Origin of the sequence: Collinsella sp. CLA-ER-H7, from assembly GCF_040092345.1 — a bacterium.
Lineage (GTDB): Bacteria > Actinomycetota > Coriobacteriia > Coriobacteriales > Coriobacteriaceae > Collinsella.
In genome coordinates this window covers 1-57,671 of sequence record NZ_JBBNLT010000013.1, presented here as the reverse complement: position 1 = coordinate 57,671, position 57,671 = coordinate 1, and the positions used below count along the sequence as shown (strand labels likewise).

45 protein-coding genes, 2 tRNA genes and 1 pseudogene are annotated in these 57,671 nt (G+C 61.0%); 45 read left to right on the top strand and 3 right to left on the bottom strand.

Features of this window, described 5'->3' with window-relative positions; all coding sequences use genetic code 11:
- The first annotated feature begins 96 nt into the window (after positions 1-96).
- The 12 genes from AAAX75_RS08430 to AAAX75_RS08375 all read left to right on the top strand — a co-directional run bounded on the left by AAAX75_RS08430 (position 97) and on the right by AAAX75_RS08375 (position 16,731).
- On the top strand, positions 97-2,235 hold the full coding sequence (locus AAAX75_RS08430; protein ID WP_349091863.1) for a DUF4118 domain-containing protein: 2,139 nt from the start codon (positions 97-99) through the stop codon (positions 2,233-2,235).
- Positions 2,232-3,137, top strand: coding sequence for a hypothetical protein (locus AAAX75_RS08425; RefSeq protein ID WP_349091862.1), 906 nt, complete (start codon positions 2,232-2,234; stop codon positions 3,135-3,137). Before AAAX75_RS08430 ends, AAAX75_RS08425 begins: the two co-directional genes overlap by 4 nt.
- Positions 3,134-5,014: a DUF2194 domain-containing protein gene (locus AAAX75_RS08420; protein ID WP_349091861.1), complete on the top strand. Its 1,881-nt coding sequence runs from the start codon at positions 3,134-3,136 to the stop codon at positions 5,012-5,014. Before AAAX75_RS08425 ends, AAAX75_RS08420 begins: the two co-directional genes overlap by 4 nt.
- The gene (gene pelF, locus AAAX75_RS08415; protein WP_349091860.1) at positions 5,011-6,438 is read left to right on the top strand and encodes a GT4 family glycosyltransferase PelF; all 1,428 of its coding nucleotides are present in this window, start codon (positions 5,011-5,013) and stop codon (positions 6,436-6,438) included. The genes AAAX75_RS08420 and pelF overlap by 4 nt, the downstream gene beginning before the upstream one ends.
- A gap of 3 nt (positions 6,439-6,441) precedes the next feature.
- Positions 6,442-7,986, top strand: a complete 1,545-nt coding sequence (pelG, locus tag AAAX75_RS08410; RefSeq protein ID WP_349091859.1) for an exopolysaccharide Pel transporter PelG — start codon at positions 6,442-6,444, stop codon at positions 7,984-7,986.
- The gene (locus AAAX75_RS08405) at positions 7,976-9,745 is read left to right on the top strand and encodes a CotH kinase family protein (protein ID WP_349091858.1); all 1,770 of its coding nucleotides are present in this window, start codon (positions 7,976-7,978) and stop codon (positions 9,743-9,745) included. The genes pelG and AAAX75_RS08405 overlap by 11 nt, the downstream gene beginning before the upstream one ends.
- Positions 9,732-10,523, top strand: coding sequence for a polyphosphate polymerase domain-containing protein (locus AAAX75_RS08400; protein WP_349091857.1), 792 nt, complete (start codon positions 9,732-9,734; stop codon positions 10,521-10,523). The genes AAAX75_RS08405 and AAAX75_RS08400 overlap by 14 nt, the downstream gene beginning before the upstream one ends.
- A gap of 3 nt (positions 10,524-10,526) precedes the next feature.
- Positions 10,527-11,192, top strand: coding sequence for a DUF4956 domain-containing protein (locus AAAX75_RS08395; protein WP_349091856.1), 666 nt, complete (start codon positions 10,527-10,529; stop codon positions 11,190-11,192).
- 247 nt (positions 11,193-11,439) lie between these two features.
- Entirely contained in the window at positions 11,440-12,411 is a 972-nt protein-coding gene (locus AAAX75_RS08390) for a LacI family DNA-binding transcriptional regulator (protein ID WP_349091873.1), read from the top strand.
- 183 nt (positions 12,412-12,594) lie between these two features.
- Positions 12,595-13,995 (top strand): PTS transporter subunit EIIC, encoded by a 1,401-nt coding sequence (locus AAAX75_RS08385; RefSeq protein WP_040358191.1) that lies wholly within the window; start codon positions 12,595-12,597, stop codon positions 13,993-13,995.
- Between the two features lie 106 nt (positions 13,996-14,101).
- On the top strand, positions 14,102-15,643 hold the full coding sequence (locus AAAX75_RS08380; protein ID WP_349091855.1) for a glycoside hydrolase family 32 protein: 1,542 nt from the start codon (positions 14,102-14,104) through the stop codon (positions 15,641-15,643).
- A gap of 95 nt (positions 15,644-15,738) precedes the next feature.
- A complete protein-coding gene (locus AAAX75_RS08375) occupies positions 15,739-16,731 on the top strand; it encodes a PLP-dependent transferase (RefSeq protein WP_349091854.1) in 993 nt (330 codons plus the stop codon).
- Between the two features lie 101 nt (positions 16,732-16,832).
- Here AAAX75_RS08375 and AAAX75_RS08370 read toward each other — a convergent pair whose 3' ends face one another.
- Positions 16,833-17,177: a LysR family transcriptional regulator gene (locus AAAX75_RS08370; protein WP_349091852.1), complete on the bottom strand. Its 345-nt coding sequence runs from the start codon at positions 17,175-17,177 to the stop codon at positions 16,833-16,835.
- Positions 17,178-17,370: 193 nt separating this feature from the next.
- Between AAAX75_RS08370 and AAAX75_RS08365 the strand changes: the two genes are divergently transcribed.
- From AAAX75_RS08365 to ffh, 27 genes are all read left to right on the top strand, one after another.
- Positions 17,371-18,882 carry an IMP dehydrogenase gene (locus AAAX75_RS08365; protein WP_349091850.1) on the top strand — a complete coding sequence of 504 codons (1,512 nt, stop codon included), beginning with the start codon at positions 17,371-17,373 and terminating at the stop codon, positions 18,880-18,882.
- 258 nt (positions 18,883-19,140) lie between these two features.
- Positions 19,141-21,717: a leucine--tRNA ligase gene (leuS, locus tag AAAX75_RS08360; protein ID WP_349091849.1), complete on the top strand. Its 2,577-nt coding sequence runs from the start codon at positions 19,141-19,143 to the stop codon at positions 21,715-21,717.
- Positions 21,718-21,975: 258 nt separating this feature from the next.
- Positions 21,976-22,470, top strand: a complete 495-nt coding sequence (gene rimP / locus AAAX75_RS08355; protein WP_349091848.1) for a ribosome maturation factor RimP — start codon at positions 21,976-21,978, stop codon at positions 22,468-22,470.
- A 1-nt stretch (position 22,471) separates the two neighbouring features.
- Positions 22,472-23,719 (top strand): transcription termination factor NusA, encoded by a 1,248-nt coding sequence (gene nusA / locus AAAX75_RS08350; RefSeq protein ID WP_195503196.1) that lies wholly within the window; start codon positions 22,472-22,474, stop codon positions 23,717-23,719.
- A gap of 91 nt (positions 23,720-23,810) precedes the next feature.
- On the top strand, positions 23,811-26,525 hold the full coding sequence (infB, locus tag AAAX75_RS08345; protein WP_349091846.1) for a translation initiation factor IF-2: 2,715 nt from the start codon (positions 23,811-23,813) through the stop codon (positions 26,523-26,525).
- An 11-nt stretch (positions 26,526-26,536) separates the two neighbouring features.
- Entirely contained in the window at positions 26,537-26,947 is a 411-nt protein-coding gene (gene rbfA, locus AAAX75_RS08340; protein ID WP_006234038.1) for a 30S ribosome-binding factor RbfA, read from the top strand.
- A complete protein-coding gene (locus AAAX75_RS08335) occupies positions 26,940-27,983 on the top strand; it encodes a DHH family phosphoesterase (protein WP_349091845.1) in 1,044 nt (347 codons plus the stop codon). The genes rbfA and AAAX75_RS08335 overlap by 8 nt, the downstream gene beginning before the upstream one ends.
- A gap of 15 nt (positions 27,984-27,998) precedes the next feature.
- Positions 27,999-28,931, top strand: coding sequence for a tRNA pseudouridine(55) synthase TruB (gene truB / locus AAAX75_RS08330; RefSeq protein WP_349091844.1), 933 nt, complete (start codon positions 27,999-28,001; stop codon positions 28,929-28,931).
- Positions 28,928-29,935, top strand: a complete 1,008-nt coding sequence (gene ribF / locus AAAX75_RS08325; RefSeq protein ID WP_349091843.1) for a riboflavin biosynthesis protein RibF — start codon at positions 28,928-28,930, stop codon at positions 29,933-29,935. The genes truB and ribF overlap by 4 nt, the downstream gene beginning before the upstream one ends.
- A complete protein-coding gene (gene dnaG / locus AAAX75_RS08320; RefSeq protein WP_349091841.1) occupies positions 29,928-32,036 on the top strand; it encodes a DNA primase in 2,109 nt (702 codons plus the stop codon). Before ribF ends, dnaG begins: the two co-directional genes overlap by 8 nt.
- Before the next feature lie 110 nt (positions 32,037-32,146).
- Complete coding sequence (gene rpoD / locus AAAX75_RS08315; protein WP_055286388.1) at positions 32,147-33,496, top strand: RNA polymerase sigma factor RpoD; 1,350 nt, start codon at positions 32,147-32,149, stop codon at positions 33,494-33,496.
- A gap of 192 nt (positions 33,497-33,688) precedes the next feature.
- Positions 33,689-33,763 (top strand) — tRNA-Asn (locus AAAX75_RS08310).
- 33 nt (positions 33,764-33,796) lie between these two features.
- A tRNA-Asn gene (locus tag AAAX75_RS08305) sits at positions 33,797-33,871 on the top strand.
- A gap of 195 nt (positions 33,872-34,066) precedes the next feature.
- Positions 34,067-34,423, top strand: coding sequence for an Asp23/Gls24 family envelope stress response protein (locus tag AAAX75_RS08300; protein WP_022093773.1), 357 nt, complete (start codon positions 34,067-34,069; stop codon positions 34,421-34,423).
- Between the two features lie 27 nt (positions 34,424-34,450).
- Positions 34,451-36,112, top strand: coding sequence for a DAK2 domain-containing protein (locus AAAX75_RS08295; protein WP_349091840.1), 1,662 nt, complete (start codon positions 34,451-34,453; stop codon positions 36,110-36,112).
- A gap of 10 nt (positions 36,113-36,122) precedes the next feature.
- Positions 36,123-38,300: an ATP-dependent DNA helicase RecG gene (recG, locus tag AAAX75_RS08290; protein ID WP_349091839.1), complete on the top strand. Its 2,178-nt coding sequence runs from the start codon at positions 36,123-36,125 to the stop codon at positions 38,298-38,300.
- Positions 38,297-38,953: a 16S rRNA (guanine(966)-N(2))-methyltransferase RsmD gene (gene rsmD / locus AAAX75_RS08285; RefSeq protein WP_349091838.1), complete on the top strand. Its 657-nt coding sequence runs from the start codon at positions 38,297-38,299 to the stop codon at positions 38,951-38,953. The genes recG and rsmD overlap by 4 nt, the downstream gene beginning before the upstream one ends.
- Positions 38,946-39,443 (top strand): pantetheine-phosphate adenylyltransferase, encoded by a 498-nt coding sequence (gene coaD / locus AAAX75_RS08280; protein ID WP_152068081.1) that lies wholly within the window; start codon positions 38,946-38,948, stop codon positions 39,441-39,443. Before rsmD ends, coaD begins: the two co-directional genes overlap by 8 nt.
- 68 nt (positions 39,444-39,511) lie before the next feature.
- The gene (locus AAAX75_RS08275; protein WP_040358176.1) at positions 39,512-40,009 is read left to right on the top strand and encodes an ATPase; all 498 of its coding nucleotides are present in this window, start codon (positions 39,512-39,514) and stop codon (positions 40,007-40,009) included.
- A complete protein-coding gene (locus AAAX75_RS08270; protein ID WP_055309521.1) occupies positions 40,009-40,563 on the top strand; it encodes a DUF177 domain-containing protein in 555 nt (184 codons plus the stop codon). The genes AAAX75_RS08275 and AAAX75_RS08270 overlap by 1 nt, the downstream gene beginning before the upstream one ends.
- A gap of 64 nt (positions 40,564-40,627) precedes the next feature.
- Positions 40,628-40,807, top strand: a complete 180-nt coding sequence (rpmF, locus tag AAAX75_RS08265; RefSeq protein ID WP_022094017.1) for a 50S ribosomal protein L32 — start codon at positions 40,628-40,630, stop codon at positions 40,805-40,807.
- Between the two features lie 87 nt (positions 40,808-40,894).
- On the top strand, positions 40,895-41,914 hold the full coding sequence (plsX, locus tag AAAX75_RS08260) for a phosphate acyltransferase PlsX (protein ID WP_152068080.1): 1,020 nt from the start codon (positions 40,895-40,897) through the stop codon (positions 41,912-41,914).
- A 124-nt stretch (positions 41,915-42,038) separates the two neighbouring features.
- On the top strand, positions 42,039-42,281 hold the full coding sequence (locus tag AAAX75_RS08255) for an acyl carrier protein (RefSeq protein WP_117847660.1): 243 nt from the start codon (positions 42,039-42,041) through the stop codon (positions 42,279-42,281).
- 3 nt (positions 42,282-42,284) lie between these two features.
- On the top strand, positions 42,285-43,010 hold the full coding sequence (gene rnc, locus AAAX75_RS08250) for a ribonuclease III (RefSeq protein ID WP_349091837.1): 726 nt from the start codon (positions 42,285-42,287) through the stop codon (positions 43,008-43,010).
- 10 nt (positions 43,011-43,020) lie between these two features.
- Positions 43,021-46,557 (top strand): chromosome segregation protein SMC, encoded by a 3,537-nt coding sequence (smc, locus tag AAAX75_RS08245; RefSeq protein ID WP_349091836.1) that lies wholly within the window; start codon positions 43,021-43,023, stop codon positions 46,555-46,557.
- On the top strand, positions 46,557-47,474 hold the full coding sequence (gene ftsY / locus AAAX75_RS08240; protein ID WP_195544374.1) for a signal recognition particle-docking protein FtsY: 918 nt from the start codon (positions 46,557-46,559) through the stop codon (positions 47,472-47,474). Before smc ends, ftsY begins: the two co-directional genes overlap by 1 nt.
- Positions 47,475-47,484: 10 nt before the next feature.
- Entirely contained in the window at positions 47,485-48,960 is a 1,476-nt protein-coding gene (ffh, locus tag AAAX75_RS08235) for a signal recognition particle protein (protein ID WP_349091835.1), read from the top strand.
- A 237-nt stretch (positions 48,961-49,197) separates the two neighbouring features.
- Here the strand turns inward: ffh and AAAX75_RS08230 are convergent, their stop codons facing one another.
- A complete protein-coding gene (locus AAAX75_RS08230; RefSeq protein ID WP_349091834.1) occupies positions 49,198-49,962 on the bottom strand; it encodes a DUF134 domain-containing protein in 765 nt (254 codons plus the stop codon).
- A 217-nt stretch (positions 49,963-50,179) separates the two neighbouring features.
- Between AAAX75_RS08230 and thyA the strand changes: the two genes are divergently transcribed.
- The 4 genes from thyA to AAAX75_RS08210 all read left to right on the top strand — a co-directional run bounded on the left by thyA (position 50,180) and on the right by AAAX75_RS08210 (position 54,055).
- Positions 50,180-51,028 carry a thymidylate synthase gene (thyA, locus tag AAAX75_RS08225; protein ID WP_138112393.1) on the top strand — a complete coding sequence of 283 codons (849 nt, stop codon included), beginning with the start codon at positions 50,180-50,182 and terminating at the stop codon, positions 51,026-51,028.
- A gap of 9 nt (positions 51,029-51,037) precedes the next feature.
- On the top strand, positions 51,038-51,556 hold the full coding sequence (locus AAAX75_RS08220) for a dihydrofolate reductase (protein ID WP_349091833.1): 519 nt from the start codon (positions 51,038-51,040) through the stop codon (positions 51,554-51,556).
- Positions 51,557-51,665: 109 nt separating this feature from the next.
- Entirely contained in the window at positions 51,666-52,580 is a 915-nt protein-coding gene (locus tag AAAX75_RS08215) for an RNA methyltransferase (protein ID WP_271757842.1), read from the top strand.
- A gap of 125 nt (positions 52,581-52,705) precedes the next feature.
- Positions 52,706-54,055, top strand: coding sequence for an MATE family efflux transporter (locus AAAX75_RS08210; RefSeq protein ID WP_349091832.1), 1,350 nt, complete (start codon positions 52,706-52,708; stop codon positions 54,053-54,055).
- 22 nt (positions 54,056-54,077) lie between these two features.
- Here AAAX75_RS08210 and AAAX75_RS08205 read toward each other — a convergent pair.
- Positions 54,078-54,563: pseudogene (locus tag AAAX75_RS08205) on the bottom strand (cob(I)yrinic acid a,c-diamide adenosyltransferase).
- A gap of 92 nt (positions 54,564-54,655) precedes the next feature.
- Between AAAX75_RS08205 and ftsH the strand changes: the two are divergent.
- Together ftsH and AAAX75_RS08195 are read left to right on the top strand one after the other, a co-directional pair.
- Entirely contained in the window at positions 54,656-56,548 is a 1,893-nt protein-coding gene (gene ftsH, locus AAAX75_RS08200) for an ATP-dependent zinc metalloprotease FtsH (RefSeq protein ID WP_349091830.1), read from the top strand.
- A gap of 81 nt (positions 56,549-56,629) precedes the next feature.
- Complete coding sequence (locus AAAX75_RS08195; RefSeq protein ID WP_349091829.1) at positions 56,630-57,121, top strand: DUF523 domain-containing protein; 492 nt, start codon at positions 56,630-56,632, stop codon at positions 57,119-57,121.
- Positions 57,122-57,671: the final 550 nt, after the last annotated feature.

Here is a 57,671-nt window from a genome sequence, read left to right as displayed (position 1 = left end):
CTTAAAACAGCCTTAAAGGCGTTCCAGCTCGCGTTGACAGCGTAAAATACGCATGTTTGACTATGACTAAAGTGGATTTTAGGGGAGGGGTGCGCCATGGAGGTGCTGGTTGTTGGCAACACCGCATATGTTGACGATGACTTTTGTGCCAAGGCGTTCCCCCGGGACCATGTCCAGGTCGTCGCTGCCGCGGAAGCGCGCCGCGACGAGTCATCGCCCCATGCCTCGTGGAAAGAGCTTCTGCAACACCTGGATCAGGCCTACGAGTTCGACCGCGTGGTCTACCTATCCAATTACCTTACCCCGCATACCGATACCGTGGGCGATATCGAGACGCTGCGCTCGGTCTTTCGTGCGTGCGCGGGTCGCCGGGTCCAACTGCTGTATGTAGCGGGGCCCGCGGGTGCCGAGGGTGCCGCCGATGCCGCGGGGCGAACGGGCAAGGGCATTATCGCGCACGCAGCCAACGACCTGTGCCGCTACTACGCTGCTCGCGAGGGCGTTCAGACCAAGATCCTGCGCGTGCCGTTCCTGTATACCGCGTCTGCCGCGCTGGAGGACCCGTTTTTGGTGCCGCTGTTCGACGCGTGCTCAACCGGATCGGTTGCTCTGCAGGGCGCGCAGGATGCGGCGTTTCCCCTGCTGTGTGCCGAGGAGCTTGCGGTGCTGGTACGCCGTATCTTCGATAGCTGGGATGGTAACTTTGAGACGCTCGATATTGCCGATACCTTCCATCACACGGCGGGTGAGGTGGGCGAGGCTCTCAAGGCGCTGTTCCTAGGGCTCTCGGTTGCCTATGGCGATTCTGCCGGCTACGCCATGCCCGTCAGCGACATCGTTCGCGTTCGTTATGGTTGGTTTCAGCGCTACGACCTGATGCGCGATCTTTCGACCATTCAGGCGCGTTGGGATGCCGGTCGCGCGAAGAAGGTCAACCCCTTGCGTGCCGCCATCGACCGCATCCAGATGCGCTCGCTGCCCATCAAATGCCTGGAGACGGGCGTTGCTTGGGTTCTGTTCGAGGTGCTGGAGCATCTGTTCTCACAATCGGCCCAGCTCAACGTGCTCGATTATCGCCTGCTCTACGTGGTGTTGATCGGCACGCTGTATGGCTTGGATTTTGGCCTGGTTGCGGCGCTGCTGGCGTCGGTGGGTTTGGCCGCGAGCTACTTTACTCAGTACGGCTATACCTTCCAGGGCCTGTTCTACGAGCCGTCCAACTGGCTGCCGTTTATTGCGTACTTTGTTGTGGGTGCCGTGTGCGGCTATGTGCAGCTGCGCAACAGCGAAGCCATTAGGGCGGAGCGTGATCAAAACGAGCTCGTGCGCAACCGCAATACGTTTCTTACGCAGCTCTATCACGACGCGATCGATGATAAGCGCGCGTACAGGCGCCAGATCGTGGGTCGCCACGACAGCTTTGGCAAGATCTTTGCCGTGACGCAGGAGCTCGACGTGCTCAACCCGCGCGATATCTATCGCAAGTGCTGCGAGCTTCTGGGCGAGATCCTCGAGAACGATTCGGTGGCGATCTACCATGTTTCGGGCGGGGCATTTGCACGCCTGGTGGCAGCAAGTCCCGCGATTGCCGAAGATGCCGCACGCTCGCTCACGCTTGAGCAGCTTGCACCTCTTTTGGGCGACGGGGGTCGTTCGAACCTGTGGGTGAACCGCGAGCTGACGCCGGGGCTTCCCATGTTTGGATACACGATCGAGCGCGACGGGGCACCCGCCGTGTTGATCTTTGTGCGTAGTGCGGCCGAAAACCAAATGACCCTCTATTATCAAAACCTGTTCCGCATCTTGTGCGGGCTGGTCGAAAGCGCGCTGGGCCGTGCCTTTGACTATGAGGCGGTGGCGCAGGATAAACGCTGCGTTGACGGCACTTGCGTGCTCAAGCAGGCGGCCTTTGGCCAAGAGCTCGCGGCGGAGCAGGCGCTGGCAGATAGCAAGATGGGGAGTTTTTTGCTCCTGCGCGTGGTACCGGGCATGGAGCCTGTCGGCGAGCTGGTGGGCGCAATTGGGTCGGCAATCCGCGAGAGCGACGCGGCGGGCTTGGTCGACGGCGACGTGCTCTACCTGCTTATGCGTCAGGCAAAGGCGTGCGATCTGCCCATTATCCGCGAGCGCCTGAGCGCAAAGCATATTGCGGTGGAGCCCGTCGACGGCGAGGATATCGTGGCGCTGCTGCAGCACATCTCTTACACCGGTGACGGTGAGGGGGGTGCCGCTTGATCTCGCTTGTCGTTGCTGCCGTCTTGCTGCTGATTCATGCGCTGGTTTGCCTGATGCTGTGGACGCTCATGAAGCTGGGCCTGCTGCCGGTGCGCGGGCACATGTTGGCTGTGATAGTGCTGGTGCCGCTGTGGGGCCCGTTGCTGGTGGTTCTGCTATCGGCCCGCAGCGCGGTGTTTGGCGAGGGGCTGAAAGAGTCTGCGCTGGAGTCGCTGCGCTTCAACGACGTCCTGCATCGCAGCATCCTGGTGCACGACCGTGACGCCGATGCAGGCGTAGTGCCGCTCGAGGAGGCGCTCATCGTCAACGATCCGGCATGCCGGCGCCGCCTAATGCTCTCCATGCTCACCGAGGAGCCCGACGCGTACCTGGCGCAGCTGCAGGCGGCTAAGCTTAACGACGACGTTGAGGTGGCGCACTATGCCGCGACGGCGGTGGCGCAGATCTCCAAGGAGTCCGACCTTAAGCTTCAGCAGCTGGAGCGTGCCTTTAAGACGGACCCGAATGCGCAAAACCTCAACGAATACTGCGATTTTCTTGGTGAATATTTGGGCTCGGGTTTGGCTGAGGGACGCGTGGCTCAGATTCAGCGCCAACAGTACGCGCGCCTGCTTGCGCGTCGCTGCGAGCGCGAAGACACTTTTGAGCTGCGCATTCGATACGCGACGGCGCTGGCCGATGTCGGACAGATCGACGAGGCGCAGGCCGTGACCGACCAGCTGGTGCTCGACGTGCCCGAGGAGCAGGAGGTTTGGATGCTTTGCCTGCGGCTGGCCGTGATGCGCCACAACGGTGTCGAGGTTCACCGTGTGATCGATGCGATTGACAAGCAACATGTATATTTGAGCGCCGACAACCGCGAAAAGTTGGCGTTTTGGCGCGACGGGGAGGAGGCCAGATGAGTGTGGCGCAACATATCCGCGACCGTGCAGGCCGCTTTCGTTGGATGGGACTCCTCGTGGTGTGGGCGGTCTTTATTGCCATGGCCGCCGTGCTGCTGGTGGAGCGTGCCGGCGTGCAGTACAGTGCGGGCCAGCATAAGCTGGGGATGCTTGCCGCCAACGATGCGGTGCCTGCCTCCTCGGCAATCTTTGGCCAAAAGCCCACGTGCCTGGTCATTACCGACTCGGACCAAGATAGCGTCGACGACGTTAAAGACCAGTTCGACCAGATTTTGCTGGACATGAAGATCGCCCATCGCGATGTTGATATTGCCATCGACGGTGCGGACGCGATCCCATCGCTCACGTCGTTTGATCGCGTGATTGTGCTTATGCCCTCGCTTGACGGACTGGGTGCGCATCTGACCGATCTGATGAGTTGGGTGAGTGCGGGCGGCTCACTCATGCTGGGCATGACGCCAGATAGCTCGAACTGCCTGCAGGCTATTGCTTCCAAGCTTGGGATCGAATCGGCCGGATATGACTATGCGACAGCCGAAAGTATCGTTCCGAGCGAGGACTTTATGTTGGGCGGAGGAGAGCGCTACGAGTTCTCGGACCCCTTCGATTCTTCGCTTTCGGTTTCATTGCGCGAAACGGCGCACGTCTGGGCAAGGACCGGTGACGCGGGCACGCCGCTCATGTGGTCTAACGATTGCGGAAGTGGTCACACCGTGGTGTGCAACATTGGCATTTACGACAAGGTCATGCGTGGGTTCTATGCTTCGGCCATAAGCTTGCTGGGTGGTGCCACGGCCTATCCGGTCATCAACAGCGCCGTGTTCTATTTGGACGACTTTCCTAGCCCCGTGCCCTCGGGCGATGGTACTTATATCAAGCGTGACTACGACCTTTCCATTGCCGATTTTTACACCAAGGTCTGGTGGCCCGATCTGCAAAAGCTCGCGCAAAAATACGGCATTCGCTATACCGGCGTGATGATCGAAAACTACGAGGACGCGGTCAACCAGACCGAGCCCGCGCGCCAACCCGATACCACGCAGTTCCGCTATTTTGGCGGCATGCTGCTGCAGATGGGCGGAGAGCTGGGCTTTCACGGCTACAACCATCAGCCTCTGGCGCTCTGGGATACCGACTATGGCACGCTGTACGTCTACAAGACCTGGAAGAACAAAGAGACGCTCGTCGCTTCGCTTAACGAACTTATCGCGTTTCAAGACGAGGTCCTGCCCAACGCTCATGGCTCGGTCTACGTGCCACCGTCGAATATCCTTTCGGCCCGCGCGCGCCAACTTATCGGCACCGACGTTCCGCGCATTAAGACTATTGCTAGTACGTACTTTGAGGACGGTACCGACCTGCCGTACGTGCAGGAGTTTGGCGTGGCGAGCGATGGTATTGTGGAGCAGCCGCGTATTGTCTCGGGCGGCATGGTCGACGATTCCTATATGCGCCTGGCTGCCGTGTCCGAGCTCAACATGCACTACGTGAGTACGCACTTTATGCACCCGGACGACCTGCTCGATCCCGATCGCGGCGCCAAGGAGGGCTGGGAAGTCTACAAGGGCGGCCTGACCGACTACCTGGACTGGCTTACCAAGTCTGCGCCCGACCTGCGCCGCCAGACCGGCTCGGAATGCTCGGGCGCCATTCAGCGCTTTTCGTCGGTTACGGTGAGCGTGGATACCAGTGCGGATGCCTGGACGCTCAGCCTGGGCAATTTCCACGACGAGGCGTGGCTCATGTTCCGCGCCAATAATGGCGAGCCGGGTGCGGTGACGGGTGGCGAACTGACGCACCTTACGGGCAATCTGTATCTGCTCAAGGCAAATGATAATACCCTGACGATCGAGCGCAAGGAGGGTGGCGACAGATGAGAATCTGCTTGGTACTCGAGGGTTGCTACCCCTATGTGCACGGCGGCGTATCTACCTGGATGCATGGCTATATCCAGGCCATGCCCGAGCATGAGTTTGTGCTATGGGTGATCGGCGCACATGCTGCCGACCGCGGCAAATTTGTCTACGAGCTGCCCAGCAACGTGGTCGAGGTGCACGAGGTGTTCCTGGACGATGCCCTGCGGCTTTCGGGCGAGCAGCACGAAGCCAGTTTTAACGACCGCGAGCGCGAGGCGTTGCGCCGCCTGGTATCGCTCTCCAATCCGGACTGGGACGTGCTGTTCGATATTTTCCAGCGCCGTCGCGTGCATCCGCTCTCGTTTTTGCAGAGCCGCACGTTTATGGATATCTTCCGCGACGTGTGCCTGGCAGAGTACCCCTACACGCCCTTTGCCGATGCATTCCACACCATGCGCTCCATGATGCTGCCCGTGCTCTACCTTCTGGGCAGCGAGGTGCCGGTGGCCGATGTGTACCACGCCATCTCGACTGGTTACGGCGGCCTGCTCGCCTGCCTGGGCTCAAGCGTTCACCATGCGCCGGTGCTGCTCACCGAGCACGGCATCTATACCCGCGAACGCGAGGAAGAGATCATTCGCGCCGACTGGGTGGTGCCGTCATTTAAGGACCGCTGGATTCGCTTTTTCTACCTGCTTTCGGAGGAGATCTACCGCCGCGCCTTCCGCGTGACCAGTTTGTTCCATAACGCTCGCAAGACGCAGATCGATATGGGTTGCGATGCAGACAAATGTCTGGTCATCCCCAACGGTATCCAGTTCGACCGCTTTAAGGACATTCCCATAAAGCCCGATGACGGTTGGGTGGACATTGGCGCGGTGGTGCGCCTGGCTCCCATCAAGGACGTCAAGACTATGATCTATGCCTTCTTTGAACTGCACGAGCGCCTGCCTAAGGTGCGTCTGCACATCATGGGCGGCGTGGACGACGAGGAGTATAGCGCCGAGTGCCACGCGCTGGTCGAAACCCTGGGCGTGCACGACCTGATCTTTACCGGTCGCGTCAACGTGGTCGAGTACATGGAAAAGCTCGACTTTACCATTTTGACGAGCATCTCTGAGGGCCAGCCGCTCAGCGTGCTGGAGTCGCTTGCAGCGCGCCGTCCCTGCGTGACGACCGAGGTGGGCTGCTGCCGCGAGCTGCTGGAGGGCGCACCGGGCGATGACTTTGGCGTGGCGGGATTTGTGACGCCGCCCATGTATCGCAAGGGTTTGGCCGATGCCATGGAGCGCATGTGCGTGAGCCGCTCCCGTCGCATTGAGATGGGGGAGCGCGGGCAGCGTCGCGTTGCCACGTACTTTTTGCACGAGCAGATGCTCGCCAACTATCGCGCGCTGTACGACGAGACGGCGCAAGCGTTTGACCTGCCCAGAGAGGGGGAGTAGCCGGTGGCCGGAATTGGTTTTGAGCTCAAGCGCCTGTTTAGGCGCAAGGGCCTGTTTGCCACGATGCGCGCTTACGGCTACGCCGGCATTGTGTGCACGGGCCCCATGCTGCTGGGTGTGCTGCTCCAGGTGGGTATCTTGGTGCTGTGCGGTCTGTGGGGCGTGGGGCGCGCCAACCAGGACTTGCTGGTGTGCATGGTGACCTATACGCTGCTGGCGTCGCTCACGCTCACGTGCTTTTTCTCCATGCCGGTCACGCGCTTTTTGGCTGATATGTTGTTTGCCGAGCGCGAGGATGAGATACTGCCTTCGTTTTGGGGCTCCAACGCCATCATGCTCGTTGCGGGCACGGTGCTCTACGGCGTCTTTTTGCTGTTCTCGGGCGCCACGCTGCTGCAGGGGCTGCTGTGCCTGTGGCTGTTCAACATTATGATCGTCAACTGGAACGGCATGAGTTACCTCACGGCCATCAAGGATTACCGCGGCATCCTGTGCAGCTTTGCGGCTGCCATTGGCGTGGCGTGCCTGTGCGCCCTGGCCGCGCTGGCGCTGGGACTGCCGCCGGTCGAGGGCCTGTTGGCGTCAATTGCTCTGGGCTACGGCGTCATGCTCGCCTGGGACGTGGTGCTGCTGTACCGGTATTTTCCTCAGAGCGACCGCAGCCCCTGGCCCTTTTTGCGGTGGCTCGATCAGTTTATGCCGCTGGCGCTCACGGGCCTGTTAACCAATCTGGGGCTCTTTGCGCACCTGGTGATTATTTGGGCCGGTCCCATTGGCGTGCAGGTCAAGGGCTTCTTTTATGGTGCGCCCTACTACGATGTGCCGGCGCTCATCGCGTTTTTGACCATCCTGGTCACGACCGTCAACTTTGTGGTCTCGGTCGAGGTCAACTTCTATCCGCGCTATCGCGACTACTACAGCCTGTTCAACGACGGCGGCGTGGTAGGCGACATTGTGGTGGCCGAGGAGGAGATGCTCTCCACGCTCAACAGCGAACTGCGCTTTTGCGCGCTCAAGCAGCTGTTTGTGACCGCTGCGGTCATTTCTCTCGAGACCACGGTGCTCTCGGCTCTGCCGCTGGGCTTTAACAACCTGATGCACGGGTATTTTCGCACGCTGTGCGTGGGTTATGGCCTGTATGCCGTGGGCAATACGGTGATGCTCATCTTGCTGTACTTTACCGACTACAAGGGGGCCGTTCTGGCTTCGGGCCTGTTTGCCGGTGTGGCCGGGCTGGCGACTGCCGTTTCTCTGCTCTTGCCGCAGCAGTTTTACGGCTTTGGCTTTTTGTTGGGTGCGGCGGTGTTTTTTATCGTGGCGCTGCTGCGACTCGATGCCTATACCGCCAACTTGCCGTATCGTATCCTGAGCCAGCAGCCCATTGTGGCGACCGACAAGACGGGCTGGTTTACCGAACTTGGCCGGGTGCTCGACCGTGTTGAGCAATGCTACGAGGACAAGCGCGCGGGCGGTGAGCCGCGCAGTGCGTTTGAACGTATGGTGGTTCGCCTGTATCAAAAACATTGGGGAGGTTCTGATGATCGATAAGTTGATGTCTCGCCGCTGCCTGATCGAGGCGGCTGCCGGCGCGCTGTTGCTTTCGGGCTGTTCGTCTCAGGACGAATCCTCGACTAAAAAGGTCAAAAAGCAGGACAAGATTAAAAAGGCTGAGGCCTCGAATAAGGCCAAACACCTGCGCGACAAGGACGAGCTCTACGAGGTCTACGACGACTCGGGCATTGTGACCATGTACCTGACGGTCTCGCGCGGCAACAGCTCCGAGAACACCGACCACAGCTGGGCCGAGATCAACACGTACTCGGTGTATGACTATGCCGACATGGGCGTGACGCGCTATCAGGTTATGGGCCTGTTGCAGCCGGGCGACGAAGAGGCCCCGGAGGCCGGCGAGGTTGGCTATGGCGAGGAAGCGCCCAATGCTACCGTGCAGGTGCGCGGCCAGACGTCGAGCATGAACTCGCAAAAGAATTACAAGGTGGAGCTCAAAAAGGGCAAGGGTACCTGGCGCCAACAGCGCGCGATTGCGCTCAACAAGCACATGGGCGAGGGTATGCGTTTTCGCAACAAGATGGCCTACGACCTTATCCGTGGGATTCCCCAGATGATGGGCCTACGTACGCAGTTTGTGCATCTGTGGGTGTGCGACCAGACCGAAAAGTCCAACGACACCTTTGAGGACTACGGCCTGTTTACGCAGGTGGAGCAGCTCAATAAGACGGCGCTTAAGGCGCACGGCTTGGATAAGAACGGGCATCTGTATAAGGTGAACAGCTTCGATTTCCATCGCTACGAGGACATCATTAAGCTCGCCGACGATCCCGACTACAACCAGGCTAAATTTGAGGGCATGCTCGAGATTAAGGGCGATTCGGACCACACCAAGCTCATCGAGATGCTCGATGCGCTCAACGACGAATCGCAAAAGATCGATGATATGTTCGATACCTACTTTGATTCCGAGAATCTGGTTTATTGGCTGGCGTTTCAGATTCTGACGGGCAACTGTGATACGCAGAACCGTAACTGCTATTTGTACAGCCCGCTCAACTCAAATACCTGGTACTTTTTGGATTGGGATAACGACGGCATGCTGCGTAAGCTGGAGCTTTCTCTTACCGGGTTTTCGGACTACGCGAGCTGGGAGCGCGGCGTGAGCAACTACTGGGGCAACGTACTGTTCAATCGTGCGCTGCGCAGCAAATCGTTCCGCAGCGAGCTCGACCGCGCCGTCAAGGACCTGCGTTCGTATATGACCGAGGCACGCCTGAGCAAGATGATCAAGCACTACCGCGAGGTTACTGAATCGCTGGTCTTTGCTTCGCCCGATATCGACCATCTGCCTGTCACCAAGGACCAATACGAGCAGATCGCCGCGGCGATTCCCTCCGAGATCGAGGAGAACTACAAGAGCTTTCGCGAGAGTTTTAAAAAGCCCATGCCGTTCTACATCGGCGTGCCGCGGATCGATAACGGTAAGCTTCGTATTAACTGGGATGCGTCCTACGACTTTGAGGCGCGCGACATTCGCTACACCGTAGAGCTTGCGCGCGACTATGCCATCAAGGACGTGCTTTTTAAGGCCGACGACGTGCTGCTGCCTGAGGTTACCTGCGATGCGCCCGATGCCGGCCAGTATTTTGTGCGCGTGCGTGCTACCAACTCCGATGGCTATACGCAAGATGCGTTTGACTACTATGTGACCGACGACGGCAAGCACTACGGCATGAAGTGTTTTTACGTGCAAGATGGCGGTAAGGTCGTGGAGGACACGTATGAGGAGGGCTAGCGCGCTGCTTGAGCGCTTGGCGGCTCCGCCTGTGCGTACCACGCAGGAGCGTTACCGCCACGAGCTCAAATATCTCATTAACGAGGGCGAGCACGCCGCGCTTGCCTGTCGCATGGCGCCGGTGTTTAAGCTGGACAAGCATGCGCGGGCGGGCGGTTACACTATTCGCAGCCTGTATTTTGACGACTACTGCAACTCGGCCTACGAGGAAAAAGACGCCGGCATTCTCATGCGCAAAAAGTATCGCGTACGCATCTATAACGGCAGCGACAAGGTGATTAAGCTCGAGCGCAAAAAGAAGTACGGTAGCTGGATTTACAAGGAGGATGCGCCGCTCACGCGCGGCGAGTTTGAGCAGATCCTGGCCGGCGACTACGACTTTTTGCTGAGGAGCCCCTATCCGCTCTGCCGCGAGTTCTACATCGAGTGCATCTGCAACATGATGCGCCCGCGGACCATCGTGGACTACGAGCGCGAGCCGTGGGTGATGGATGAGGGCACTGTGCGCATTACGTTTGACATGAACGTGCGTGCCGCGGTGGGAAGCTTCGATATCTTTGACGCGACGCTGCCCGCGCTGCCGGTCCTGGAGCCCGGCAAGCTAGTGATGGAGGTCAAGTTTACGGAGTTTTGCCCGCAGCTGGTGCGCGATATGGTGCCGCCGGGCGCAGCCGAGCTTACGGCGGTCTCCAAGTACTGCCTGTGTTACGACAAGACCGCCTACCTTCGCGGATTTAACTACTGGGAATCGGATTTTGAGAACCGAGGGGATATTTAGACCATGAGCACCAGGGACTTTTTTAAGAACTCCGTTTTGGAGGCGTTTGGTCAGGTCGACCCTGCCAAGATTGGCCTTTCGCTGCTCGTGGCGCTCGCCATGGGCATCCTGATCTATTACGTGTACAAGCGCTTTTTTACCGGTGTGGTGTATTCGCGTAGCTTTGCCGTGACGCTCGTGGGCATGTGCGTGCTCACCTGCATGGTCACGCTCGCGATTTCGACCAACGTGGTCATCTCGCTCGGTATGGTAGGTGCTCTGTCAATCGTCCGCTATCGTACGGCGGTTAAGGACCCGCTCGACCTGCTGTATCTTTTTTGGGCCATTACCACGGGCATTACGGCAGGCGCCGGCATGTACGCGCTCGTGGGGCTTACGGCAGTGGTGATTGTGGTGATGATTGCCGGCTTTGCGAGCCACCAGGATAAGGCACGCGTGTACATGATGGTCATCCACTACACGGGCCAGACCGCCGGCGACGATATCGTGCGTGCATTTGGGCGCACCAAGTTTACCGTCAAGTCCAAGACGATGCGCGGCGACAAAGTCGAGATGGCCGTCGAGCTTTTCTCGGACGGTGTTGACATGCCCTATGCCGACGCCATTCGCGCGCTCGATGGCGTTGAAGACCTCACGCTCATCCAGTACAACGGCGAGTACCACGGCTAACTATTTTCCGGCGTTTTAACAAACGCCGGACCGCTCGACGCTGCGCGGGCATCTGCCGGGCGATCTGCCATTCAAACCGTCGCTCGCGTACATTAAGTACGCTTCGCTCCTCTTTCGCGGCACCTCGCCACGGCAGCTGCCCGCTCGCTGACGTTTGCTCGACCTGGATGGGCGAGTTGATTCATTGAGCGCGTTCGCGGGTATTATGGTGAAAGCGATTTCAATGACAGGGGTGCTCGTGGTTAAGATGAAAGATGTGGCCGAGCTGGCCGGCGTTTCGAGCGCCGCCGTCTCGCGCTACCTCAACGGTGGATATATCTCGGCGGACAAGGCCGAGCGCATTAAGCAGGCAATCGAGCTGACCGGATACGTGCGATCCAGCCAGGCTCGCGCGCTGCGCACCGGCTCCACTAAGCTCATCGGCGTTATCGTGCCTAAGATCAACTCGGAATCCGTGAGCCGCATTACCGCCGGCATTGGTCAGGTGCTCGGTCGCCGTGGCTACCAGATGCTGCTTGCCAACACCGACAACGCGGCCGATCGTGAGCTCGAATACCTCGATTTATTCCAAAACCACCCGGTTGACGGCATTGTTCTGGTGGCAACTATGATCACCGACGAGCACCGTCGCGCGATTGAGTCGTGCCGTGTACCCATTGTGTTGATCGGCCAACATGTCGAGGGCGCGGCGTGCGTCTATCACGACGATTACGAGGCTGCCTTTGAGCTCGGCAGTGCGCTTGCGGGTCGGGTGGATGGCAAGATCGCCTACATCGGAGTTACCGAAGAGGACCGCGCGGCCGGTTATGACCGCCGTCGCGGTTTTGAGGCCGGCTTGCGCGCCGCGGGTAACCCGCTCGATGCCGCCTTGATTCGCCTGGGCTCGTTTACGCTCGACTCGGGCTATCGCGCTGCGCGCGAGCTGCTTGCCGATGCCCCCGATGTTTCGTTTATCGCGTGCGCGACCGACACTATGGCTGCCGGCGCCCTGCGCGCTCTTGACGAGGTGCGTGGCATGGGCGAGGGCGTGCGTCGCGTGAGCGGCTTCGGCGACAACGCATTTTTGCGCGCGCTGACGGGCGGCATTCCCACCGTGCATTACGGCTACCTGACCAGCGGCGTCGAGGCGACCAATATGTTGCTCAACGCGCTCGATGGCGAGGAGGGGGAGAGCGGTCTCAAGACGCTCAAGCTCGGCCATCAGCTTATGAATGTCTAGGCCTTGGACGTGTCTGCCTGCCTTTGAGTCCCCAGTTTTGTCTCAAAACTACCATTCGCCGGCTTTTTCCTACCGTTCACCCTACTATGAAAACGATTACAGTCATATCAAACTGAAAACGATTACAGTGTATGTGTCAAAGATGGCCGGGTGCACATGCGCCCGTTGGAGGAAAGGGAAGTTATGGACTACCGCAAATCAGCCCAAGAGGTGCTCGACAACGTCGGTGGCGCCGACAACGTTGTTTCGGCCGCACACTGCGCCACGCGTCTACGCCTGGTGATTGCCGATAATTCCAAGGTTAACAAGGAGGCCATCGAGAATGTCGATGGTGCCAAGGGCGTCTTTGAGGCCCAGGGCCAGCTCCAGATTATTTTTGGCACCGGCACCGTCAACAAGGTCTACGAAGAGTTCATCGCGCTTAGCGGCGTCGAGGCTGCCACCAAGGCCGAGGTCAAGGAGGCCGCGGCGCAGCAGCAGAACATCTTTATGCGTGCCATTAAGGTGCTCGGCGACGTCTTTGTCCCCATCATCCCCGCCATCGTGGCTTCGGGCCTGCTGCTGGGCATTATGAGCGCCCTCAACTTTATGGCCTCCAACGGCTTTATCGCGCTCGACACCAATAACTTTATTTATAAGATTGCCGATCTGGTCTCGGGAACGTCCTTTGGCATTCTGCAGATCCTAATCGGCTACTCCGCGGCTAAGGCCTTTGGCGCCAACCCGTATCTGGGCGCCGTCGTCGGTGGTGCGTTTATCAACTCCTCGCTGCAGAGCGCCTACACGGTTGCCTCCGAGGGCGTGCAGACCATGGTCACCGTTATTCCCGGTGTGTACAGCTTTGAGTGGGTCGGCTATCAGGGCCATGTGATCCCCATCGTTATCGCCTGCGCCATTCTGGCCTTCCTCGAGAAGCGCCTGCACAAGATCGTTCCCGAGATGTTCGACCTCTTTGTGACTCCGCTCGTCTCGGTGTTCGTGACCGTGCTCGTGACGCTCGTTGCCGTCGGCCCCATCTTTGTCTGGGCCGAGAACGCCATCCTCGGTCTGATCCAGGCCCTGCTGACCCTGCCCTTCGGCATCGGTTCCTTTATCGTCGGCCTGTTCTATGCCCCCACGGTCGTTACCGGTATCCACCAGATGTACACCGCCATCGACCTGGGTCAGCTTGCCCAGTACGGTGTGACCTATTGGCTGCCCATCGCCAGTGCCGCCAACATCGCCCAGGGTGGCGCCGCGCTCGCCGTTGCCTTTAAGACCCGCGATGCCAAGATCAAGGGCCTGGCGCTTCCTTCGGCCCTGTCCGCCTTCATGGGTATTACCGAGCCTGCCATCTTTGGTGTGAACCTGCGCTTCTTTAAGCCCTTCATCGCCGGCTGCATCGGCGGCGGTTGCGGTGCCCTGGTCTGCGCACTCACCTCGCTTGCTGCTTCCGGCACCGGCGTTACCGGCATCTTCGGTATCCTGCTGTGCCTGGCCCAGCCCGTGCAGTACGCGATCATGTTTGCGGTCGCCGCGCTGGTTTCCTTTGCCGTCTCGTTTGTCCTGTACAAGGACGAGCCCAAGGCTTCCGAGCAGGCCTAAGAGCTTTTGATTGAGGGGCGCCCGCGGGTTGTATGCTCGCGGGCGTTTCCCGTATCTGGTGTCGATCTCTGGCGCCTTGTTACTTTCGATCCGTTAGGACTTTGATATGTCTAATGCACTTGGCCGCGACCTTGCAAAGCTGGTTGCCGCTGTTGACACCGCCGCCTCTGAGTGCGGTCATGGCGCATATGGCCAGCGCTTCCATATTATGCCGCCGGCGGGCTGGCTCAACGACCCCAATGGTCTTTGCCAAGCGGGCGGCGTGTTCCATGCCTATTTTCAGTATGCGCCGTTTGATGTCGAGGGTGGCGTCAAGATGTGGGGCCATGCCACAAGCCGCGATCTTATGACGTGGGACTACGTTGGCGCCCCGCTGCTGCCCGACGAGCCGTTCGATTGCCATGGCGTGTATTCGGGCTCCGCGCTTGCCGAGGACGGCCGCATTCGCGTACTGTACACAGGCAACGTTAAACTCTCCGATGCAGACGGCACGTACGACTACGTCAATACCGGCCGCCGCGCCGATACTGTTTATGTCGAGAGCGTTGATGGCCTTGCCGGTCGGGAGTTCAGCCAAAAGCGTGTGGTGCTGGCGTCCGAGGATTATCCCGAGGATTTGACCTGCCATGTGCGCGATCCCAAGGTGTGGCGCGATGATAATGGGCGTTACCACATGGTGCTGGGCGCGCGTCGTCGCGTGGATGGGCCGCATGTCGATAGTCGATTTTGCGCCATGCACGGCGAGGGTGCCGGGCGCGATGTGGGCGAGATCCTGGTGTATGGCTCGGCCGATATGCTGAGTTGGGAGCTCGAGAGCCGCGTGTCTACCCCCGAGCGCTTTGGCTTTATGTGGGAGTGCCCGGGGTATCTGGAGCTTGAGGCGGATGGCGGCGTGCCGGCAAGGTTTCTGTCTTTCTCTCCCCAGGGGCTCGAGGGCGACCGTTGGGACCGCGGCAATGTGTATGCAGCGGGCTACATGCCCGTTACGGGTAACATTACGGGTGGCAAGGACGCTTATGAGCTGGGCGAGTTCCGCCTGTGGGACGCCGGCTTTGACTTCTATGCTCCGCAGGAGTTCACGGCCGAGGATGGTCGCCACATTCTGATTGGCTGGATGGGCATGCCCGATGAGCCGACCTATGACAATGCGCCCACCGTGGCGTGCGGCTGGCAGCACTGCATGACAGTGCCGCGTGAGCTTACAGCCGGTGCCGGCGGCGTGGTGCTGCAGCAGCCGGTGCGCGAGATCGAGCACCATTATGCCTCGGTGCGTGTGGGGGAGGGTTCGTTGGAGGTTGCCGGCGACACTTGCTTTGACGTTGTTGTCGACGGTGTCGACGGCGCATTTACCGCAATCGTTGATGGCGAGCTGAAGCTGGCGTTTGTGCCCGCCGAGGGCGAGCTGTCCGCGCGCTTTGAGATGCGATTTACCGATGAGGGTCGCGCTTCTGCCGGCTGCGGTCGCACCGTGCGTTGGGAGCCCGTCGACGAGGTTCGTAACGTGCGCATTGTCGGCGATGTCTCGTCGGTCGAGGTGTTTGTGAACGATGGCGCACTCGTGTTCTCGACGCGCATCTATCCCGAGGCCTATGGCGTGACCGTTGATGCCCCGGGTGCGAGCGTGACCTATCATACGCTCATCATCTAGGCGATTCGTCGCATATCGGCGCTATACTGCAGCCGTTACCCACGATGCGGGAAACATCCGCATCGTGGGTTTTTGTTTTGAAGGGGCGGTGCCGTATGGGCGTACAGAAGATTGAAGAAGCTTGGACTTTGAGGGCCAGCGCACGTGAGGCGCGTCTTGTTGCGGCCCCGCATGTGCCGGCGGCTCTGTCGCTGCTGGGTATCGTGCGTCCCGGTGACCGCCTGGTGGTCTTTGCGGATGACTTTGCTGAAGCGTTTGCGCGCGGCTTTGATGGCTGCGATGTTGTGCTGGTGGGCTCACCGTCCGTTGATGCGTTTGCTGCCGCGTCTGAGGGCTTCGATGCTTCGTTTGATGCCGAGGGGCCGCACCTGTGGTGGTTTGTGAACTCAATCGGTGGGTTTGGCCTGCGTGTGCCCGACCTTCGCGCTTTGGGCCGCACGGCTCGCGAGACGCATGCGCTGCTCGTGGTGGATAATACTGTGGCTGGTGTCTTTGGGTGCGATCCGTTGCGCTTGGGTGCTGTGCTGTCGCTCGAGGCACTCGATCGCGTGTGCGCCGGCAAAGCTCCGCGCAAGCTCGTTGCCGTTTCGGTCGCGCGCTCGCAGCTCAAGCGCCATCGTGTGGATGCTGCTGCCGAGTGCGCGCACGCCCTGCTTGAGGGGTGCGGCGCGTCGGCGCTCGACCTTTCTACCGAGGAGACCGACGTACTGGAGCGCGGGCTGGACTCGCTCGACGCTCGTATGCAGGCTCACTTCGATCGCGCTCGTGCACTGGCCGATTATCTGGCCGCCAACGAGATGGTGCGCAACGTGCGCTATCCCGGGCTGATCTCGCATCCCGACCATGCCATCGCGACCGGCATCCTGGAGCACGGTTTTGGCCCGGCAGTAGAGTTTGACCTGATGGACTGCACCGCAGGCGAATTCTTCAGCATACTGCCGGACGAATTCCGCACATCACCCGCCGGCGGCGCAACAACGCGCCTTTCGGCCCCACGCGGCAAGCAGGGGAGCACCATCCGCCTCTTCAGCGGCACCGACAACCCCCTGGTCGTAGCGTCCACCCTAGACAACGCCCTCCGCAAGTAGCTAATTTGGGACGGGGCTTTTTTAGCTACCCAATGTTATTTTTTGACTATGAGTCAAGAATGCGCTGGATGGGTAGCTAAAAAAGCCCCGTCCCAAATTGGCTATTCTTTTATGCTGGCGATGAGGTCGTTTGCTTTGGTGGCAATGATGTTGTTGATGTCGGCCTGCAGCTCCTCGTAGACCGCTATGGCTCGCTCGCCGGCGGGGGTGAGGGTGGATCCGCGGGCTCCGTCGCGCTCGATGAGTTTGCAGCCCAGCTGACCTTCGGCCTCGTTCACGATGCGCCAGGCCTTGGAATACGCCATGCCCATGCTTTTGGCGGCCCGGTTGAGCGAGTGTTCGCGGGCGATACCTTGCAGCAGCAAGACGCAGCCGTGGCCGAACACGCCCGGCAAATCCTTGTCGCACGCTTGAATGACCAACTTTGCCGTCGTCTTGTACTCCATACGCTCCACGTCTCCCCGCTAAAGTGTTTGCTGGGCAAACGCAAAGCCTGCGTCAAACCCTCGTGTGCTCTTCTTAAATCATGCATTGTAGCAGTCAAAGTGCGTTAAGATACTTCCCCAGTATTGGGCGCCCAAGGTTGGGTTGGGTCCTACGAGGCCTGCAGCCGACCGGTCGCATGGAAAAAGGAGAAACATGGCTACGTTCTTTCCCGGTGAGTCCCACACGTTTTCGGAGTATCTGCTGGTCCCTGGTTACTCGTCCTCGCAGTGCATCCCCAACAACGTCTCTCTTAAGACGCCGCTGACCCGCTTTAAGCGCGGTGAGAAGCCGTCAATCACCCTGAACATCCCCATGGTTTCCGCCATCATGCAGTCCGTCTCGGGCGTCGACATGGGCGTCGCGCTCGCTACCGAGGGTGGCCTGTCCTTCATTTACGGTTCCCAGAGCGCCGAGTCCGAGGCCGCTATGGTCAAGGCCGTCAAGGATCACAAGGCCGGCTTCGTTCAGTCCGATTCCACGCTGACCCCCGACATGACCATGGAGCAGGTCATCGAGCTCAAGGAGAAGACCGGCCACTCCACCATGCCGGTTACCGACGACGGCACTCCCAAGGGCAAGCTCCTGGGTATCGTCACAAGCCGTGACTATCGCCCCAGCCGCGATGACCACCAGACGAAGGTCTCCGAGTTCATGACCCCGCGTGAGCAGCTCATCGTGGGCGACAAGAACATCAGCCTCAAGGTTGCCAACGACGTCATCTGGGACAACAAGCTCAACGCCCTGCCCATCGTCGACGACAACGATCACCTCATGGGCATTGTCTTCCGCAAGGACTACGACAGCCACAAGACCAACCCCAACGAGCTGCTCGATGGCGACAAGCGCTACATGGTCGGCGCCGGTATCAACACCCGCGACTATGCCGAGCGCGTGCCGTTGCTCATCGAGGCCGGCGCCGATGTCCTGTGCATCGACTCCTCCGAGGGCTTCAGCGAGTGGCAGAAGCGCACCATCGAGTGGATCCGCGCCAACTACGGCGAGGACGTCAAGGTCGGTGCCGGTAACGTTGTCGACGCCGAGGGTTTCCGCTTCCTGGCCGACTGCGGTGCCGACTTCATCAAGGTCGGTATCGGCGGCGGTTCCATCTGCATTACCCGCGAGACCAAGGGTATCGGCCGTGGCCAGGCCACCGCGCTGATCGACGTCTGCCGCGCCCGTGACGAGTACTACGAGGAGACCGGCGTCTACGTGCCCGTGTGCTCCGACGGCGGTATCGTCTATGACTACCACATGACGCTCGCCCTTGCCATGGGTGCCGACTTTATGATGCTGGGTCGTTATTTCGCCCGCTTTGACGAGAGCCCGACCGAGCGCGTCAACGTGAACGGTCAGTACATGAAGGAGTATTGGGGCGAGGGTTCTGCGCGTGCTCGCAACTGGCAGCGCTACGACCTGGGCGGCGCCGCGAAGCTCAGCTTCGTCGAGGGCGTCGACTCCTACGTTCCCTACGCCGGTTCCCTCAAGGACGGCGTGGGCGGCACGCTCTACAAGGTCAAGTCAACGATGTGCAACTGCGGCGCCCTCTCGATCCCCGAGCTCCAGGAAAAGGCACGTCTGACCCTGGTCAGCTCCACCTCCATCGTCGAAGGCGGCGCCCACGATGTAGTCGTGAAGGATTCTCAGCAGTCCGTATCTTATCGATAAGGTAAGAGCCTCACATAAAGGTTGAGTTTCAACCACGTTATTTAGATAAAGCGAGATGCCCGCAAGTCGCAGGCATCTCGCTTGTTGTATTTGCTAGAATCATCCAAGTTAACCCTAGGGTCGGGCGGCTAGGCTTTGCTCGCTGCAAGTTCCGCACGAGCCGAAGGCCACTTAATGTGGCCTTCGTGCGAGCAGGACTGTCCGCAGCAGCGAGTAAAGCCTAGCCGACCGGCCCCAATCAAGTTAAAAGGAGCTGATATGTGCGATTGCACAGATCATAAGGACGAGATCCCTGCCTACGACGCGCAGGCCATTGAGTCCAAGTGGATGAAGGCCTGGGAGGATTCCAACCTCTTTGCCGTCGACACCGACGACAGCAAGCCCAAAAAGTATGTGCTCGAGATGTTCCCGTATCCGTCGGGCGACCTGCACATGGGCCACGCGCGCAACTATACCATCGGCGATGCCATGGCCCGTCAGGCCCGCATGCGCGGCTACGACGTGTTGCACCCCATCGGCTTTGACGCCTTTGGCCTGCCTGCCGAGAACGCCGCTATTAAGCACAATACGCAGGCTGCCTCCTGGACGTATAAGAATATGGACCAGGCGCTCGCCACGATGAAGCGTATGGGCTTCTCCTACGATCTGGATCGCATGGTCAAGACCTGCAGTCCCGACTACTACCGTTGGGGTCAGTGGATCTTTGAGAAGATGTGGGAAAAGGGCCTGGTCTACCGCAAGAAGAACCCGGTCAACTGGTGCCCTAACTGCAAGACCGTTCTGGCTAACGAGCAGGTGACCGAGGGCAAGTGCTGGCGTTGCGGCACCGAGCCCGAGAAGCGCGACCTTGAGCAGTGGTACTACAAGATTACCGAGTACTCTCAGGAGCTGCTCGACGATCTGGAGAAGCTCCCCGGCTGGCCCGAGCGCGTCAAGCAGATGCAGGCCAACTGGATCGGTCGCTCCGAGGGCGCCGAGGTCGACTTTACCCTGTGCGACCAGGATGGCGAGCCCATTGAGGGCGATGAGGGCAAGATCACCGTCTTCACTACGCGTGCCGATACCCTTTTTGGCGTCTCCTTCTTTGTCCTGGCTCCCGAGTACGCCGGCCTGCACGAGCTCGTCGAGGGCACGGAGTACGAGGAGGCCGTCACCAAGATCGTTGAGGACTCCAAGCATATCTCTGCCGTCGAGCGTGCCCAGGGCACCCTCGAGAAGCACGGTGCCTTCACAGGCCGCTATGTGGTAAACCCCGTCAACGGCGAGAAGGTCCCCGTGTGGGTTGCCGATTATGTCGTTGCCGACTACGGCACCGGCGCCGTCATGGCCGTTCCCTGTGGCGACCAGCGCGACTTTGAGTTTGCCCGTAAGTACGACCTGCCGATCGTGCCGATCATCCTGGACGATGACGATCGCGCTGCCGTCGAGGCCAGCGGCGAGACCATCGATACCTTCCATGCCGAGACCGTCGACTGGGATTGCGCTCACGCTGCCGAGGGCACGCTCGTCCAGTCAGGCAAGTACACCGGCATGCGCGGCGGTAAGCACTCCGAGGGCGAGGCTGCAATCGTGGCCGACCTCGAGGCCATGGGCTGTGGTCGTCGCAAGGTCGAGTTCCGTCTGCGCGACTGGCTCATTTCCCGTCAGCGCTATTGGGGCAACCCCATCCCGGCCATCCACTGCGAGCACTGCGGCATCGTGCCCGTGCCCGAGGATCAGCTGCCGGTGACGCTGCCCGAGAACCTGGACCTGGGCGCAGGCGAGACCCTCGCCGAGTGCAAGGAGTTCTACGAGACCACCTGCCCGGTCTGCGGTCGTCCGGCCAAGCGCGAGACCGATACCATGGACACCTTCACCTGCTCCAGCTGGTATTACCTGCGCTATACCGACCCGCACAACACCGAGCTGCCCTTCTCCAAGGAAGCCGCCGACCGTTGGATGCCCGTCGATAACTACATCGGTGGCATCGAGCATGCCATTCTGCACCTGCTCTACAGTCGCTTCTTTACCAAGGCCCTGCGCGACCTGGGCCTGCTGAGCGTGGACGAGCCCTTCACCAACCTACTGTGCCAAGGCATGGTTAAGGACGAGAACGGTGACACCATGTCCAAGTCCAAGGGCAATGTCGTGCCCCCGAGCTCGGTCATCGAGCCCTACGGCGCCGACACCATGCGTCTGGCGATCCTGTTTATCGCCCCGCCCGAGAAGGACTTCGACTGGGATCCCAAGGCCGTCGAGGGCGCCAACCGCTTTATCAAGCGCGCCTGGCGTATCGTGTGGCAGCTCGTCCAGTCGGGTGACGCCAACGTGGCCTTCGACAAGTCCGTGCTCGGCGAGACCGCGATGAAGCTCTACCGTGAGCGTCACCGCACCATCGCCAAGTGCACCGAGGACTTCGATCGCGGCCAGTTTAACACCGCGATCTCGGCCGTCATGGAGCTCGTCAACGCGGCGAGCGCCTACCTCAACGCCACCGAGGGTGCTGACCGCGACAAGGCCCTGTGCTACGGCGTGGCCAAGGACATCGTGAGCGTCCTGGCGCCCATCTGCCCGTTCTGGGCCGACGAGCTGTGGCACGAGGCGCTCGGCTGCGAGGGCAACGCTTACACCGCCGCCTGGCCCGAGTTCGACCTGGCCGAGTCCATCGAGGACACGGTGCAGATCGTCGTCCAGGTACTCGGCAAGGTCCGTGGCCGCATCGACGTGGCCCGCGATGCCTCCAACGAGGAAATGCAGGCTGCCGCCGAGACCGCCGTCGCCAAGTGGCTCGACGGCAAGACGGTCGTCAAGGCCATCTGCGTGCCCGGCAAGCTGGTCAACCTGGTGGTCAAGTAAGCATTGCGCGCTTAACTGACGCATAAAAGACGAGGGGCGATCCGATTGGGTCGTCCCTCGTTTTTCATGTACCTGCCCTGATGTCTGCGGTCAATTGTCCTATTCTTGTGGAGAAGCTGTGCGCACGCTGACCTGCAGATTCGTACTGTGCTTGCACGTTTCCGCAGCTATTGGTATAGTTTGCTTGCAAATGAAGTTGTAATTGAAAGAAGTGGGGTTTCGGCCCCGCTTCTTTTTTGTATGGATGGAGGTGCCGCAATGGTCAAGACCAAGACCGAGCAGGCGATCATCGACGCGCTCGAGGCCGTCGCTCCCCAGCACGATATCGACATCGTCGACGTTGAGCTCGTGGGTGCCACCAAGGCCCCCTGCGTGCGTGTGCGTATCGAGGGTGCCGAGGGTCAGAGCCTGTCGCTCAACGACGTCACGGCCAACACCAAATGGGTCGGCGATGTGATTGAGGAGCTCGACCCCATCTCTTCGAGCTATACGCTCGAGGTGTCGAGCCCGGGTATGGCGCGCCCGCTGCGCCGCCCGCGTGACTTTGCCCGCTTTGTGGGCGAGAACTGCGAGCTCACCTCCACCGCCACCGAGGGTCGTCGCAAGTACGCCGGCAAGATTGCCGCCGCCACCGAGACGAACGTGACCCTCGAGCTCGAGGACGGCGAGTCCGTTACCCTCGATTTCTCTGATGTTAAAAAGTGCAAGTTGAAGCCCACCTATGACTTCAAGCCCGCGAAGGAAGGAAAGTAAGATGGCAGCATCCGACATGATGTCCGCCCTGATGGAGCTTTGCCAGGAAAAGCACATCGACCAGCTCTACCTGATCGACCGCCTGGAGCAGTCGCTCGCCAAGAGCTATGCCGAGATCCTGCATCTTGAGTGGGGCGCCAAGGTGACCATCGACCGCACCACCGGCAAGATCTACGTCTACCGTCTGGAGCCGATCGACGATTCCATGGACGAGGAGGGCAACTTCACCGAGTTCGAGGAGATCGACGTCACTCCCAAGAACACGAGCCGCATCGCCGCCCAGCACGCCAAGGCCGAGATTAACGCCATCGTGCGCAACTCCGCCCGCGAGCAGATCTACGAGGAGTTCTCCGGCCGCATCGGTGACCTCATCAGCGGCACCGTGCTGCAGTCCACTCCCGACTTCACGATCGTCAAGATTCGCGAGGGCGTCGAGGCCGAGCTTCCGCACTTTGACCAGCGCCGTTACGAGAACGAGCGCAACGAGCGTCCGATGGGCGAGCGCTACCTGCACAACCAGCACATCAAGGCCGTGATCATCGACGTTCGCGACCCCAACTCCAACCTGCAGCCGGTTCGTGGCGAGCACAGCCGTCCGCCGATTGTCATCTCCCGTACCCACCCCGAGCTCATGCGTCGTCTGTTTGAGCAGGAGGTGCCCGAGATCTATGAGGGCACCGTCCAGATCAAGTCGATCGCCCGCGAGCCCGGCCAGCGCTCCAAGGTCGCCGTCCACTCGCTCGACGATCGCCTGGATCCGGTTGGCGCCTGCGTCGGCCCCAAGGGCAGCCGTGTTCGCGCCGTCGTGGGCGAGCTCCGTGGCGAGCGCGTCGACGTCATCCTGTGGGATGCCGATCCGGCCGTCTACGTCGCCAACGCCCTGTCGCCCGCCAAGGTCACCCGCGTTCTCATCGACGAGGAGAAGGCCTATGCCGGCGTCATCGTGCCCGACGACCAGCTGTCCCTTGCCATCGGCAAGGAGGGCCAGAACGCCCGCCTCGCCGCGCGCCTGACCGGCTGGCACATCGACATTAAGTCCGAGACCCTTGCCGCCGACATCCTCAAGAACGTTCCCGTTCACGAGGAGCCCGCCGCCGACCTGATCGGTGACGAGGAGGACGACGACGTCCGTCGCTGCGAGTACGTGTCCGAGGACGGCATCCAGTGCCGCAACCAGGCCCGTCCCGGCTCCCGTTTCTGCGGTGTCCACGACACCGACGCCTTCGATGATGCGGAGGACCTGATCTAGCGCGCGGTCGCGCCGGGCGGGTCCCGGCGCATCCCCCACGCTCGTTCAGTCTCTAGGCACCCAAGGTGCCAGAAAGGGTAGGTGAAGTCATATGGCAAAAGTCCGTGTGTCCACCCTGGCCAAAGAGTTCGGCATGACCTCCAAGGAACTGATGGGTCATCTCGCCGAAATGAAGATTCCCGCTAAGTCCGCTTCCTCCGCCCTGGAGGACGCTTACGTCGCCATGGTCCGCAAGCAGCTCGCCTCGGTGATCGAGGCCCGCGCCCAGGAAGTCGAGGCCGCCAAGCTGGCCGAGGAGCAGGCCGCTGCCGCCGAGGAGGCAGCACGCGCTGCCGAGGCAGAGCGCGAGCGCATCGCCGCCGAGAAGGCACGCGAGGAGGAGCGCCGCCAGTTCGCCGCCGCCCAGGCTGCCGAGGAGGCTGCCCGCGCCGAGGCCGAGGCCAAGAAGAAGGCCGAGCAGGAGCGCCTTGCCCGCGAGAAGGAGGAGGCTGCCCGCGAGGCCCAGCGCCGCGCCGTTCCCGCTTCCGACTCCGGTTCGCGTTTCCGTTCGCTGCTCGACCAGATCGCCGCACAGGAGACCGTGCTCAAGGAGAAGAAGGACGCCGAGGACAAGGCCAAGGCCGAGCGCGCCGCCGAGCGCGGTAACCGTCGTGGCGGCAACAACGACCGCCGCGGTGGCCGTCGTAACGATCGCAACGCTTCCGACAACAACTCCGAGCGCAACGCCTCCGAGAGCCGTCCGCACAGCCATCGCACCAACGCCAGCAACAACGTCGCTGCCGGCATGGACTTCCCCAACCCCGACAAGCAGGGCAAGGGCAAGAAGCGCAAGGGCGGTCACAACAACGAAGAGGACCACTACAGCCGCATGGCTCGCGAGGCCGAGGAGTACAGCCGCGAGAAGGTGCTCGAGGAGGCTCGTGCCGCCGTCGAGGAGGCCTCTCGCGAGTCCACCGGTCGCCGCAAGAAGCGCAAGGAGAAGCGCGAGCGCGAGGCTGCCAAGGCTCAGGAGGAGCGCAAGATAGAGGAGGCGCTGGCCCAGGGCGTGAACCCCGAGGACCTCGACGCCATCAAGGTCTCCCAGGGCGTTACCGTCCAGGAGCTTGCCGAGGCGCTCGACGTTCCGGCCAACGACATCATCAAGCGCCTGTTCCTGCTGGGTACTCCGCTCACGATGACGCAGTCCATGTCCGACGACCTTGTCGAGCTCGTTGCCGACGACCTGGGCCGTCAGATTAAGATCATCACCCCCGAGGAGGAGAACACCTTCTCGTTCTACGACGATCCCGCCGACCTTAAGCCGCGCGCCCCGGTCGTCACCGTCATGGGCCACGTCGACCACGGCAAGACGTCGCTGCTCGACGCCATCCGTCACACCGGCGTTGCTGCCGGCGAGGCGGGCGGCATTACGCAGGCCATCGGCGCTTCGCAGGTCATGATCAACGACCGCAAGATCACCTTTATCGATACCCCGGGTCACGCCACCTTTACGGCTATGCGTGCCCGTGGCGCCAAGGTGACCGACATCGTCATCCTGATCGTCGCCGCCGACGACGGCGTCATGCCCCAGACGGTCGAGTCGATTAACCACGCCAAGGCTGCCGGCGTACCCATCGTCGTTGCCGTCAACAAGATCGATAAGCCGGGCGCCAACCCCGACCGTGTGCGTCAGGAGCTCACCGAGTACGGCGTCATCCCCGAGGAGTGGGGCGGACAGAACATGTTCGTCAACATCTCGGCCAAGCAGAAGATCGGTATCGACGACCTTCTGGAGACCGTGCTGCTCCAGGCCGACGTGCTCGAGCTCAAGGCCAACCCGGACACCTTTGCCTCCGGCAACGTCCTTGAGGCCAAGCTCGACAAGGGCCGCGGCTCGGTCGCTACCGTGCTCGTGACCCGCGGTACCCTGCACGTGGGCGATACGCTGGTCGCCGGCCTTACCTACGGTCGCGTCCGCGCCATGCTCGACCCCAAAGGTCGCGCCGTCACCGAGGCTGGTCCCTCCGACGCCGTCGAGATCCTGGGCCTGCAGTCCGTGCCCAACGCCGGTGACGAGTTCCGCGTGTTCGAGGACGAGCGCGAGGCTCGTGCCCTGGCCGACGAGCGTTCGCTCAAGGCCCGTATCGAGGAGCAGAGCCGCGTCAAGCACGTCACGCTCGAGAACCTCTTCGAGACTATTGCCGACGCCGAGGTCAAGGAGCTCAACCTGATCATCAAGGCAGACGTCCAGGGTTCCATCGAGGCCCTTCAGGACTCGCTCGACAAGATGGATCAGTCCGAGGTTCGCATCAACACGATCCACTCCGCCGTTGGCGCCATCAACGAGACCGACGTCGTCCTGGCCGACGCCTCCAACGCCATCATCATCGGCTTTGGCGTCCGTCCCGACGGTAAGGCCCGCTCCGCTGCCGAGCGCGAGGGCGTCGAGATCCGTTGCTACGACGTTATCTACAAGTGCCTCGAGGAGCTCGACGCCGCCCGTATCGGCATGCTCAAGCCCACCGAGGTCGAGGTCGCCACGGGTACCGCGACCGTCCTGGACACCTTCAAGGTGCCCAAAGTCGGTATCGCCGCCGGTGTCCGCGTCGAGGAGGGCGAGATCGCCGCGACCGATTCCGTGCGTCTGGTGCGCGACGGTATCGTGGTCTTCAACGGCAAGATCGCCTCGATGCGCCACTACAAGGACGAGGCCAAGAGCCTCAAGAGCGGTTCCGAGGGCGGCATTGGCCTGGAGAACTTCCAGGACATCAAGCCCGGCGACCAGATCGAGGGTTACCGCATCGACCAGGTTGCCCGTACCGAGTAGGGGGTAGCGCTATGAAGCAAACGCAGGCAACCCGCCGTCTGGGCGAGCAGCTTCGCGAGAAGCTCGGTTATATCCTGCTCTTTGAGGTTTCCGATCCGCGTCTCGACCTGGTTACTTTGACCGCGGTCGAGGTCGCGGTGGACCGTTCGTTCGCGCGTGTGTACGTGTCGTGCGATGCGAGCCGCTACGACGAGGTCATGGAGGCGCTCGCTAGCGCTAAGGGCCGTATTCGCAGCCTGTTGGCTCGCTCGCTCGATTGGCGTGTCACGCCCGAGCTCGATTTTCGCATCGATCGCTCGACCGATGAGGCCGAGCGCATCACGCGTGCGCTGGAAAACGTTCCCGCCACGCTTGCGATCGAAAAGGACGAGGACGGCTATCCGATAGCGGATGCCGCCCAGGAGGCAGCTTTAGATGACTAATTCCGCCGACCTCGCCTCGTGCGAGTCTGCAGATATTCAGCGACGCATCCTCGAGCTCATCGAGGGTGCGTCCTCCATTGCGATTTCGGGACATACTTCTCCCGATGGCGATGCCTTGGGCTCCGTATTGGGTCTGGGCCTTTCGCTCATGAAGTTTTTCCCCAACAAGGACATTGCGCTGCTGCTGGCAGACGATGACCCGGTTCCTCGCATCTACCGCTTTATGGAAGGCTCCGATCGCCTGGTGCCGGCATCTGCGTACGCCGGCAATCCGGACCTGTTCATCTCGGTGGACGTACCGGTCGTCGAGCGCCTCAATAATTCCGCCGAGGTGCTTCGTCGCTCCAAGCATGTGGTGTGCTTCGATCATCATCCGGCGCGCGAGGAGTTTGCCGAGCTGAGCCTGAGGCGCGTCGATGCCGCGGCCTGCGCCATGATCATCGACCGTTTCTTGGACAATTGCGGCATTGTCGCACGTGATGGCGTTGCGACCTGCCTGCTGTGTGGCTTGGTTACCGATACCGGCCGTTTTCAGTACCAAAACGCCGATGCCGCCGCGTTCCATGCGGCCTCGCGACTGGTTGCCCACGGTGCCGATCCGGCGCGCGTTGCGCTCGAGGTCTACCAGAGCATGCGCGTTGAGTTTTTGCACCTCAAGTCCATTGTCATGGGTCGCATTAAGACGGTCGCGCATGGGCGCGTGGCGTATAGCTATGCCTACCAGAGCGACCTTGAGGCCTGCGGTGTCACCTCGGACGAGTGCGACGGCCTGGTCGATGTGGTGCGTTCAGTGATGGGCGTCGAGGTTTGCATGTTCTTAAAGGGCATTGAGGGCGATACCAAGGTGCGTGGCAACCTGCGCTCCAAGAGCGACCTCGATGTGTCCGAGATTGCTGCCAACTTTGGCGGTGGCGGGCATCATGCCGCCGCCGGCTTTTCCAACAACGGAACAATTCGCGAGACGCTCGCCGTGGCACTTCCCATGCTGGCCGAGCTGGTGGGGGAGGATCCCGCTTCGGTGACCGTCGAGCTCTAACTTATTGGATGGTACATGGCTCGTCGTACGCCTTCTCAATTGAATATGCTGCTCGCGGTCGATAAGCCGGTGGGCTGCACGTCCCATGACGTGGTCTCGCAATGCCGACGCGCTCTCCATGAGCGGCGCGTCGGCCATGCCGGTACGCTCGACCCCATGGCGTCCGGCGTCATGGTGGTGGGCGTGGGCCAGGCCACCCGTCTGCTTGGTATGCTCACGCTCGATACCAAAAGCTACGTCGCCGACATCTCGTTTGGCGCCGAGACTAATACCGATGACGCGGAGGGCGAGGCCGTCCGCACGGTGGCTGTTGCCAACGAGCTCCGCGATCCTGCCTATGCCCGTGAGCGCTTGGCCGCCATGCTGGGTCCGCAGATGCAGGTGCCGCCGGCGTTTTCGGCTATCTCGGTCAATGGCGTTCGCGCCTACAAGTCTGCTCGCGAGGGCAATGCGGTGGACCTACCTCCGCGCCCCGTCGAGGTCTATGCCGCTGACCTGATCGCCGTGGGCGGCGAAGGTGATACGTGCGTGTGGACCGTGGCGTTCTCGGTGAGCAAGGGCACCTATATCCGAGCGCTCGCTCGCGACCTGGGCCGCGCCTGCGACAGCGCCGCGCATATTTCCGCGCTGCGCCGCACGGCTTCCGGTGTTGTTTCCATTGGCGCTTGTCATGCGATCGAGGAGCTTTCTCCCGAGTCCGCGGCTGGCTTTGCCCTGGATCCCATTGCGGCCCTGGGCGCCACGCGTGTTGACTTGCCGGGCAATCTTGCCGACGACCTGCTCTGCGGCCGTCGCATTCCCGTTGAGCGTGCGCTTGCCGATTTCGATGCCTCGAAGGCGCTGTTTGCGCTGGTGCTCGATGGGGGACTCAAGGCGCTCGCCCGCATTGAGAGTGGCCGCTTTGTTATGGAGCACGTGTTTCCGCAGGCAATCGGCGGTGTTCGATGATGTTGTCCGCTCGCGAGCTCGCGCGTGTCTTTTTCGCGGGCGAGTCGGACGAGGCTCGCATCGTTGCTGCCGATATGTTTGATGAGTGTGAGCACTTGGGTGCCGCATCGATTGCCATCGGCGTGTTCGACGGCGTTCACCGTGGACACCAGGAACTTATCGAAGCGCTTGTCCGTGATGCCCGTGCCCATGGCTGCAAGACGGTCGTAGTTACCTTCGATCCCGACCCGGACGTCGTGGTGAGCCCTTCGCCCGCTCAAAAATTGATGACGACGGCCGACCGTCTGCATGCCCTGGCTCAAACTGGGGTCGATGCGGTGGTGGCCGTTCCCTTTACGCCTGAGGTTGCGGCGCTTGACCATGTTGCTTTTCTCTCGCTGGTGTCGCGTCTGGTCGACATTCGATCGATTCGCGTTGGCAGCGACTTTAGGCTGGGTCGTGGCGGTGCTTCTGGTGTTGCCGAGATGCGCGCCTGGGGTGCCGAGCGCGGCGTTGACGTATACGGGCACGACTTGCTTTGCGAGGGCGGTGAGGCCATTTGCGCCACGCGCATCCGTCATGAACTGGGACAGGGCCATGTGGAGCTTGCTGCTGAGTTGCTCGGCCGCCCGTATATGGTGCGTGGCGGTGTTATTCGCGGCCGTCACGAGGGTTCTGGCATGGGCTTTCCCACGGCAAACCTGCAGGTTCCCGACGGCATTCAGGTGCCTGCCGATGGCGTGTATGAGGGTCTGGTGCTGGTCGATGACACCGTGTGGCCCGCTGCCGTGAACGTCGGACTGCCGCCGACGTATGCCGACGATGCCGCTTCGGCGCATCTCGAGGCTAATTTAATTGGTTATACGGGCGACCTGTACGGCGCTTCCGTTTCGCTGGCGTTTACGCGCTGGCTGCGTCCGTCGCGCGTGTTCGATTCGCTGGATGAGTTGATCGCGACCGTCGAGGGTAATATCGAAGATATTCGTCACAACTTGGGTGGGCAGGGGGTGAGCATCCGTGATTAGCGATGAGGAAAAAGACCAGGTACGCGCTGCGTCCGACCTAGTCGCCATCGTGCAGGAAACGGTTGAGCTCAAGCCCCGCGGCCATGAGTTTTGGGGCTGCTGCCCTTTTCATGGCGAAAAGACGCCGTCTTTCCACATTATTCCCGCCACGCAGGTGTGGCATTGCTTTGGCTGCGGCGAGGGTGGCGACGTCTTCACCTATATCATGAAGCGCGAGAACCTGAGCTTTCCCGAGTCAATCCGTTATTTGGCCGATCGCGCGGGTATTGAGCTGCACGACACCGGAGATCGCCGCGAGCGCGGTACCAAGCGTGCCCGAATCTACGATCTGTGCGCCGAGACCGCCCAGTTCTACCACACCATGCTTATGCGCGGTAAGGATGGCCGTCCACGTGAGTACTTTGCCAGCCGCGGCATGGGTGGCGACGTCTGCCGCCGCTACTGCCTGGGCTTTGCACCGGGCCGCAACGCACTGGTATCGCACCTGTCCCAGGCAGGTTTTACCCCGCAGGAGATGATCGACGCCAACGTTGCCGTGAGCCGCGGACGCGGGCAGCTAGCCGACCGCTTCTACGACCGCGTGATGTTTCCTATCTTTGACGAACAGGGTCATAACATTGCCTTTGGTGGTCGCATCATGGGTGACGGCCAACCCAAGTACCTAAATACTGCCGAGACGAGCGTGTTTCATAAAAAGCGAAACCTCTACGGCTTTAATTGGGCCAAGGAGTTTATCGTCGCGCAGGATACCGCCATCGTGGTGGAGGGCTATACCGACTGCATCGCCTGTTGGGAGGCGGGGATTAAAAACGTCGTCGCCACGCTGGGCACGGCGCTGACGGAGCATCACGTCAAGACGCTCACCCGCTTTGCCAAGCGCATCGTGTATATGTTCGACGGCGATGCGGCCGGTCAAAAGGCCGCCCGTCGCGCGATTCAATTTATCGAGCAGGATTCGATGGACCTGCGCTGTGTGGTGCTGCCCGACGGCAACGACCCCATGGAGTTCATCACCGCACATGGTGGCGAGGCATTGCAGGCGCGCATCGATGCCTCCGAGCCCCTCATGGACTTTGTGTACCGTTCGCTGCAGGAGTCGAGCGACATCACCACGCCGGGCGGTCGCGCCAAGGCGCTGGAGGATGCGCTGACGCTTATCTATCCGCTGCGCGACAGCTATATGATCGACACGTACTTTATCCAGATTGCCGACCTGCTTGGTTTGGACCTGGAGACCGTGCGCGCGAGCTCGGGCCGTGTGTTTCGCGATGTCGCCAAGCGCGAGGATGCGGAACGCCGCCGTGAGCAGAACTATGAGCGCCAGCGGGCGCAGGCCGAGCGCTCCGGTAGCGCGGGCGGTCGGGCTTCGGGTTCTCGCGATGCCGGTCGCGGTGCTTGGGCATCGGGCGCGACGCCGCCGGTGTCCGTGCCGGTCAAAGAAGAGCCGTACGACTACGTCCCGCTCGATGCCTACGGTGCCGCGCCCGTGGAGGTCGTCGAAGATCTTCCGCCGATCGATGTGCCTGATGGTATGGGCGCTGTGCCTGCGGCTGACGGTTCGGGTGCACCGGCTGCGGCGCCGCCGATGGTTCTTACCGATCTTGAACGCAAGTCCTTGGCAGGGGAGCGCGAACTGTTGACGATGCTCACGAGCTACCCCGACCTGTTCCGCACGTATGCCGACCGCATCTGCTCCATCGAGTGGGTTGACCCACGTCACGAGTCCATCGCATGGGCCGTTCTGGCAACGCCGCCGGGAACCGATCCTGCAGCCTGCATGGATGCGGCGCGCTCAGTGTGTCCCGATGCGGCAACGCTTGTGAGTGCCGGGCGCATCTCAGCGACGAGCAAGCACCCTACCGAGACGAACATCGTGTTTATGCTCGATACGCTCGAGCTCTACACCATCAAACGCCGCATGCGTGCCGCACAGGCCAAGCTGCGCCAGGACCGTTCACTCGATGATGAGGCCCGTCGCGCGCTGACCGTTCAGGCCGCGCAGGATTCGCAGCGTCAACGCGAGCTGCAAAAGTCGATCGGCGGCGTGGCGGACCCGTTCCGTTTGATCGGCCTGGAGGCCGCAGGCACCGAACAGGCCTAGATGTTGTGGTCAACCAGCGTATTCTCGCCTATATCCAGTCCTCTTTTTGGGTATAGACGTCTATGTGTGTGCTAAAGTATTGAGTCCTGTGGACTATGAAGGGAGAATCTGTGCCAAAAAAGACTGAGAGCACGGGTACTGGGCTGGAATCCTACGTTGCAAAGCTCATGGGCAACGGCTCAAACAGGACTTCGGTAACCGAGGACGAGATTCAGGTCGCCCTGAAGGATATCGATGTTTCTGACGAGCAGCTCACCGCGGTGTATTCCGCGCTGCGCAACAGCGGCATCCAGATTATCTCCGCGAGCGGTAACGACGACGCCCCTATGGACGTCGACGATGACGATAACGATACCGATACCGACGATTTCGATGACGACGACGAGCACGATTCCGGCTCGCTCGACGACCACGAGCTCAAGATGGCCCGCCAGGCCGACGCCGAGATGGGTTCTTCCAAGAGCAAGAAGAAGCGCACCGTGCGCACGTCCCGTTCGCGTTCGCGCGTGCGCGGCATCGATGCCTCCACGGTGATGCTGACCGGCGACCCGGTCCGTATGTACCTCAAGGAGATCGGCAAGGTCGACCTGCTGACCGCCTCCGAAGAGGTCGATTTGGCCATGAAGATCGAGGCCGGTCTTGAGGCCACTGAGAAGCTCGAGGCTGCCGATGCTGGTGAGCTCGAACTCACGCGTGCCGAGATGCGTCGTCTTACGCGCATTGAGAACGTGGGCCTCGAAGCCAAGCAGGCACTCATCAGCGCAAACCTGCGTCTGGTCGTCTCCATCGCCAAGCGTTATGTCGGTCGCGGCATGCTGTTCCTGGACCTGATCCAGGAGGGCAACCTCGGTCTGATTCGCGCCGTCGAGAAGTTCGACTACCAGAAGGGCTTTAAGTTCTCCACGTACGCCACGTGGTGGATCCGTCAGGCTATCACGCGCGCTATCGCCGACCAGGCCCGTACCATCCGTATTCCCGTGCACATGGTCGAGACCATCAACAAGCTCGTCCGTGTGCAGCGCCAGCTCCTTCAGGACCTGGGTCGCGACCCGACCCCCGAGGAGATCGGTGCCGAGATGGACATGAGTGCCGACCGCGTCCGCGAGATCCAGAAGATCTCGCAGGAGCCCGTGTCGCTCGAGACCCCCATCGGCGAGGAAGAGGATTCCCAGCTGGGCGACTTCATCGAGGACTCCCAGGCCATCGTTCCGCCCGATGCGGCCAGCTTCTCCATGCTGCAGGAGCAGCTCACCCAGGTGCTCGACTCGCTTGCCGATCGTGAGCGCAAGGTTATCGAGCTGCGCTTTGGCCTTGTCGACGGACATCCCCGTACGCTCGAGGAAGTCGGCCGCGAGTTTGGCGTCACGCGCGAGCGTATCCGCCAGATCGAGTCCAAGACCCTGGCCAAGCTCCGCCACCCGAGCCGTTCGAGCAAGCTGAAAGACTATATTGAGTCTTAACCTCGCAAGCAAGAAGCGCCCTCAAGCACATCCGCTTGAGGGCGCTTTCATGTAGTCGTTGGGGACGTTCTTGAATGACTGGTCGTTTAAGAACGTTCCCAATGATTAGGTCGGAAAATTTCTTAAAAAAGTTCTTGCCCTTAGCGGATTCGTCCGTATAATAAACTTCGTTGCTTGAGAGCACGCACCTATTCCTCGGTAGCTCAATGGTAGAGCACGCGGCTGTTAACCGCGCTGTTGTAGGTTCGAGTCCTACCCGGGGAGCCAGAATTTTCCAGCCCTTTCCGTTGGGCTTTAAATTCCTCGGTAGCTCAATGGTAGAGCACGCGGCTGTTAACCGCGCTGTTGTAGGTTCGAGTCCTACCCGGGGAGCCAGGTTGTAAAACCCGTCGCTTATGCGGCGGGTTTTTTCATGCCGCGATCGCCGTTCGCGAACGTTACCATATCAACATTTCGTGTCGAGGATGTAATCCCGAGGCCCGCCACCTCAACATGGCGCGGTCGTTGTAGAATATTGCAATGATTGCTCCCACGACATGGTGCCGCGAGCACCAAGAAAAGGAGATTCTTGTGTCTGAGACCATTAACGGCAGCCTGAGCGTCTCGAACGACGTTATTGCCGATATTGCCGGTTATGCCGCGATGACGTGCTATGGCGTTGTCGGTATGGCTGAGCAGCTCCAGGGCGCCGAGAGCGTGCGCCTGCTTGCCGGTCAGCGCCTCCGCAAGGGCGTGCTTGTCTCCGCCGACGAGAACGGCCTTACGGTCGATCTTCACGTCGTGCTCGAGAACGGCGTCAACATGAAGTCCGTCTGCCACAATCTTTCGAGCTCCGTTGCCTTCACCCTGCAGGAGATCGCCCAGATCGATCCCGCCAGCCTTAAGATCGGCATCCATATCGACGCGCTTAAGAGCCGTCTGAACTAGCATCCGAAAACGGAGATTCAAATACCCATGATTGCAAAGACCATTCGCACCTGTTTTCCGATCGCTGCGGCTGCCGTTTCCGACAAGGCCGAGGAGATCAACAAGCTCAACGTCTTCCCCGTACCCGACGGCGACACCGGCACCAACATGTCGCTCACGCTCGCCTCGGTGACCAAGGAGCTTTCCGCCCTTCCCGCCGATGCCGACATGGAGGCCATCGCCGGCGCCATCACCCACGGTTCCCTGATGGGCGCCCGCGGTAACTCCGGCGTCATCACCTCGCAGATTCTGCGCGGCGTGGCCGAGGGCCTTGTCTCTGCCGACGAGCCCATTACGTCCGCCAACATTGCCTTCGCCTTCCGTCGCGCCGTCAAGGTCGCCTTCCAGGCTGTCCGCAAGCCCATCGAGGGCACGATCCTCACGGTCCTGCGCGATGTCTCGACCAAGGCCGACGAGTGCGAGAAGAAGAAGTTCTCGGCCGAGGATGCGCTCGATGCTATCGTCGTCGAGGCCTACCAGTCCGTCGCCCGCACGCCCGACCTGCTGCCCGTTCTGAAGGAGAACGGCGTGGTCGACTCCGGCGCCTTTGGCTTTGCCATCTTCCTGGAGAACTTTGTTGCCGCCGCGCTTGGTCGCAGCACCGTGGTCGAGGATTTCTCCGCTACGTTTGACTCCGCCGGCTCTGCCCGCGATGCCGCTCTTGGCCGTGTTGAGATCGAGGCTAACGACGACTGGGAGGGCTCGGAGTTCCGCTACTGCAACGAGTTCCTCTTTAAGGCCGACGCCCCGTTTGACGAGGACGAGTGCCTTAAGTTCCTGGGTTCCATGGGCGACTGTGAGCTGCTCGTGGGTGCCTACCCCGACTACAAGATCCACGTGCACTCCAACACCCCCAACCTGGTGCTCGAGCACATGTTGCAGCTCGGTCAGATTTACGAGGTCTTTATCCACAACATGGAGATGGAGGCCCACGACCGTACCGCTAAGATTCACGAGGACCAGGAAAAGGCCGCCGAGCCCGCCAAGGCGCTGGGCTTTGTCGCCGTTGCCGCCGGTTCTGGCGAGGCCGACATCCTTAAGTCCCTCGGCGTCGACGTGATCGTGTCGGGTGGCCAGACCATGAACCCCTCGACTGCAGACCTGCTGGGTGCGGTGGACCAGGCCAACGCGACCTCGGTCATCATCCTGCCCAACAACGGCAACATCCGCATGGCTGCCGAGGCTGCCGCTTCTGCCTGCACGGACAAGAAGGTTGCCGTCGTTCCCACCAAAACCGTTCCGCAGGCCTTCTCCGCGCTGTTCGCGGTCCTGCCCGATTCCGAGCTCGAGGACGCCGTCGCCGCCATGGTCGACGCCATCAGCGAGGTCCGCGATGGCGAGGTCACCCGCGCCGTGCGCGATTCCAGCGCCTCTGACGGCTCTCCGATTCACTCCGGTGACGTCATGGGTATCATCGCCGGCTCCATCGACGTGGTCGGCTCCGACGTGAAGCAGGTCACGCTCGATTGCATCAACCGCATGCAGGAGGAAGAGGAGGGCGACGCGCTGACGATTTTGGCCGGCGAGGAGCTGTCCGATGAGGCCTTCCAGGAGATCGTCGACGCTATCGAGGAGGCTCAGCCTGATCTGGAGATCGACGCCCATCGTGGCGAGCAGCCGCTCTATCCCGTGATCTTCTCGATCGAGTAGGCATCTGCCCATGTCCGAGCTCTGCTCCGTGCCGCGCGTCTCGGAGCGCTTTGCCCAGAGCAATGCGCTCGACGAGGATATCGCGCGACTCAAATATGTTTCGGGTAAACGTGAGGAGGCCCTTCGCCGTCTGGGAATTAGGACGGTGGGGGACCTCCTTCTCCATATCCCTCATCGATACCTCGACTTTACCCGTTCGTGGTCCATCGAGATGGCGCCCATCGGTACCGTGTGCACCATCATCGCCACGGTCGACCGCATCGTCCAAAAGCAGCCGCGTCCGCGCATGCAGGTGACCGAGGTCTCACTCGTGGACGAGACGGGCGTGTTGCAGGTCGCCTTTTTCCGCCAGCCCTGGATTGCCCAGCAGCTTAAACAGGGCGACCGCCTGGCCGTGATGGGCAAGGTCGAGTTTGCCTACGGTTTTAAGCAGATGGCCTCGCCGCACTTTGAAAAGCTCGATGACGGGCGTGCCGCAGGCACCATCCTGCCGGTCCATTACGTGAGCGATGGCGTGAGCCAGGCGTGGATGCGCCGCATCATAAGCGGCGCGCTCGAGGTCGCCGGCAATCCGTTCGATCCGATTCCCGCGCCGCTGCGCGCAAAGCGGAAGCTCATGAGCAATGCCCGCGCGTTGTGTTCGATCCACTTTCCATCGAGTATGGCAGAGCGCGATATCGCGCGCGCACGGCTTGCCTACGAGGAGTGCCTCTACCTGCAGCTGGCGCTGCGCCTGCGCAACGTCGGCGGCCTGGTCGATGTGGTTCCCTATGCCCACACCGCGGGCGAGCACCTGGCCGCGCTTAAGCAAGCCCTGCCGTTTTCGCTGAGCGACGAGCAGGAGACCGCGTTCCAAGATATCCTGCGCGATATGTGCGATGGTGGGCGCGTGATGAACCGCCTGCTGCTGGGCGATGTCGGTACCGGTAAGACCGCCGTTGCCGCCTGCGCTCTGGCTGTGGCTGCCGATAGCGGCACGCAGGCCTGCGTTATGGCGCCCACGGGCGTGCTGGCGCGCCAATATGCCGATAAGACCGGCCCTCTGCTCTCGCAGACCGGCATGTCCTGGGCGCTTCTGACGGGTGCCACTCCGGCGGCCGAGCGCGAGCGGATCCATGAGCAGCTGCAGTCCGGCGAGCTCGATGTCCTCTTTGGCACCCATGCTGTTCTTTCCGAAGACGTGAACTTTAAGCACTTGTCGCTTGTTGTCATCGACGAACAGCACCGCTTTGGCGTAGGCCAACGCAACGCACTACGCGCGAAGGGCCCCGGTGCCGATCTGCTCGTTATGACGGCAACGCCCATCCCGCGTACGCTGGCGCTTTCGGTCTACGGCGATCTGGACACGAGTATCATCCGCCATCGGCCAGTCCCTGGCGCTGGCGTGACGACACGCGTGCTCACCGAGTCGAGTCGAGACCTCGCCTATGGAGCCATCCGCGAGGCGCATGAAAAGGGTCAGCAGGCCTACGTGATTTGCCCGCTCGTGGAGCCGAGTGACTCGGCCGATGAGCTGGAAGACGTGCCCGGTATTGCCCGCGACGATGAGGGCCGCGTAACCGTCCCCGTGCCGCTGCACGATACGGCAACCGAGCTCGACCGACTGCGTCTGGCGTTGCCGGGGCTTACCATCGAGCGCCTTCACGGCCGCATGCCGGCGGGGGAGAAGGATCGTGTGATCGACGCCTTCAAGCGTGGCGAGATCGACGTGCTCGTCTCCACTACGGTGGTCGAGGTGGGCGTCGACGTGCCTAACGCCACCGTCATGGTCATCGAGAACGGCGAGCGCTTTGGGTTGGCTGCCCTGCACCAGCTGCGCGGTCGCGTGGGCCGTGGCAGCGTGTCGGGCACGTGCCTGGTCATGACGCACTCCAAGGGCAACGGCGGCGCATCGGCGGCACAAGACCGTCTCCAGTCGCTCGAAAAGACCTCGGACGGCTTTACGCTCGCCCAGATGGACCTGCGCCTGCGCCATGAAGGCGAGATCCTGGGTTATCGTCAGCATGGTGGTGTGACCCTGCGCTTTGTCGACCTGGACGCCGATGAGGACCTTATCGAATGGGCCCATTTGGACGCGGTCGAGCTCTTGCGGTATGCTTGCAACCTTGACTCTGTGGCGACGCGTCCCTTGCGCGACGCGGTCGCCATGCGTTATCGACATATCTTTAAGGAGGTCAGCGGAGGATGAGAATCATCGGCGGCGAATGGCGCGGTCGTAAGATCGAGGAGCCCCGTGGTCGCGATGTCACCCGCCCCACGACTGATCGCGTGCGCGAGGCGTGCGCATCTATGGTCATGTCGGCATTCGATTTCGATCTGGACGAGGTCCGTGTGCTGGACGCCTTTGGCGGCTCCGGTGCCCTAGGTATCGAGATGCTCTCTCGTGGGGCCCGCTCGCTCACGACGTTTGAGATCGATCGCAACGCCGCGCGGCTCATTACCAAGAATATCGAGTCGCTCTGCCGTGACCGTGCGCGTTGGCGCGTGGTAACGGGCGACATGCTGATGAGTGCCTCGCGCGGTCGTGTGCCGGGCGGCCCCTTTGATCTGGTCCTGCTCGACCCGCCGTATGCTTTTGGCGCCGAGCCGGTCGAGGAACTGCTGCAGAATCTGGCTCAGCAGGGTCTGCTTGCGTCTGGCGCTTATGCCCTGTTTGAGCATGCCTCCGCCGATGCGGGCGCGCATCCGGCAGGCTTTGAGACTGTACGTGAGAAGCGCTACGGCATTACCTCGGTCGACCTGCTTCGTTGGGTCGGCGATGACGACGGTGAGGACGATAGTGCCGTCACCGATGCCGATAACAACGATGCCACGACGTTTCAGGAGGACGCCCATGAATGACACCATCAACCGCGTGATCGTCCCGGGCACCTTCGATCCCATCACGTTTGGCCATATCGATGTGATCCGCCGCGCCCGCCGCATCTTTCCCAGTGTGATCGTCGCTGTTGCAGAGTCGCAGGGTAAAAACGGTGTGGGCACCACGTTTATGCTCGATGAGCGCGTGGCGCTGGCCCGCGAGGCGCTCGGTAATATCGACGGCGTCGAAGTCCTGCCCTTTACCGGCCTCTTGGTCGACTTCGCTCGTGAGCAGGGGGCGGGGGCCGTGGTCAAGGGCCTGCGCGCCATGACCGACTTTGAGTATGAGCTGCAGCAGGCCGACCTCAATTATCGCTTGGATAGCGAGCTGGAGTCCATCTTTGTCATGAGTGCTCCGCAGTACGGTTACATCTCGAGCTCGGTCGTTCGCCAGATCGCCTCGCTCGGCAGCGATGTATCGACGTTTGTGCCGCCCAACGTGGTCGAAGCGCTCAGACATCGCTTTTCGTGACGTTTTTTATTGCCTGGTGGCATGTGGTAAACTAGCACGATGATAAGTTACCTATGAAAGGAGACCGGATGCCGGGCGAGAATTTTCCTGGCGATAGGATCGTCAGCTTGGTCGATGAGCTCGAAGGGCTGATCGAGGAAGCCAAGCCGCCTTTCGGCAAGAACGCTCAGTTCAAGGTCATCGACGCCGACGTGTTCTTCAATATCCTCGACGAGATCCGCATGAGCTATCCCGAGGAGTGGCAGAAATCCCGCCGTATCCTTAAGGAGCGCGAGGAGCTTATGGCTTCCGCCGCCGCTCAGGCTGATTCCATCATCGCCGACGCTCAGCAGCAGGCCCTCACCATTGCCGGTGAGCAGGAGATCGTCCGCCTTGCGCAGCAGCAGGCCGACGACATCCGCGATCGTGCCCAGCAGTACGAGCGCGAGACGCGTTATGCTGCCGAGGACTACGCGGAGCAGGTCTTTACGCACCTGGAGGAGAACCTCAAGAGCCTGACTGGCACCGTTACCCGTTGCCGTCAGCAGCTCAACGAGGGTGCCGCCCAACAGAATGGTCAGTGGTAATGGCTGAGTTTCCGAGCGTTACCGTCGATCTTTCCGAGCAGCTCGAGTTTCCTGGAGATTCGTATCCGCTGACCGGTAAGGTCGATGTCGCCACCTACACGGTGGGCGAGAAGGAGTACCAGCTTCAGGACGGCATCGACTACGACGTTGTCTTTACCAATGCCGGTACCGGTGTCTTGCTCACGGGCATGGTCCGCGCGCACGCCACCGGCGAGTGCGACCGTTGCCTGGAGCCCGCCTCGTTTGATATCGCCGGCGAGATCGAGGAGTTCTACCTCTTTGAGGAGCCCGAGGATCCCGAGGCCTACGAGGACGGCTACGAGCTCCTGGGTGAGGACCGCATCGTCGATCTGGGCGAGCCCATCAATGACGCGGTCGTTATGGACACGCCGTTTGTGGTGCTCTGCAAGCCCGATTGCCGTGGTCTGTGCCCCACATGCGGTTGCAATCTCAACGTCGAGCAATGCGATTGCGCCGCCCAGGCAGAGGCGGAATGGGCCGCTGCCACGGAAAATCCATTTGCAGCATTGAAGAATCTCAAGCTTGATGAGTAAAACTGTGGTAGTATCGCTACTTGCGCGTAATCGCCACACTGGATAGTTCATAAGGAAGGTCACTATGCCCGTACCTAAACAAAAGCAGGGTCGTATCCGCACTCACACCCGTCGTTCCGCCAACATGAAGATCTCGGCTGCGGCTCAGTCCACGTGCCCCCGTTGCGGCGCTGTCAAGCTTCCGCACCACGTGTGCCCCAGCTGCGGTTTCTACAAGGACCGCGAGGTTATCGTTACCGAGTAACGGTATACTCTGGATGCGATGCCGTTCCAAATGGAACCACAATGGCCGGCTCAATGAGTCGGCCATTTTTGTATAAGGAGCATGTATATGAGTAACGTTCGCGTTTGTGTAGACGTTGTGGGCGGAGACGAGAAACCTCAGGTTGTTCTCGATGGTATCGAGGCTGCGCTTGCCGCCGATCCCGATATCGAGGTCTTGGCGGCTGGCCCGGCCGAAATCGTCAATCCCTTTGCAGCTTCCCATGCACGTGTTGAGGCCCTTGAGGCACCTGACGTTATCGCCATGGATGACGATCCCATTCGCGCCGTGATGACCAAGCGTAAGTCGTCGATCGTGCTTTCTTGCCGCGCCATTAAGAAGGGCAACGCGGATGCGTTCTTCTCCGCCGGCTCGACCGGTGCCATGACCGCCGCTGCCACCGCCTACGTGACGCCGTTTAGGTATCAGGCCGAAGGCAAGAAGCAGCCGGTGCGCCCCTGTCTGACCAATGCGCTGCCCAATCGCGCCGGCGGTCTGACGGTGCTGTGCGACATGGGTGCCAACCCCGATGTCGAGGTTGACGATATGGTGCGTTTTGCCCAGATGGGCAGCGCCTATGCCCGCGTCGTCCTGGGCATCGAGCATCCTCGCGTGGGCCTGCTTGCCAACGGCACCGAGGACGAGAAGGGTTCTAACTTTACCAAGGCCTGTTTCCCTGCTATGAAGGCCGCCGTTCCCGGCTTTGTTGGTAACTGCGAGGGCACCGACCTCACCTCAGGCAACTTCGATGTCGTCGTTGCCGATGGTATGTCGGGCAATATTGCGCTCAAGGCCACCGAGGGCGCTGCCAAGTTTTTGTTGCAGGAGCTCAAGGGTGTCTTTATGTCTTCGCTCGGCACCAAGATCGCCGCGCTGCTCATTAAAAAGCAGATGCGCGAGATAAAGGCCAAACTTTCGGGCGACGCCAAGGGCGGCGCGATTCTTTTGGGCCTGCGCGGCGTGGTCCTGATCGGCCATGGTGCCACCTCGGTCGAGGCTGTCAAAAACGGTACGCTCGCGGCGGCCGAAGCCGTGCGCGCCGGGCTGGTCGAGAATGTCGCCAACTCTATGGACGGTATCGTTTTATAAGAGCGAGTTAGAGCGCTGTTATGTGCTTCGCGGTGCACGTCGTGGGGTAGAATCAGAACCGTGTCTTGGTACCGCCCGGGCGGTACCATTCTTTTGGTATTCATGCACTATGAGAGGAAGCGCTATGGACCGCTCCGAAATCTTCGACAAGATCGCCGAGGTCGCTGCTGACGTTCTGGGCGTCGATGTTGCCGAAATTAGCGAGGAGACCACCTTTGACGACCTCGATGCCAACTCGCTCGAGCGCCTGCAGCTGGTTACGGCTATCGAGGACGAGTTCAACCTCGAGATCGATGACGAGACCCTGCTCTCGCTCAACTCTGTCGCCGACGCCGTCGACGCGATCGAAAACGCCAGGGAGGCCTAGGTCTTGGCTTTATCCGAACGACTTGCGCGTGCCCAGGAAATCCTGGGCCACGAGTTCAACAATAAGGTGCTGCTGCGCGCGGCCCTTACGCATCCCTCGGCAGTCGAGGGCCAGCCGGTTTCTGCCAGCTATGAGCGCCTTGAGTTCTTGGGCGATTCCATTTTGGGTGCTGTGGTCGCACGCTCCCTGTTTGAGTCCTATCCGGAGTTTGACGAGGGCAAGCTCACGCGCCTGAAGGTGTCGCTTGTCTCGGGCGCTACGCTGTCCGAGGTTTCTCACGAGCTGGGCATTGACGACATCATCATCTTTGGTGCCTCCGAGACCGGTACCGGTGCGCGGGGCCTGCATTCGGCCCTCGAGAACGTCTACGAGTCGCTCGTGGGCGCACTGTACCTGGATGCCGGCTGGGATGCCGCGGCGGAGTTTATCCACCGTACGCTTAAGCCGCATTTGGCTTCCGAGCGTGCCGAGCACCCCGCGAACCCCAAGTCGTTTTTGCAGGAGTGCGTGCAAGCCGACGGTCACGAGCCCCCGGCGTACAAGCTCGTTGGCTCCGAGGGCCCGGCACATGCGCCCACCTTTACCGCCGTGGTTTTGATCGATGGCATCCGTCAGGGTCGCGGCTCCGGCTCCTCAAAGAAAGAAGCCGAGGGAGCCGCTGCTCTCGAGGCGCTTGACCGCATGGGCTACACCACCAACGGCGTGATTCTCAACAAGAAGCCTGTTTAAGCGAGGAACCGTGTATCTCAAGTCCCTCACGCTCAAAGGGTTCAAGTCGTTTGCCGACCGCGCCCATATGACGTTTGAGCCGGGTCTGACCGTCATCGTCGGTCCCAACGGCTCGGGAAAATCGAACATCTCTGACTCGATTCTGTGGGTCCTGGGCGAGCAGAGCGCCAAGCAGCTGCGCGGCCAGGCCATGGAGGATGTCATCTTCTCGGGCTCGTCAGCGCGCAAGCCGGTGGGTGTCGCCGAGGTCACGCTGGTGCTCGATAACTCGGACCATATGCTGCCTGTCGATTTTGACGAGGTCGCCATTACCCGTCGCATGTATCGCTCGGGCGAAAGCGAGTACCTCATCAACTCGAGTCCGTGCCGCCTGATGGACATTCAGGACATCCTGCACGATTCGGGCTTGGGCAAGGATACGCATTCCATTATTAGCCAGGGCAAGCTCGACGCCATTTTGCAGAGCCGCCCCGAGGAGCGCCGTGCCCTCATCGAGGAAGCCGCCGGTATCTCCAAGCACAAGCGGCGCAAGGAGCGTGCGCTCAAAAAGATTAAGTCGATGGACGAGCACCTGACGCGTGCCCGCGACATCAATAAGGAAATCGCCCGTCAGCTGCGGCCGTTGGAGCGTCAGGTCGATCGCGCGCGCAAGTACAAAGAGCTGTCCTCGCGTGCGAACGAGCTTACGCAGATGCTGGCTGTCGACGAGCTGCGTTCGCTGCAGTCGCAGTGGAACGACCTGGAGAGCCGCTCCAAGGAAGGTGCCGCCGAGCTGGAGCTTGCGCAGTACCGCATGGGCGAAAAGGAGCGCGAGCTCGAGAAGCTTCAGGTCATGCTCGAGGAAAAGGGCCTGTTTGTGGGCGACCTAGGCGAGCAGCGCCGTCATATGCAAGATGTGGTCGGCCGCATTAACTCCGACATGCGCCTGCTCGAGGAAAAGGGCCACAACATGGTGTCGCGCCTGTCTGATATGCGCGGACAGATTTCGAGCTCCGAGCATCAGCGTCGTCGCGTGGTCGAGGAGCTCGAGGACGCGCGTGCGCAGCTTGAGGAAGTGACCGGTGCGCACATGCAGGCCCAGGAGGACGTTGACGCCGCTGGTCCTGCCGCCGCTGAGCTCCACGAGCGGCGCGTGGCGCTCGACAATCAGATTTTGCAGCTTACGCGTGAGCAACGCGATGTGCAACGCGTGGCCGATAACGCCGCGCTCGAACTCGCCAAGGTGAAGGATTCCTTGAGCAATGCCGAGGTCGAGGACAACATGTATGCCTCGCGCCTGGAGCAGATTGACGAGCAGCTCGAGGAGGTCACGGCCTCGCTCGAGAGTCGTCGCGACCGCGCAGAGGAGCTTGAGGGTGCTCTTGAGGAAGCGCGCCAGGCCCAGGCCGATGCGCGTGAGGCCACCGAGACGGCACGCGCGGCTCTGAAGGACCTGCGTGCCCGCGAGAGCGATGCGCGCAACAAGTTATCCGAGGTGCGCTCGGAGCTTTCCAGCCAAAAGAAACTCGATGCCCGCATGGCCGACAGCTCGCCGCTCGTGAGCCGTCTGGTGGGCGCGCTGGGCGACGATGTCTCGGGTCGTCTGGGCGACGTGCTCGAGGCTCCTCGTGAGCTCGAAGGCCTGGTCGAGCAGCTGCTTGCCGGCGATATCGATGCTCTTTTGTTTGATGACGCCGCCACGCTTGAGCGTGCCGGTCGTGCGGCTCTGGACCAAAATAAGGCCTCGGGCGAGGCACTGCTGGTGGCGCGCGGCGTGAGCGGCTCTACCGCCGCTGTGGGCGCCTCCGGTACCCGTCTGGTTGATCGTCTGTCCGTGCGCGCAGGCTACGGACCCGTCGTCGAGGCGCTGCTCGGCGGCTATTACGTCGTGGACGATCTTTCTGCCGCGCTTTCGGCGCCGGTCGTTGACGGCGTGACTTACGTGACCCCCGATGGCGCCCGCGTCGCCTGCGGCGGCCTGGTGCGTGTGGGCCTCGATGCCGGCGAGGCGTCGGGTGCTCTGGAGCGTAAGCGTCGCATTCGCGAGCTGGAGGGGCTTGAGCCCGATTTGGCCGCTGTGTTTGAGCATGTGTCGGATCGGGTCGTCGAGGCCAACGCGGCCGTTGAGGAAGCGCGTGCCGCTGAGGACGATGCCGCCGGCGAGATCGCCCGTCTTGAGGGCGAGCGCCGCTCGCTGCTCTCCGAGATCGGCCGCTTGGAGCAAAGCGCCAACAATGCCGAGGTCGAGCGCGTGCGCATCTCCAAGCGTCGCGAGCAGGCCTCCGAAGCCGTTCGCGCTGCGCGCCCGCGGGTTGATGAGCTCACCCGTTCGCGTGACGAGGCCCGCGCGCAGGCAAGCGATCTGAGCTTGCAGATTGCCGAGGCCAACGACGAACTCGACCGCGTTCGCCGTGACGATTCCGAGGCCGCCGGCAAGCTCGCCGACGCCAAGGTTCGCCTAGCCCAGACGAGCGAGCGCCTGCGTTCGCTGAAGGGTCGCGTGCCCGACCAGGAGCATCGTCTTGAGGGCATCGACCGTCGTATCCGCGGAACACGCCAGGCCTCGCGCTCACTCGAGCTGCTGCGTCTGCGCGTCGACCCCATGCACGAGCGCTATTCGGCCCTGCTGGAGCGCGCATCGGATTGGGCAGCGCGCTTGCGTGACCAGGCCTCTCTGGAGGAGGCGGACTCCGCTTCGCTCAAGAAGACCATCGAGGATGCCAAGGCGGAGGTTGCCCGCGCTAAGGAGCGGGTCGATACCGCCTCCGCCACGCAAAACGAGTTCAAGGTCGCGCGTGGTAAGCTCGAGGTGCAGGTAGAGGCCGCCATTAAGGCCATTACCGCCGATGGCACCACGGTGCTCGAGGAAGCGCTCATGCTTCCGGCTCCCACCGACCGCGACGCCGCCGAGCGCGAGCTCAACCAGCTTGTGCGCCAGATCAACAACCTTGGTCCCGTTAACCAAGTTGCCATGGAGGAGTACGAGCAGCTCAAGCGCCGCGCCGACTACATCGAGGAGCAGCTGGCCGATCTGGAGAGCGCGCGCAAGGCGCTCACCAAGATCACGGTGGCCATCGACCGCAAGATGCGCAAGGCGTTCCTGGTGACGTTTGAGAAGGTCGACGCGAACTTCCGCGAGATCTTCGCTATGCTCTTCCCGGGCGGCCAGGCTCATCTGGAGATGACCGATCCCGAGCATCCTGCCGAGACGGGTATCGAGGTCGTGGCGCAGCCGCGCGGCAAGCGCATCACCAAGATGATGCTCATGTCGGGCGGCGAGAAGAGTCTGACGGCGCTCGCCCTGCTCTTTGCCGTGTATCGCACGCGCACGGTGCCGTTCTATGTGCTGGACGAGGTCGAGGCGGCGCTCGATGACGCCAACCTGTCCAAGCTCATCGGCGCGCTCGATGTGTTGCGTTCCGATACGCAGCTCTTGGTTATCTCGCATCAGCGCCGTACTATGGAGGACGCTGACGTCCTCTATGGCGTCTCGATGCAAGCCGACGGCGTCAGTCGCGTCGTCTCGCAAAAACTCGATCGCGAAACCGGAAAGGTCGTGAATGCATAATGGGATTCTTCGATGCTCTCTCGCGCGGACTTGAGCGCAGCCGCGAGGCCCTCAACGAGGTCTTCTACTTTGGCGGCGAGGTCGACGAGGATTTTTGGGAGGACCTGGAGGACACCCTCGTCATGGGTGACATGGGCGCCGAGGTCGCTATCAAGGTCTCCGATGACCTGCGCGATGCCGCGGCCAAGAAGAACCTCAAGACCGCTCCGCAGCTTCGCCGTGCCCTGGCCGAGCAGCTTGAGCAGCACTTTGTGCCCATCGAGCGAGATCCGTTTTCCGATACGCCGAGCTGCGTGCTGTTTGTGGGCATTAACGGTGCCGGCAAGACCACGACGGTCGGTAAGATCGCGAGCGCCATGGCTGCCCGCGGCAAGAACGTGGTGATCGGTTCGGCCGACACCTTCCGCGCCGCCGCCATCGAGCAGCTCGATGTGTGGGGGCAGCGTGCCGGCGTACCGGTTATCAAGCGTGACCGCGGCTCCGATCCGGCGAGCGTGTGCTATGACGTGCTCGACGAGGCCGATAAGCGCGGCAGTGACCTGGTGCTCATCGATACCGCCGGCCGTCTGCACACGAGCCCTGAGCTCATGCGCGAGCTCGCCAAGGTGGTCAATGTGACCCGTAAGCGCGCCGCCAATATGGCCGCCGGTCCCATGCCGGTTTCGGTCGTGCTTGTGATTGACGCCGCGACGGGCCAAAACGGTCTGAACCAGGCGCTCGAGTTTAACGAGGCGCTGGGCCTGGACGGTATTATCATGACTAAGCTCGACGGCACGGCTAAGGGCGGTATCGCCATGGCCGTGGCCGAGAAACTCAAGCTCCCGATCCTGCGCGTGGGCGTGGGCGAGCAGGTCGATGACCTGCAGGAGTTCAATGCCAAAGATTTCTGCCGCGCCCTGGTGGGCGAGTCCAATTAAGGAGTGACTAGTGTTTGATTCCCTGAGCGATCGCCTCAACGACACATTTGACCGCCTGCGCGGCAAGGGTAAGCTGACCGAGGCCGATATCACCTCTGCCATGCGCGACATTCGCATGGCGTTGCTCGAGGCCGACGTCAACTTTAAGGTCGTCAAGGAGTTTGTCGCCAAGACCAAGGAGCGCTGCATGACCGCCGAGGTCATGGAGTCGCTGTCACCGGCGCAAAACGTCGTCAAGATCGTGCTCGACGAGCTCACCGAGATGCTCGGTTCCACCGAGAGCAAGCTCGTCTTTAGCAACCGCATCCCCAATGTCATCATGCTCGTGGGCCTGCAGGGCTCCGGTAAGACTACGGCAGCCGTAAAGCTGGCTTATCTGCTCAAGAAGCAGGGTCGCTCACCGCTACTCGCCGCGTGCGACGTCTATCGTCCTGCCGCTGCCGACCAGCTGGCTACGCTTGGCGGAGAGATCGGCGTGCCGGTCTTCCGCGGTGACGGCGAGCACCCGGTCGATATCGCCAAGGGCGCCATCCAGGAGGCCGTCGACCACCTGCGCGACGTGGTCATCGTCGATACCGCCGGTCGTCTGCAGATCGACGAGCAGATGATGCAGGAGGTCGTGGACATCAAGAAGGCCGTCAAGCCCGATCAGGTGCTGATGGTCGTCGATGCCATGACCGGCCAGGATATTGTCAACGTCGTCTCGACCTTCGCCGAGCGCACCGACTTTGACGGCGTGATCATCTCCAAGCTCGACGGCGATGCCCGTGGCGGCGGCGCGCTTTCCGTGCGCCAGGTGACCGGCAAGCCCATCAAGTTCGTGAGCATGGGCGAGAAGCCCGATTCGCTGGAGCCGTTCTATCCCGATCGTATGGCCAAGCGCATTCTTGGCATGGGCGACGTTGTCGGCATTATCGAGAAGGCCCAGGAGGCGGCCGACGCCGAGCAGCTTGAGGCTGCCGAGCGAATGCTGCGCGAGGGCTTCACCATGAACGACATGCTCGACCAGATGAAGGCCGTCAAGAAGATGGGCGGCATGAAGGGCATCCTGGGCATGCTCCCCGGCGGCCAGCGTGCGCTCAACCAGATGGGTGGCAACCTGGACGAGGGCATCTTCGATAAGAACGAGGCCATTATCATGTCGATGACCAAGGAGGAGCGTCTGCGTCCCTCCATCATTAATGGCCAGCGCCGTGCCCGCATTGCCAAGGGCGCCGGCGTGACCCCCACCGAGGTCAATAGCCTTATGAAGCAGTGGGGCGAGATGAACAAGATGATGGGCCGCATGCGCACGATGGCCAATCAGGCACAGGCCGGCGGCAAGAAGGGCAAAAAGGGTAAGAAGGGCAAAAAGATGCGCATGCCCAATATTCCCGGCCTAGATGCCATGGGTCTGGGCGGTATGGGTGGCCTGGGAACGGGCGGCCCCAAGTCCGATATGGACCTGCTGCGCCAGATGGAAGCGCAGATGCGCAACAAGAAGTAACGACTAGTTGAGTCGTGTATGACGAAGGCCGCCTGGATGGTATTCCAGGCGGCCTTCGCCGTTTGTTCGCCGTTTGTTCGCCGTTTGTTCGCCGTTTGTTCGCCGTTTGTTCGCCGTTTGTTCGCCGTTTGTTCGCCGTTTGTTCGCCGTTTGTTCGCCGTTTGTTCGCTGGTTGTTCGCTGGTTGTTCGCTGGTTGTCGCACGCGTGGAAGCGCGTTCTCGACGAGGTGCTTGCCGCTAGTGACAGCCGCAGCCTTCGTGCCCGTCATGGTCGTGGTGACCGTGGCAGCCGCAGGACTCGCCATGCTCGTGGATGTGCTCGTGATCATGTCCATGGCAGTCGCAGGTGGCCTCGCCGTTCTGTGCGAGCGTGCCGGCGATAAGTGCCTCGACGCAAGTGTCGCAGTTGCCCTGGGCACCTGCGTATACCGTGATGCCGGCTTGTGCAAGCGCGTTGATAGCGCCACCGCCGATACCGCCGCAGATGAGCGCGTCCACGCCGCCGTTGGCGAGCAGACCCGCTAGGGCGCCGTGACCGGTGCCGCCGGTGCCCACGACCTGCTCGTTGAGCACCTTGCCGTCCTCAATGTCGTAGATCTTGAACTGCTCGCTGCGGCCAAAGTGCATAAAGATGTTGCCGTTGTCGTACGTGGTTGCCACCCTCATGGTGTCGACCTCCTTTGCTGGCCATGCGGCCGTTGTCGTGGTGATGGGGGAGTACGCGATGTTTCCGCCTTCGATGACGATCGCCCGTCCATTGACCAGCGCGTTTGCCACCTTGCGATGCGCGCGGCTGCAGATTGCCGCCACCGTGGCGCGGGCAATACCCATGCACTGGGCGACTTCCTCCTGATTGAGGCCTTCCAGGTCGCATAGGCGCAGGACCTCGAGCTCGTCGACTGTCATATCGATAGCGTCTCCGCTCGCCAGGCCATCGGGGGTAAAACCGCGATATTCGGGGATGATCCCAACACGGCGCAATTTTTCGCGTCTTCCTGCCATACACTCTCCAAATCTGACATATGTCAGTAATAGGATAGCGCGCATGCGGAAGCGTACAAGCTATTTTTGGCATATGTCAGAAAAAGGCAAAGGTGTTCCGCTTGCGAATGCAGAGCCGTGCTACCGTGCATTGCGTGTGCCTACCCTAGTGTCCAATCCGACACTGCGCGCCTGGGCTACAATAAAAATCGCTTATAGGCGACTGACAGGAGGGTCAATGAGCAAAGCTGATCAACAGTTTGTATCCATGTGCCGCGACATTCTGGACCATGGCACCACCACCGAGGGCCAAAAGGTCCGTCCGGTGTGGGAGGACGGCACCCCTGCCTATACCATTAAAAACTTTGGCGTTACGGCGCGCTACGACCTGCGCGAGGAGTTCCCTGCGCTCACCCTGCGCCGCACGGCGCTTAAGTCTGCGATGGACGAGATTTTGTGGATCTATCAAAAGAAGTCCAATAACGTCCATGACCTCAACAGCCATATTTGGGATGAGTGGGCCGACGAGACCGGCTCCATCGGCAAGGCCTACGGGTACCAGATTGGCCAGAAGAGCCATTATGCCGAGGGCGATTTCGACCAGATGGACCGAGTGCTGTACGATCTTAAGCACACACCGTACAGTCGCCGCATCATGACCAACACGTATGTGTTTAGCGACCTGTCCGAGATGCACCTGTATCCGTGCGCGTACAGCGTGACCTATAACGTCACGCAGCGCCCGCAGGACGACAAGCCGACGCTCAACATGATTCTCAACCAGCGCAGCCAGGACATTTTGGCCGCGAACAACTGGAATGTGTGTCAGTACGCCATCTTGCTGATGATGGTTGCGCAGTCGATCGATATGATTCCCGGCGAGCTGCTGCATGTGATCGCCGACGCCCATATCTACGACCGTCATGTCGATATTGTCCGCGAACTTATCGAGCGTCCGCAGTTTGCGGCGCCTAAGGTAACGCTTAACCCCGACGTGCACGATTTCTATGCGTTTACGACCGACGACCTGATTGTGGAGGGCTATGAGCACGGCCCGCAGGTCAAGAACATTCCCATTGCGGTGTAGGTGGTGCTCATGACGTGTAAGCTATCTGCTATCGTCGCCGTGTGTGAGGATTGGGGCATTGGGTGCGAGGGCGACATGGTGGTGTCCAATCGCGCCGACATGCGCCATTTTGTGGCGTGCACCAAAGGTTGCCCGGTTATTATGGGGCGCAAGACCCTGTTGAGTTTTCCCGGTGGGCGTCCGCTCAAGAATCGTCGCAATATCGTGCTCACGCGTGACGAGGATTTTGCGCCCCAGGGCGTCGACGTGGTCCATAGCATCGACGAGGCGCTCGCCGCGGTTGCCGATGAGCTCGTTGCCTGGGTGATTGGTGGCGGCGATGTCTATCGGCAGTTTTTGCCGTATTGCGTCGAGGCCGAGGTCACGCACAACCATTGCACTCATGCCGTGGACACGTACTTTCCCGATTTGGACGCCGATCCCGCATGGGAGATTGCGTGGCGTGGCGGTGTTGCCACGATTGCCTCGGGCGAGGGCGACGAGGGTGTCGATTATGAGTTCGTGACGTATCGTCGCGTTGAGGCGTAAATCGCCTGGCGTGAACGGTATTATCGGATTGATTGAATGTATGGGGCGGCGCTTAGCGTCGCCTCGTTTGGTATAGATGTGCTGTAAAGAAGGGTGCGGGCAGGCTGCTATGACTGATGCCGTTGAGGTTCTGCGAATTGATTCGCTCGAGGACGAGCGGCTCGATGCCTACGTGCGACTGACCGAGCGTGAGCTGCGCTGCGTGCTAGAGCCGCAAAAGGGCATCTTTATCGCCGAGAGTGCCAAGGTTATTGAGCGCGCGGTGCGTGCCGGATACGAGCCGGTGAGCTTTCTTTTGGGCGAACGCTGGCTCGACCAGATGATGCCGCTGTTTGAGCGCCTAGTCGTGCGCGAGGGCGCGGGTCCTGTTCCTGTGTTCGTCGCCTCCATGGAGCTCATGGAGCAGTTGACGGGCTTTAACGTGACGCGCGGTGCGCTTGCGGCGTTTCGTCGCCCGCGTCAGATTCCGGTTGATGAGTTCTTGGGTGGCGTCGTCGAGGCGGCGGGGGAGCGTCCGGTGCGCGTGTGCGTGCTCGAGGGTATTGTCGACCACACCAATGTTGGCGCGATTTTCCGCTCTGCTGCCGCATTGAACGTTGACGGTATTTTGGTCAGCCCGACGTGCTGCGACCCGCTGTACCGTCGCTCGGCCCGCGTGAGCATGGGCACCGTGTTTCAGGTGCCGTGGACGCGCATTGGCAGCGAGGCTCGTGTGTGGCCGCATGATGGTCTGAGCGCGTTGCACGATGCCGGTTTTTCGTGTGCCGCTATGGCGTTGACGGACGACTCTGTTTCGCTTGATGATCCTGTGCTGCAGAAGATTGATCGCTTGGCGATTTTTATGGGCACCGAGGGTGCCGGCTTGGGCGCCAAGACCATTGCCGGCTGTGACCACGCGGTGCGTATTCCGATGGCGCACGGGGTCGATTCGCTCAACGTGGCCGCGGCGAGCGCCGTCGCCTTTTGGCAGCTATGCCCGCACGTGAGCAATGAGTATCACTACCAGCCGGGTTTGTATCACTAGGCAGTTATTCCGCACCGTGCTCTAATTCGGGGTGTTTCGGTCGCCGCCAGTCGGTGCTAAGCTGGTTTTGGCTTTGGTTTTAAATTGCTGTTTTGCTGATTGACGTATGCGTGTGGGGAGGGCGTGTGGCTAAGAAATCTACGGCTATCGATGTAACGCAAGGAGTCATTTGGCAGCAATTGCTGTCGCTGTGCGTTCCCATCTTTTTTAGTTCGTTTTTTCAGCAGGCCTACACGCTTATCGGTACCTATATCGTCGGTCAGTTTGGCGGCAAGCTCGCGCTAGGTGGCATTCAAGCTACGATGGTGCTCACCGAGCTCTGCATTGGCTTTTGCGTTGGCGTCGGCGCCGGCTGCGCGGTCATTACCGGTCAGTATTTTGGTCAGCACGATGATGAGCGACTGAGCCGTTCGGTCCATACGGCCATGACGCTCGCGCTGGTGGGCGGTATCGTTTTCTCGATTCTTGGCATAGTGTTCGTTGAGCCCATGCTGGTACTTATGAACACTCCGCATGAACTTTTGGCCGAGGGCGTGGCCTATGCTCGTTGCTATTTTGCCGCCATGGTTGCGGCGCTGCTGCTCAATATGGGAACGGCACTGCTACGCGCCGTGGGCGACACGCGCGGGCCTGCTGTGATCATCGCTTCCGGCTGCCTTGTTAATGCGGTGCTGGATGTCATCTTTGTTGCCGTGCTTCATATGGAGGCGCTGGGCTGCGGCATCGCGGTGGCGCTGACCATTTGCTCCAACGCCACGATGATCGTGATTCGCATGATGCACGCACCGGGTGCGTGGCGGCTTTCGCTGTCCAAACTCGGCATTGATCCTGGCATTTGTAAGAGCATGATCTCGTGTGGTCTGCCGCTTGGCTTTCAGTCTGCTGCGTATTCGATTTCCAACGTTTTGATTCAGGTGTCGGTCAACTCGTTTGGTGCCGATGTCACCACGGCGTGGGGTCTTTCGGGCCGCTTAGATGGCATTATCTGGATGGTGACCGAGGCGCTCGGCGTATCGATCACTACGTTCTCGGCGCAGAACTTTGGCGCGCGCAACTACGAGCGCATGCGCAAGGGTTACCATACGTCGCTTGTGCTTTCGTTTATGCTCATTGGTGGCCTGTCTGCCGTGCTCCTGGTGTTCTCGGGCCCGCTGTCGCGTTTGTTTGTCGACGATGCTTCGATTTCGGCGTACACCACGACGATTCTTCATTTCATCGCGCCGTTCTACGCGATCTTCTCTATTATCGAAAACGCGTCGGGCTCCATTCGCGGTGCCGGCGTGAGTCTGCAGCCTATGATGCTCACCATCTTTGGCACCGTTGTCTTGAGGGTGATCTGGGTGTTTGCGATCATGCCCTTCGATCCGTCGCTCGAGCATCTACTGCTGGTCTACCCCGTAACCTGGCTCATCACGGCCACGATGTTTACCATCTACCACCACAGCGGCAACTGGCTCGGCCGCGCCACCGCCTAGCCATTCGGGACGTCCCCAATGGCTAGTATTCGATGCCTTGGCGGGCTAGGAGTCCTTCGTCGAAGTAGTGTTTGATGGGGCGCATTTCGGTGACAAGGTAGGCGAGGTTCGCGAGGGGCAGCAGGCCCCGGCCGGTGAGCACGAGCTCCGTGGTGGCGGGCTTTATCGCGATCAGCGCTTCGACATCCTCGCGCGTCACGAAGCCGCGGCGCATGGCCTCGCCGAGTTCATCCAAAATCAGAACGTCGACCTGTGATATCTGCTCGCATGCGAGCTCCATGATCTGCGCGGCGCAAGCCTCGGGTGTGTCGCGGGCGGCTTGTACGATGCGTAGCCCTAAACGAGGTGCTGCATCATGTTCGGCGCAGTGCAGCTTCTTGGCAAACTGAAGCATGAGCACGTTAAGTCAATAGCCCGTGGCACGCAGCGCGGGCCCCAGCGCAGCCGTCGTCTTGCCCTTGCCGTCGCCCGCATAGATTTGAACCTTGCCGACTTCCAGTGATGCCATCTCTGTCTTTTCGTGCCCGGCGTCGGTTTATCGCCGTCCGGGTTGGGTATTCTAGAAAGCATTATTAACCCCAGTAGATGGAGTTCAAGCAGATGGAGATGGATGACAACAAGCGTAGACGGAATATGATCCTCTACGTGCTCATCGCCTTCGTCGTCTACCTCGTGCTCTCGACCGTTCTGTTCCCCAACATCGGTCACACGCAGCAGATTACGAAGACCGATTACTCGACGTTTGTCAAAGCGCTCGATAAGAAGAGTGTCGACAAGGTCGAGTACAACACGGACGATTACTCGATTTATTACACCAAGAAGGGCGAGGACGAGAACATCGCCTATAAGACGACCGGTGTGCCGAACGATGCGGGCTTTACCGATCGCGTGCTTGAGTCTGGCGCTTCGCTGGAGTCGGTCGTTCCCGATAAAAACTCGGGTTTGATGACCTACTACCTGCTTACGCTCATCCTTCCCATGGCGATTTTCTTCCTGATCGGCTGGTGGCTCAACCGCCGCATGAAGAAGGCCATGGGTGATGACGGTCCTTCGATGAACTTTGGCGGCGGTGGCTTTGGCGGCGGTGGACTGGGCAAGTCCGGCGCGCGCGTGATCGCCTCCAAGGACGTGGGCGTGACCTTTAAGGATGTCGCCGGCCAGGAAGAGGCCAAGGAGTCCCTCAAGGAGGTCGTCGACTTTCTGGAGAAGCCCCAGCGCTACGAGGAGATTGGCGCCAAGCTGCCGCGCGGTGCTCTCCTTGTTGGCTCTCCGGGTACCGGTAAGACCCTGCTAGCCAAGGCTGTTGCCGGCGAGGCTGGTGTTCCGTTCTTTAGCATTTCGGGTTCTGAGTTCGTCGAGATGTTCGTCGGCCGTGGCGCCGCCAAGGTGCGCGACCTGTTTAAGCAGGCCAAGGAAAAGGCCCCGTGCATTGTGTTTATCGACGAGATCGATACCATCGGCAAAAAGCGTGACGGCGGCGGCTTTAGCGGCAACGACGAGCGCGAGCAGACGCTCAACCAGCTGCTGACCGAGATGGACGGCTTCGATAACCACAAGGGTATTGTCGTTCTCGCTGCTACCAACCGCCCTGACAGCCTTGACCCGGCCCTGTTGCGCCCCGGTCGTTTTGACCGCCGTATCCCCGTTGAGCTGCCCGACCTGACTGGCCGCAAGAACATTCTTGAGCTGCATGCCAAGAGCGTGAAGACGCAGCCGCCGATCGACCTGACCGCGATTGCCCGCGCCACGCCCGGTGCCTCGGGCGCCGACCTGGCCAATATCATCAACGAGGGCGCCCTGCGTGCCGTCCGTGAGGGCCGCAAGCGCGCTACGCAGGACGATTTTGAGGAGTCGGTGGAGGTCGTCATCGCCGGCCAGCAGCGTAAGTCCACGGTACTGTCCGACCACGAGAAGCAGGTTGTTTCTTACCACGAGATCGGCCATGCTATTGTTGCCGCCCGCCAGAAGGGCTCTGCGCCGGTCACGAAGATCACCATCGTGCCGCGCACGAGCGGTGCTCTGGGCTACACCATGCAGGTGGAGGAGGACGAGCGCTTCCTGACCACACGCCAGGAGGTCCTGGACAAGCTCGCCGTCTATTGCGGTGGCCGTGCGGCCGAGGAGCTCATTTTTGGTGAGATGACGACCGGCGCCGCCAACGATATCGAGCAGGCCACCAAGCTCGCCCGCAACATGGTGACGCGCTTTGGTATGTCCGACGAGTTTGGCATGATGGCGCTCGGTACCGTGCAGAACGCGTATCTCAATCAGGACACGTCGCTCACCTGCGCCCCTGGTACGGCCGAGCGTGTGGACGCGATTGTCGCTAAGCTGATCGAGGACGCGCACGATCGCGCCCTGCAGATCCTCAAGGAGAACAAGTTCAAGCTCCATGAGCTGGCTCGTTATCTGTACAAGAAGGAGACCATCACGGGTGAGGAGTTCATGAACCTCCTCACGCGCGAGAATCCGCTGATCCCCAAGCAACAGTAAAGCCGCGGTCGAGCCAGTAAACGCCGACGCCCCATTTGAGCAGCTTTCTCAAATGGGGCGTTTTGCTTGAGAGGGATGGAAATGAAGATCGTGGTGAGCGCCTGCTTGATGGGCGAGAGCTGCAAGTATAACGGGCTCGACAACTATCATCGCGCGTTGGTCGAGGCCTGCGAACGCACGGGGACTGAGGTCTTGTTGGTGTGCCCCGAGGTCTTTGGCGGCCTGCCCACGCCGCGCAAGCCGTCCGAGATTGTGAATGGCGAGGTCCGTACCTGCGAGGGCGCCTCGGTTGATCGTGAGTTTCGCCTGGGCGCTCAACGTGCGCTCGATATGTGCGAGCAGGCGGGCGGCCCGTCCGAGATCGCTGCGTGCATTTTGCAGGATCGCAGTCCGTCGTGCGGCGTGGGCCATATCTACGACGGATCCTTCGGCGGTACGCTCACCGCGGGCAACGGTGTTTTCGTCGACCTGCTGCTGCGTCACGGGTACCGCGTGATTCCGGCTAGTGAGTTCGATCCCAGCATGTTGGAACATTGTCCACAGCACTCGAACCGAACACTTCCTCACGGGTGACCGTTTTGGCATCATCCGTGAAGTTGATATTGAGTACGACCCGGTCATCAAAGACGTAGACCGAGTTAACAGGCGCCGTACCCAGGCAGTCCCTCCCCGCGGCCCTCGCGCAGGAACGCGTACACGGCCCTCCCGTCTCTTGCGCCCCTCCCGGAACTGTCCACATCAGTGTAGCCAATCCAGTCCGCCAAGGGCTGCAGCCCGGACAACGCGGCGATGGAGGGCTTCTTCGGCCTGCTCAAGAAGGAGTTCTGGCACGGCAGGGACTGGTCGGAATGGACCCCCGCCCGCTTCATCGAGGAGCTCGGGGGGGCTGGATCGGCCGATACAATACGGAGAGGCGCAGCGATGCGCTCGGTGGCCGCACGCCGGCCGAGTTCCGCTCCGCGCTGGTGGAGTGGGTATGATGAATTGGACACCTATTTAAGAGCGAAAGGTGTTCAAGATGACCCAAAGAAGAAAGCGATACGACAGGCAGTTCAAGGTCTCGGCGGCAAAGGTGGTCCTGTCCGGGGAAATGACGGTCAAAGGCCTATCGGAGGAACTCGGC

Excerpts from the sequence above, each read along its gene's own strand:
- truB (WP_349091844.1), top strand. The coding sequence starts at position 27,999 with ATGGCTCGTCGTACGCCTTCTCAATTGAATATGCTGCTCGCGGTCGAT.
- AAAX75_RS08375 (WP_349091854.1), top strand. The coding sequence starts at position 15,739 with ATGGGCGTACAGAAGATTGAAGAAGCTTGGACTTTGAGGGCCAGCGCA.
- pelF (WP_349091860.1), top strand. The coding sequence starts at position 5,011 with ATGAGAATCTGCTTGGTACTCGAGGGTTGCTACCCCTATGTGCACGGC.
- AAAX75_RS08255 (WP_117847660.1), top strand. The coding sequence starts at position 42,039 with ATGGACCGCTCCGAAATCTTCGACAAGATCGCCGAGGTCGCTGCTGAC.
- plsX (WP_152068080.1), top strand. The coding sequence starts at position 40,895 with ATGAGTAACGTTCGCGTTTGTGTAGACGTTGTGGGCGGAGACGAGAAA.
- rpmF (WP_022094017.1), top strand. The coding sequence starts at position 40,628 with ATGCCCGTACCTAAACAAAAGCAGGGTCGTATCCGCACTCACACCCGT.
- rbfA (WP_006234038.1), top strand. The coding sequence starts at position 26,537 with ATGAAGCAAACGCAGGCAACCCGCCGTCTGGGCGAGCAGCTTCGCGAG.
- AAAX75_RS08295 (WP_349091840.1), top strand. The coding sequence starts at position 34,451 with ATGATTGCAAAGACCATTCGCACCTGTTTTCCGATCGCTGCGGCTGCC.
- AAAX75_RS08420 (WP_349091861.1), top strand. The coding sequence starts at position 3,134 with ATGAGTGTGGCGCAACATATCCGCGACCGTGCAGGCCGCTTTCGTTGG.
- AAAX75_RS08405 (WP_349091858.1), top strand. The coding sequence starts at position 7,976 with ATGATCGATAAGTTGATGTCTCGCCGCTGCCTGATCGAGGCGGCTGCC.
- thyA (WP_138112393.1), top strand. The coding sequence starts at position 50,180 with ATGAGCAAAGCTGATCAACAGTTTGTATCCATGTGCCGCGACATTCTG.
- infB (WP_349091846.1), top strand. The coding sequence starts at position 23,811 with ATGGCAAAAGTCCGTGTGTCCACCCTGGCCAAAGAGTTCGGCATGACC.
- ftsH (WP_349091830.1), top strand. The coding sequence starts at position 54,656 with ATGGAGATGGATGACAACAAGCGTAGACGGAATATGATCCTCTACGTG.
- AAAX75_RS08395 (WP_349091856.1), top strand. The coding sequence starts at position 10,527 with ATGAGCACCAGGGACTTTTTTAAGAACTCCGTTTTGGAGGCGTTTGGT.
- AAAX75_RS08220 (WP_349091833.1), top strand. The coding sequence starts at position 51,038 with ATGACGTGTAAGCTATCTGCTATCGTCGCCGTGTGTGAGGATTGGGGC.
- AAAX75_RS08275 (WP_040358176.1), top strand. The coding sequence starts at position 39,512 with ATGCCGGGCGAGAATTTTCCTGGCGATAGGATCGTCAGCTTGGTCGAT.
- AAAX75_RS08370 (WP_349091852.1), bottom strand. The coding sequence starts at position 17,177 with ATGGAGTACAAGACGACGGCAAAGTTGGTCATTCAAGCGTGCGACAAG.
- AAAX75_RS08215 (WP_271757842.1), top strand. The coding sequence starts at position 51,666 with ATGACTGATGCCGTTGAGGTTCTGCGAATTGATTCGCTCGAGGACGAG.
- AAAX75_RS08195 (WP_349091829.1), top strand. The coding sequence starts at position 56,630 with ATGAAGATCGTGGTGAGCGCCTGCTTGATGGGCGAGAGCTGCAAGTAT.
- AAAX75_RS08390 (WP_349091873.1), top strand. The coding sequence starts at position 11,440 with ATGAAAGATGTGGCCGAGCTGGCCGGCGTTTCGAGCGCCGCCGTCTCG.
- leuS (WP_349091849.1), top strand. The coding sequence starts at position 19,141 with ATGTGCGATTGCACAGATCATAAGGACGAGATCCCTGCCTACGACGCG.
- AAAX75_RS08365 (WP_349091850.1), top strand. The coding sequence starts at position 17,371 with ATGGCTACGTTCTTTCCCGGTGAGTCCCACACGTTTTCGGAGTATCTG.
- AAAX75_RS08230 (WP_349091834.1), bottom strand. The coding sequence starts at position 49,962 with ATGGCAGGAAGACGCGAAAAATTGCGCCGTGTTGGGATCATCCCCGAA.
- ftsY (WP_195544374.1), top strand. The coding sequence starts at position 46,557 with ATGGGATTCTTCGATGCTCTCTCGCGCGGACTTGAGCGCAGCCGCGAG.
- AAAX75_RS08380 (WP_349091855.1), top strand. The coding sequence starts at position 14,102 with ATGTCTAATGCACTTGGCCGCGACCTTGCAAAGCTGGTTGCCGCTGTT.
- AAAX75_RS08335 (WP_349091845.1), top strand. The coding sequence starts at position 26,940 with ATGACTAATTCCGCCGACCTCGCCTCGTGCGAGTCTGCAGATATTCAG.
- ribF (WP_349091843.1), top strand. The coding sequence starts at position 28,928 with ATGATGTTGTCCGCTCGCGAGCTCGCGCGTGTCTTTTTCGCGGGCGAG.
- AAAX75_RS08400 (WP_349091857.1), top strand. The coding sequence starts at position 9,732 with ATGAGGAGGGCTAGCGCGCTGCTTGAGCGCTTGGCGGCTCCGCCTGTG.
- AAAX75_RS08430 (WP_349091863.1), top strand. The coding sequence starts at position 97 with ATGGAGGTGCTGGTTGTTGGCAACACCGCATATGTTGACGATGACTTT.
- AAAX75_RS08270 (WP_055309521.1), top strand. The coding sequence starts at position 40,009 with ATGGCTGAGTTTCCGAGCGTTACCGTCGATCTTTCCGAGCAGCTCGAG.
- recG (WP_349091839.1), top strand. The coding sequence starts at position 36,123 with ATGTCCGAGCTCTGCTCCGTGCCGCGCGTCTCGGAGCGCTTTGCCCAG.
- rimP (WP_349091848.1), top strand. The coding sequence starts at position 21,976 with ATGGTCAAGACCAAGACCGAGCAGGCGATCATCGACGCGCTCGAGGCC.
- AAAX75_RS08385 (WP_040358191.1), top strand. The coding sequence starts at position 12,595 with ATGGACTACCGCAAATCAGCCCAAGAGGTGCTCGACAACGTCGGTGGC.
- nusA (WP_195503196.1), top strand. The coding sequence starts at position 22,472 with ATGGCAGCATCCGACATGATGTCCGCCCTGATGGAGCTTTGCCAGGAA.
- coaD (WP_152068081.1), top strand. The coding sequence starts at position 38,946 with ATGAATGACACCATCAACCGCGTGATCGTCCCGGGCACCTTCGATCCC.
- rsmD (WP_349091838.1), top strand. The coding sequence starts at position 38,297 with ATGAGAATCATCGGCGGCGAATGGCGCGGTCGTAAGATCGAGGAGCCC.